Annotated in this window: 47 protein-coding genes, 1 tRNA gene and 1 other RNA gene (1 of these 49 running past the window's edge); 15 read left to right on the forward strand and 34 right to left on the reverse strand. The window is 72.9% G+C overall.

The window, feature by feature from the left end; genetic code table 11:
- The coding region (locus tag PV343_RS35215) for a tetratricopeptide repeat protein (RefSeq protein WP_319151105.1) at positions 1 to 1350 on the forward strand (1350 nt) is incomplete at its 5' end.
- 28 nt (positions 1351 to 1378) lie between these two features.
- On the opposite strand, the gene PV343_RS35220 is transcribed toward PV343_RS35215, so the two are convergent.
- The gene (locus tag PV343_RS35220; protein ID WP_319151106.1) at positions 1379 to 2236 is read right to left on the reverse strand and encodes a Teichoic acid biosynthesis protein C (Precursor); all 858 of its coding nucleotides are present in this window, start codon (positions 2234 to 2236) and stop codon (positions 1379 to 1381) included.
- Positions 2237 to 2270: 34 nt separating this feature from the next.
- A complete protein-coding gene (gene hppD / locus PV343_RS35225) occupies positions 2271 to 3419 on the reverse strand; it encodes a 4-hydroxyphenylpyruvate dioxygenase (protein WP_319151107.1) in 1149 nt (382 codons plus the stop codon).
- A gap of 133 nt (positions 3420 to 3552) precedes the next feature.
- Here hppD and PV343_RS35230 point away from each other — a divergent pair, with 133 nt between their 5' ends.
- The 3 genes from PV343_RS35230 to PV343_RS35240 all read left to right on the forward strand — a co-directional run bounded on the left by PV343_RS35230 (position 3553) and on the right by PV343_RS35240 (position 5010).
- The gene (locus PV343_RS35230; protein ID WP_319151108.1) at positions 3553 to 4035 is read left to right on the forward strand and encodes an Lrp/AsnC family transcriptional regulator; all 483 of its coding nucleotides are present in this window, start codon (positions 3553 to 3555) and stop codon (positions 4033 to 4035) included.
- Between the two features lie 124 nt (positions 4036 to 4159).
- Positions 4160 to 4744, forward strand: coding sequence for an ArsR/SmtB family transcription factor (locus PV343_RS35235; protein WP_319151109.1), 585 nt, complete (start codon positions 4160 to 4162; stop codon positions 4742 to 4744).
- A gap of 86 nt (positions 4745 to 4830) precedes the next feature.
- Complete coding sequence (locus tag PV343_RS35240; protein WP_319151110.1) at positions 4831 to 5010, forward strand: hypothetical protein; 180 nt, start codon at positions 4831 to 4833, stop codon at positions 5008 to 5010.
- Here PV343_RS35240 and PV343_RS35245 read toward each other — a convergent pair.
- The 4 genes from PV343_RS35245 to PV343_RS35260 form a co-directional block, all read right to left on the reverse strand.
- Positions 5007 to 5798, reverse strand: a complete 792-nt coding sequence (locus tag PV343_RS35245) for a PDZ domain-containing protein (protein WP_319151111.1) — start codon at positions 5796 to 5798, stop codon at positions 5007 to 5009. The two genes, PV343_RS35240 and PV343_RS35245, sit on opposite strands and share 4 nt — an antisense overlap.
- Positions 5799 to 5920: 122 nt before the next feature.
- Positions 5921 to 6562 (reverse strand): IclR family transcriptional regulator, encoded by a 642-nt coding sequence (locus PV343_RS35250; RefSeq protein WP_020940352.1) that lies wholly within the window; start codon positions 6560 to 6562, stop codon positions 5921 to 5923.
- A gap of 382 nt (positions 6563 to 6944) precedes the next feature.
- Positions 6945 to 8744 (reverse strand): DEAD/DEAH box helicase, encoded by a 1800-nt coding sequence (locus tag PV343_RS35255; protein WP_319151113.1) that lies wholly within the window; start codon positions 8742 to 8744, stop codon positions 6945 to 6947.
- A 269-nt stretch (positions 8745 to 9013) separates the two neighbouring features.
- On the reverse strand, positions 9014 to 10513 hold the full coding sequence (locus PV343_RS35260) for an MFS transporter (protein WP_319151114.1): 1500 nt from the start codon (positions 10511 to 10513) through the stop codon (positions 9014 to 9016).
- Positions 10514 to 10711: 198 nt separating this feature from the next.
- Here PV343_RS35260 and PV343_RS35265 point away from each other — a divergent pair.
- Positions 10712 to 10783, forward strand: a tRNA-Cys gene (locus PV343_RS35265).
- An 80-nt stretch (positions 10784 to 10863) separates the two neighbouring features.
- On the opposite strand, the gene PV343_RS35270 is transcribed toward PV343_RS35265, so the two are convergent.
- The 9 genes from PV343_RS35270 to PV343_RS35310 all read right to left on the reverse strand — a co-directional run bounded on the left by PV343_RS35270 (position 10864) and on the right by PV343_RS35310 (position 21175).
- Positions 10864 to 11541, reverse strand: a complete 678-nt coding sequence (locus tag PV343_RS35270) for an acetate uptake transporter (protein ID WP_319151115.1) — start codon at positions 11539 to 11541, stop codon at positions 10864 to 10866.
- A gap of 169 nt (positions 11542 to 11710) precedes the next feature.
- Positions 11711 to 12889 (reverse strand): SUKH-4 family immunity protein, encoded by a 1179-nt coding sequence (locus tag PV343_RS35275; protein WP_319151116.1) that lies wholly within the window; start codon positions 12887 to 12889, stop codon positions 11711 to 11713.
- A 199-nt stretch (positions 12890 to 13088) separates the two neighbouring features.
- Positions 13089 to 13238 carry a hypothetical protein gene (locus tag PV343_RS35280; RefSeq protein WP_319151117.1) on the reverse strand — a complete coding sequence of 50 codons (150 nt, stop codon included), beginning with the start codon at positions 13236 to 13238 and terminating at the stop codon, positions 13089 to 13091.
- Positions 13235 to 15544, reverse strand: a complete 2310-nt coding sequence (locus tag PV343_RS35285; protein ID WP_319151118.1) for a xanthine dehydrogenase family protein molybdopterin-binding subunit — start codon at positions 15542 to 15544, stop codon at positions 13235 to 13237. Before PV343_RS35285 ends, PV343_RS35280 begins: the two co-directional genes overlap by 4 nt.
- A complete protein-coding gene (locus tag PV343_RS35290; protein ID WP_319151119.1) occupies positions 15541 to 17181 on the reverse strand; it encodes a 2Fe-2S iron-sulfur cluster-binding protein in 1641 nt (546 codons plus the stop codon). Before PV343_RS35290 ends, PV343_RS35285 begins: the two co-directional genes overlap by 4 nt.
- Entirely contained in the window at positions 17178 to 18071 is an 894-nt protein-coding gene (locus PV343_RS35295) for an FAD binding domain-containing protein (RefSeq protein WP_319151120.1), read from the reverse strand. Before PV343_RS35295 ends, PV343_RS35290 begins: the two co-directional genes overlap by 4 nt.
- Positions 18072 to 18362: 291 nt before the next feature.
- On the reverse strand, positions 18363 to 19997 hold the full coding sequence (locus PV343_RS35300; protein ID WP_319151121.1) for a beta-N-acetylhexosaminidase: 1635 nt from the start codon (positions 19995 to 19997) through the stop codon (positions 18363 to 18365).
- A 297-nt stretch (positions 19998 to 20294) separates the two neighbouring features.
- The gene (locus tag PV343_RS35305; RefSeq protein ID WP_043478366.1) at positions 20295 to 20573 is read right to left on the reverse strand and encodes a DUF3039 domain-containing protein; all 279 of its coding nucleotides are present in this window, start codon (positions 20571 to 20573) and stop codon (positions 20295 to 20297) included.
- Between the two features lie 29 nt (positions 20574 to 20602).
- Positions 20603 to 21175, reverse strand: a complete 573-nt coding sequence (locus PV343_RS35310) for a YqgE/AlgH family protein (RefSeq protein ID WP_319151122.1) — start codon at positions 21173 to 21175, stop codon at positions 20603 to 20605.
- 278 nt (positions 21176 to 21453) lie between these two features.
- Here PV343_RS35310 and murA point away from each other — a divergent pair, with 278 nt between their 5' ends.
- Complete coding sequence (gene murA, locus PV343_RS35315; protein ID WP_319151123.1) at positions 21454 to 22794, forward strand: UDP-N-acetylglucosamine 1-carboxyvinyltransferase; 1341 nt, start codon at positions 21454 to 21456, stop codon at positions 22792 to 22794.
- 100 nt (positions 22795 to 22894) lie between these two features.
- Here the strand turns inward: murA and PV343_RS35320 are convergent, their stop codons facing one another.
- From PV343_RS35320 to PV343_RS35345, 6 genes are all read right to left on the reverse strand, one after another.
- Positions 22895 to 23176, reverse strand: a complete 282-nt coding sequence (locus PV343_RS35320; RefSeq protein ID WP_020940366.1) for an HU family DNA-binding protein — start codon at positions 23174 to 23176, stop codon at positions 22895 to 22897.
- Between the two features lie 272 nt (positions 23177 to 23448).
- Complete coding sequence (locus PV343_RS35325) at positions 23449 to 24864, reverse strand: NAD-dependent malic enzyme (RefSeq protein ID WP_319151124.1); 1416 nt, start codon at positions 24862 to 24864, stop codon at positions 23449 to 23451.
- Positions 24865 to 25251: 387 nt separating this feature from the next.
- On the reverse strand, positions 25252 to 27654 hold the full coding sequence (locus PV343_RS35330; RefSeq protein ID WP_319151125.1) for a HelD family protein: 2403 nt from the start codon (positions 27652 to 27654) through the stop codon (positions 25252 to 25254).
- 69 nt (positions 27655 to 27723) lie between these two features.
- Positions 27724 to 28548 carry an anti-sigma factor family protein gene (locus PV343_RS35335; RefSeq protein ID WP_387954198.1) on the reverse strand — a complete coding sequence of 275 codons (825 nt, stop codon included), beginning with the start codon at positions 28546 to 28548 and terminating at the stop codon, positions 27724 to 27726.
- The gene (locus PV343_RS35340) at positions 28548 to 29132 is read right to left on the reverse strand and encodes a sigma-70 family RNA polymerase sigma factor (protein ID WP_030167252.1); all 585 of its coding nucleotides are present in this window, start codon (positions 29130 to 29132) and stop codon (positions 28548 to 28550) included. The genes PV343_RS35335 and PV343_RS35340 overlap by 1 nt, the downstream gene beginning before the upstream one ends.
- A 294-nt stretch (positions 29133 to 29426) precedes the next feature.
- A complete protein-coding gene (locus PV343_RS35345) occupies positions 29427 to 30020 on the reverse strand; it encodes a CGNR zinc finger domain-containing protein (RefSeq protein ID WP_319151127.1) in 594 nt (197 codons plus the stop codon).
- A gap of 163 nt (positions 30021 to 30183) precedes the next feature.
- Between PV343_RS35345 and PV343_RS35350 the strand changes: the two genes are divergently transcribed.
- Complete coding sequence (locus PV343_RS35350) at positions 30184 to 30666, forward strand: DUF1772 domain-containing protein (protein ID WP_319151128.1); 483 nt, start codon at positions 30184 to 30186, stop codon at positions 30664 to 30666.
- 55 nt (positions 30667 to 30721) lie between these two features.
- Here PV343_RS35350 and PV343_RS35355 read toward each other — a convergent pair whose 3' ends face one another.
- The 4 genes from PV343_RS35355 to PV343_RS35370 all read right to left on the reverse strand — a co-directional run bounded on the left by PV343_RS35355 (position 30722) and on the right by PV343_RS35370 (position 35425).
- The gene (locus PV343_RS35355; RefSeq protein WP_319151129.1) at positions 30722 to 31885 is read right to left on the reverse strand and encodes a uroporphyrinogen-III synthase; all 1164 of its coding nucleotides are present in this window, start codon (positions 31883 to 31885) and stop codon (positions 30722 to 30724) included.
- Positions 31886 to 31970: 85 nt separating this feature from the next.
- A complete protein-coding gene (locus PV343_RS35360) occupies positions 31971 to 33365 on the reverse strand; it encodes a nitrate/nitrite transporter (RefSeq protein WP_319151130.1) in 1395 nt (464 codons plus the stop codon).
- Between the two features lie 166 nt (positions 33366 to 33531).
- Positions 33532 to 34428 carry a hypothetical protein gene (locus tag PV343_RS35365; RefSeq protein ID WP_319151131.1) on the reverse strand — a complete coding sequence of 299 codons (897 nt, stop codon included), beginning with the start codon at positions 34426 to 34428 and terminating at the stop codon, positions 33532 to 33534.
- Between the two features lie 25 nt (positions 34429 to 34453).
- On the reverse strand, positions 34454 to 35425 hold the full coding sequence (locus tag PV343_RS35370; RefSeq protein ID WP_319151132.1) for a LysR family transcriptional regulator: 972 nt from the start codon (positions 35423 to 35425) through the stop codon (positions 34454 to 34456).
- Positions 35426 to 35509: 84 nt separating this feature from the next.
- On the opposite strand from PV343_RS35370, the gene PV343_RS35375 reads away from it, so the two are divergent.
- Positions 35510 to 36799: an MFS transporter gene (locus PV343_RS35375; protein WP_319151133.1), complete on the forward strand. Its 1290-nt coding sequence runs from the start codon at positions 35510 to 35512 to the stop codon at positions 36797 to 36799.
- Between the two features lie 86 nt (positions 36800 to 36885).
- Here the strand turns inward: PV343_RS35375 and ssrA are convergent.
- The 5 genes from ssrA to ftsE form a co-directional block, all read right to left on the reverse strand.
- Positions 36886 to 37271, reverse strand: a transfer-messenger RNA (tmRNA) gene (ssrA, locus tag PV343_RS35380).
- Between the two features lie 101 nt (positions 37272 to 37372).
- Positions 37373 to 37852, reverse strand: coding sequence for an SsrA-binding protein SmpB (gene smpB / locus PV343_RS35385; protein WP_020940376.1), 480 nt, complete (start codon positions 37850 to 37852; stop codon positions 37373 to 37375).
- Between the two features lie 70 nt (positions 37853 to 37922).
- A complete protein-coding gene (locus PV343_RS35390; protein ID WP_319151134.1) occupies positions 37923 to 39095 on the reverse strand; it encodes a S41 family peptidase in 1173 nt (390 codons plus the stop codon).
- A 67-nt stretch (positions 39096 to 39162) separates the two neighbouring features.
- Complete coding sequence (gene ftsX / locus PV343_RS35395) at positions 39163 to 40080, reverse strand: permease-like cell division protein FtsX (protein ID WP_133923718.1); 918 nt, start codon at positions 40078 to 40080, stop codon at positions 39163 to 39165.
- A gap of 34 nt (positions 40081 to 40114) precedes the next feature.
- Complete coding sequence (gene ftsE, locus PV343_RS35400) at positions 40115 to 40804, reverse strand: cell division ATP-binding protein FtsE (RefSeq protein ID WP_020940379.1); 690 nt, start codon at positions 40802 to 40804, stop codon at positions 40115 to 40117.
- Between the two features lie 232 nt (positions 40805 to 41036).
- Here ftsE and PV343_RS35405 point away from each other — a divergent pair, with 232 nt between their 5' ends.
- Complete coding sequence (locus PV343_RS35405; RefSeq protein ID WP_319151135.1) at positions 41037 to 41228, forward strand: hypothetical protein; 192 nt, start codon at positions 41037 to 41039, stop codon at positions 41226 to 41228.
- 130 nt (positions 41229 to 41358) lie between these two features.
- Here PV343_RS35405 and PV343_RS35410 read toward each other — a convergent pair whose 3' ends face one another.
- The 4 genes from PV343_RS35410 to PV343_RS35425 form a co-directional block, all read right to left on the reverse strand.
- On the reverse strand, positions 41359 to 42174 hold the full coding sequence (locus PV343_RS35410) for a hypothetical protein (protein WP_319151136.1): 816 nt from the start codon (positions 42172 to 42174) through the stop codon (positions 41359 to 41361).
- A 304-nt stretch (positions 42175 to 42478) separates the two neighbouring features.
- The gene (gene prfB / locus PV343_RS35415) at positions 42479 to 43585 is read right to left on the reverse strand and encodes a peptide chain release factor 2 (RefSeq protein WP_319151137.1); all 1107 of its coding nucleotides are present in this window, start codon (positions 43583 to 43585) and stop codon (positions 42479 to 42481) included.
- 88 nt (positions 43586 to 43673) lie between these two features.
- Positions 43674 to 44897 (reverse strand): serine/threonine-protein kinase, encoded by a 1224-nt coding sequence (locus PV343_RS35420; RefSeq protein ID WP_319151138.1) that lies wholly within the window; start codon positions 44895 to 44897, stop codon positions 43674 to 43676.
- 111 nt (positions 44898 to 45008) lie between these two features.
- The gene (locus PV343_RS35425) at positions 45009 to 46691 is read right to left on the reverse strand and encodes a serine/threonine-protein kinase (RefSeq protein WP_319151146.1); all 1683 of its coding nucleotides are present in this window, start codon (positions 46689 to 46691) and stop codon (positions 45009 to 45011) included.
- Positions 46692 to 47055: 364 nt separating this feature from the next.
- On the opposite strand from PV343_RS35425, the gene PV343_RS35430 reads away from it, so the two are divergent.
- The 6 genes from PV343_RS35430 to PV343_RS35455 form a co-directional block, all read left to right on the forward strand.
- Complete coding sequence (locus PV343_RS35430) at positions 47056 to 50832, forward strand: FHA domain-containing protein (RefSeq protein ID WP_319151139.1); 3777 nt, start codon at positions 47056 to 47058, stop codon at positions 50830 to 50832.
- Positions 50833 to 50993: 161 nt separating this feature from the next.
- Positions 50994 to 52361 carry an ABC transporter substrate-binding protein gene (locus tag PV343_RS35435; protein WP_319151140.1) on the forward strand — a complete coding sequence of 456 codons (1368 nt, stop codon included), beginning with the start codon at positions 50994 to 50996 and terminating at the stop codon, positions 52359 to 52361.
- Positions 52362 to 52368: 7 nt separating this feature from the next.
- Positions 52369 to 53712 carry a carbohydrate ABC transporter permease gene (locus tag PV343_RS35440; protein WP_319151141.1) on the forward strand — a complete coding sequence of 448 codons (1344 nt, stop codon included), beginning with the start codon at positions 52369 to 52371 and terminating at the stop codon, positions 53710 to 53712.
- Positions 53709 to 54620, forward strand: a complete 912-nt coding sequence (locus tag PV343_RS35445) for a carbohydrate ABC transporter permease (protein WP_319151142.1) — start codon at positions 53709 to 53711, stop codon at positions 54618 to 54620. Before PV343_RS35440 ends, PV343_RS35445 begins: the two co-directional genes overlap by 4 nt.
- Before the next feature lie 156 nt (positions 54621 to 54776).
- Positions 54777 to 57035, forward strand: a complete 2259-nt coding sequence (locus PV343_RS35450; RefSeq protein WP_319151143.1) for a bifunctional glycosyltransferase family 2 protein/CDP-glycerol:glycerophosphate glycerophosphotransferase — start codon at positions 54777 to 54779, stop codon at positions 57033 to 57035.
- Positions 57036 to 57160: 125 nt separating this feature from the next.
- A protein-coding gene (locus PV343_RS35455; protein ID WP_319151144.1) for a CDP-glycerol glycerophosphotransferase family protein crosses the window boundary here: on the forward strand, positions 57161 to 57671 show its 5' portion. 1700 nt of this gene lie beyond the right edge of the window; 511 of the gene's 2211 nt are visible here — the first part of the coding sequence; the start codon lies at positions 57161 to 57163; its stop codon lies off the right edge, out of view.

Consider the following 57671-nt stretch of genomic DNA (forward strand, 5'->3'; position numbering starts at 1 on the left):
GTGCTGACGCTGGTCCCGGACGAGCCGGAGCGCCGGGCGGTGCCGCCGCCCCTCGCGGGCCCCCGGGCGCAGCCGCAGGCGCTGGCGCTGGCCGCGCTGACCTCGGGGGTGCCGGCCGCGCTGCCCGACCTGACGGCGCTGATCGGGCAGCAGGAGAGCCGGGTACGGGCGCGTCCTCAGGACGCCCGGGCGTGGGCGGTGCTGGGGACCGCGTACGTGGAGCGGGGTCGGGCGAGCGCCGACCCGGCGAACTACCCGAAGGCGGAACGGGCGCTGACCACGTCGATCCAGGTGCGCGCTGGCGGCAACGCCGAGGCGCTGGGCGGCCTGGCCGCGCTGGCGAACGCCCGCCGCGACTTCGCGTCGGCGAAGCGGTACGGCGAGCAGGCGCTGAAGCTGACGCCGAAGCGGTGGACGGCGTATCCGCCGCTGATCGACGCCTACACGGGGCTCGGCGACTACGCGGCGGCCCGGGGCGCCCTGGACAAGCTGATGGCGCTGCGGCCCGGGGCGGCCGCCCGGCCCGCCGTCATGGCCCGGGCCTCGGGGGTGTACCGGGACCGGGGCTGGCGCGAGGACGCCGTGGCGCAGCTGACGGACGCGGCGTCGACCGCCCGCACACCCCCCGAACAGGGCGCCTACCTGACCGGGGTGGGGCAGCTCGCCTGGGAGCGCGGCGACCGGGAGGACGCGCTGCGGCACTTCGAGGCGGCCGTACGGGTCGATCCCGGCCGGTGGTCGGCGCTGGCCGGGAAGGGCCGGGCGCTGGCCGCGCTGGGCCGCGCCGACGAGGCGCTGACCGCCTACCGGGCGGCGCTCGCCGGGCAGCCGGACCCGCGGGTCACCCTGGAACTGGGCGAGTTGTACGAGTCGCTGGGCCGGTTCTCCTCCGCGCGGGAGCAGTACGAGCTGATGCGGGAGCGGGTGGAGCGGGCGGTCGACGGCGGGGTGGACGAGGAGCTGCTGATCGGCCAGTACGAGGCGGACCACGGGGACGCGCAGGACGCGGTGGTGCGGCTGGAGGAGGAGTGGCGGCGCCAGCCCGGGATCGAGGTGGCCGACGCGCTCGGCTGGGCGCTGCACCGGGCCGGTGACGACCAGGAGGCGCTGAAGTACGCCTCGATCGCCACGGACAAGGCGAAGGGCGGCGGGGTGCGCAGCGCGCTGTACGCCTTCCACCTGGGCATGATCGAGCGCGAGACGGACCGGCCGGGTCCGGCCCGGCGCCATCTGCAGGAGGCGCTGCGGATCAACCCGTACTTCTCGCCGCTGCGGGCTCCCGAGGCCCGGGCGGCGCTGCGGGAGCTGGGGGACGTGCCGGACGAGCCGCTGCTCGGCGAGGACGGCTAGGGCTTCGGCCGTACCGTGAACCCGGGTCTCAGGGCCCGGGTTTGCAGTACAGGGAGAACCGGCGCGCTCCCGGCTCGCCGGAGGCGAAACCCAGGTACAGGCGGGGGCCGCCGGTGCGCCGGACCGCCAGGCCCTCGGGCTCGCGGTGGCTCAGGGTGTGGCCCGCTCCCGTGCGGTGGGCGGCCAGCAGGGCGCCGGTGCGGATGTCGAGGCAGGACAGGTACGTGTTGCCGTGGCGGGCGGGCGGGTTGGTCCGGGCGTCGTAGGCGCTGCCGGCGAGCTGGTAGAGGTGGTCGCCGTGCAGCGCGTAGCCCTGGAAGGGGACCGCCGGGTCGGGGTGGGCGCCGGTCTGGGGGAAGTCGGCGAGCGGGTTCGCGTAGTCGCGGGCGACGAAGGCGGCGAGGTCCCAGACGCGGTAGCGCGGGACGTTCTTCACGCGGTAGCGGATCGCCAGGCGGCGGGTGGCCGCGCAGAGGGTGGGCTGGTTGTTGCGGGAGCCCTCGACGGGGTGGCGGACCTTGACGTCCCGGGTGGTGCGGGTGGCGCCGGCGGCGAACCGGAACCGGGTGACGCCCCGGCCGAAACCGTGCAGCGCGTCGGCCTCGGTCCAGATCCAGACCGTGCCGTCGGGGTCGTTCTGCACGCCCATGCTGACGCCGTGCCCGAACCCCTTGAGGTACATGTGGCCGAGCCGCCGGCCCTCCGGGTCCAGGCGGTTCAGGCACAGGTCCCCGTCCTCCAGGCCGCCCCGGGCGACCTGGAGGACGTAGAGGTGGCGGTGGACCTCGTCGAAGGCGAAGGACTGGAGGACCGTGGGCTCCTGGAGCGTCGCCCGCTCCCGCAGCCGGCAGACGGCCGGCGCGGCGAGGTCGATGTGCTCCGCCACGGTCCCCCCTCGCGCCAGGCGGGGACCCTGGGTCCTACAGGTTGCCCCGCTTCTCCTGCTCGCGCTCGATGGCCTCGAAGAGCGCCTTGAAGTTGCCCTTGCCGAAGCCCATCGAGCCGTGCCGCTCGATCAGTTCGAAGAACACGGTCGGCCGGTCCTGGACCGGCTTGGTGAAGATCTGCAGAAGGTACCCGTCCTCGTCGCGGTCCGCCAGGATCTTCAGTTCCCGGAGAGTCTCGATCGGCACCCGGGTGTCGCCGACCCACTCGCCGAGGGTGTCGTAGTACGAGTCGGGGGTGCTGAGGAACTCGACGCCGGCCGCGCGCATGGTGCGCACCGTCTGCACGATGTCGTTGGTGGCCAGCGCGATGTGCTGGACGCCGGGGCCGCCGTAGAACTCCAGGTACTCGTCGATCTGGGACTTCTTCTTGGCGATCGCCGGCTCGTTGAGCGGGAACTTCACCTTGAGGGTGCCGTCCGCGACGACCTTCGACATCAGCGCGCTGTACTCGGTGGCGATGTCGTCGCCCACGAACTCCTTCATGTTCGTGAAGCCCATGACGTTGTTGTAGAACGCCACCCACTCGTCCATCTTGCCGAGTTCGACGTTGCCGACGCAGTGGTCGATCGCCTGGAAGGTACGGCGGGCGGGCGCCTCGACCATCGGCTGCGCCGCGACGTAACCGGGCAGGTAGGGGCCGTCGTAGCCGCTGCGCTCGACCAGGGTGTGGCGGGTCTCGCCGTAGGTGGCGATGGCGGCGAGGACGACGGTGCCGTGCTCGTCCTTCACCTCGTGGGGCTCGGCGACCGAGGAGGCGCCGTGCTCGATGGCGTAGGCGTAGGCGGCGCGGGCGTCCGGGACCTCGATGGCCAGGTCGACGACGCCGTCGCCGTGCTCGGCCACGTGCTGGGCGATGAAGTGGCCCCAGGGGGTGGACGGCTTGATGACCGAGGTGAGGACGAAGCGGGCGGAGCCGTTCTCGAGCACGTAGCTGGCGGTCTCGCGGCTGCCGTTCTCCGGTCCGGAGTAGGCGACCAGCTTCATGCCGAAGGCGCTGGAGTAGTAGTGCGCCGCCTGCTTGGCGTTGCCCACGGCGAAGACGACCGCGTCCATTCCCTTGACCGGGAAGGGGTCGGCCTGCCGGGCGGTCGCGTCGGGAGTGAGGTGTGTGGTCTGCGTCATGTCGGAAGGGTGGCCCCGGTCTGCAAGGTGCGCAATAGTTTGCGTGTTCGCTGGGCAATGTGTTCAGCGGTACGGCCGCATCGGCGGTCTTTCTGTACAGGATGACCACTCCGGAGAGGGTGCGGGAGGGACCGTGGCGATCGATCGTCTGGACGGGCGGATCATCGTGCTGCTGGCGCGGGAGCCGCGCATCGGCGTGCTGGAGATGTCACGGCGGCTGGGGGTCGCCCGGGGGACGGTCCAGGCGCGGCTCGACCGGCTCCAGTCGAACGGGGTGATCCGCGGTTTCGGCCCGCAGGTGGACCCGGCTGCCCTCGGCTACCCGGTCACGGCGTTCGCCACGCTCCAGATCCGGCAGGGCCAGGGTGCGGACGTCCGGGCCCACCTGGCGACGGTGCCTGAGGTGCTGGAACTGCTGACGACCACCGGCAGCGGGGACATGCTGTGCCGGCTGGTGGCCCGCTCGAACGCCGATCTGCAGCGGGTGATCGACCTGGTCGTCGGCTTCGAGGGCATCGTCCGGGCCTCCACGGCGATCGTGATGGAGAACCCGGTCCCGCTGCGGGTCATCCCGCTGGTGGAACAGGCCGCCGGGGACGCGGCGGAGGGGGTCTGAACAGGCATCGACCAGGCACTGACCAGGCCGGCAGGACAGGGAGCCCGCACCGGGAGAGACGTACAGAGAAGTCGATGCAAAGAAGGCGTTGCAAAGGATCCTTTGCATCGCTATCTTTGTACGCATGACGGAGCACGAGGAACGCACACAGCGCCGGCTGGACGCACGCGCCCTGCGCGGGATCGCCCACCCGCTGCGGATGCAGCTGCTGGACGCCCTGCGGCAGCGCGGACCCGCCACCGCCTCCCAACTGGCGGAGCGGCTCGGCGAGTCCAGCGGCGCGACCAGTTACCACCTGCGCCAGCTCGCCGCCCACGGCTTCGTCGAGGACGCCCCCGAGCACGGCAAGGGCAGGGAGCGCTGGTGGCGGGCCGTGGACCAGGGACTGGTCTTCGACAGCGACGACTTCGAGAGCGCGGGACCCGAAGTGCGCGGGATGGCCGAGGTCTTCCTGCACGAGGTCGCCGGCACCCACGCCCGCGAACTGTCCAACTGGCTCAGCACCCGGGGCCGTTGGGCCCGGGACTGGCACCAGGCGTCCGACATGAGCGACGCGACGCTACGGCTCACGCCCGCACAGGCCGCCGAGCTCGTCCGGCGGATGCACGGCCTGATCGACGAGTTCCGCGGCAGCGCGACCGACGCGGACCTGCCGGACTCCGAGCAGGTCCGGCTCCACACGCACCTCTTCCCGATCGACAGCCAGTGACCAGGCCAGGCACTGATCAGGCACCAGTGATCCAGCAGCTCGTGAACCAGCACCCAGTGAACCGACACGAAGTGAGAGGCCACGCCATGGACATCACCACCACGCTCGCCCGGCACCACGCCGCCGAACTGCGCACCGAGGCCACCGCGCACCGCCTCGCCGCCGGGACGGCGCACCGGACGGAGCTGCGCGCCCGCCTCGGCCAGGCCCTGATCGAGGTCGGCAGCCGTCTCGCCGCCCCGCGGCCGGCCGCCGCCGTCGCCTAGCAGCTCGGAACCGGGCCCTTCCCCTTCTGCAGCGCCACCAGGGCGTCGACCGCGCCGTTCAGCGTGGTCACCGGGACCAGCCGCAGCCCCTTCGGCAGCTCGGACCTGGCATCCGCGCACTCGGCCTTCGGCACCAGGAAGACGGTGGCACCGTCCCGCCGCGCGGCCTGGGTCTTCAGGGCCACCCCGCCCACCGCGCCCACCTTGCCGGCGGCGTCGATCGTCCCCGTACCGGCGATGTCGCGGCCCCCGGTGAGGTCACCGCCGCTGCCGTCGCCGTCCAGCTTGTCGATGATCCCCAGGGTGAACAGCAGCCCCGCGCTCGGGCCGCCCACGTCGGCGAGCTTCAGCTTGACCTTCACCTTGTCGGCGCTCAGGTGCAGGTACTTCAGCGCCGCCTGGGTCGCCGCGTCCTGCGACTGCTGCATCTGCTCGGCGTTGTGCTTCTCGATCTCCTTGACGCTGTTGCCGCTCGGGTAGACGGCGTCGCGCGGCATCACGGCACGGTCCGAGCGGAACCAGTTGTCGAACACGTCCCCGAGCGAGACCCGGGTGTCCGGGCCGGTCGCCACGATGGTCACCATCCGCAGCTGACCGCTGGTCCTCCGGGTCGGCGCCCCGGAGACGGTGATCACCGGCGTGCCCTGGTGCTTGCCCAGCACGTCCGCCGTCAGGCCCGGCTGCGCCAGCGAGAACGGCAGCGGCGCGAACACGGCCGTGGCGAGCAGCGCCACGACGGGCAGGGCACAGACGGCGACGGCCTGGGAACGCGTGAGACGTGAGAGCACGGAATCAATCTACGTGACGGCCGGCCGCCTCCCGAGCGGCGTGGGCGGCCCACCGCCGGGCGGGCGCGCGCCGCACCCGGGAGCGGGCCGGGTGGCATGCGGGAGCGGGCCGGGCGGCCCGTTCAGCGGAGCGCTTCCGCCACCTCGCGGGCCGCGTCGACCACCCGCTGCCCCACCCTCTCCGGGACGGCGTCCGCGAGCATCACCACTCCTACGCTGCCCTCGACCCCGGTCACTCCCACGAGGGGCGCGGCGGCCCCGCTCGCCCCGGCCTCCAGCTCACCGTGCGTCAGCGTGTACCCGGGGTCGCCGGACGGTGACTGCCGGGCGGAGAGGATCGCCTTGCCGGCGGCCCCGCGGTCCAGCGGATGCCGGAAACCGGCCCGGTAGGCCACGTGGTAGTCCGTCCACGTCGGCTCGACCACGGCGACGGCCAGCGCCTCCGTCCCGTCCACCAGTGTCAGGTGCGCCGTCGCCCCTATGTCCTCGGCGAGCGCGCGCAGCGCGGGCAGCGCGGCCTCCCGCACCAGCGGATGCACCTGCCGGCCGAGGCGCAGCACTCCCAGCCCCACCCGGGCCCGCCCGCCCAGGTCGCGGCGCACGAGCGCGTGCTGTTCCAGCGTGGCGAGCAGGCGGTAGACCACGGTCCGGTTCACGCCCAGCTTGTTGGAAAGCTCGGTGACGGTCAGTCCGTGGTCGGTGTCGGCCAGCAGCTTGAGGACACGTAGTCCCCGGTCGAGCGTCTGGGAGGTCTCCGCGGTCACGACGCCCACTCCTTCGGCGGTGAGGTCGGCGACCCCTGTGCGACGTATGCGTCGCCGAGTCACGACGGCGACGCGCTTCAGAGGCCGCCGATCGGCAGGTCGCCCGGCGGCTCCGGGCCATGTCGCTTCACGGCTGCGCTCCGCGGCGGCGCTGCCACGGGGCGTGTGCGTAGCGGGACACTAGCGAAGCCGGTTCGCTGAGCGGAAGCCTCCGTCCAGAATCCGGGCAAGGGCGGTTCCGGCCTGCCTGCATTCGTCCGGATACGCACACCGGGCAGGTCGTTCCGCACACCCGAACATGCTGGCGACGCCCGCGCGGACGGGCGAACGATCGTGCGGGTACGGGGCTGGTGGGAGGGGGTTCGGCCATCCCGGCGGCGCGTCAGCGCATGCGCGTGGCCCACTCCTGCACCTTGGCGATGCGCTGCCGCAGCTGTCCGGGGGTCGCCTCCGCGCTCGGCGGGCCACCGCACACCCGGCGCAGCTCGGTGTGGATCACCCCGTGCGGCTTGCCGCTCTGGTGGACGTAGGCGCTGACCATGGTGTTGAGCTGCTTGCGCAGCTCCATCATCTCCTTGTGCGAGACCACCGGGCGCCGCTCGGCCGGCAGCTCCAGCAGGTCCGCCTCGCTGTCCGGCTTCTTGCGGCTGTGCGCGATCTGCCGGGCCTGCCGCTTCTGCAGCAGCAGCTGCACCTGTTCGGGTTCGAGCAGGCCGGGGATGCCGAGGTAGTCCTGCTCCTCCTCGCTGCCCGGGTGGGCCTGCATGCCGAACTCGGCGCCGTCGTACAGGACCCGGTCGAAGACGGCGTCGGACTCCAGCGCCTCGAAGGGCAGCATGTCCTGCTCGCCGGTGTCCTCGTCCTGCTCCTTGTTCGCCTCCTCCATCTCCTTCTCGGATTCGGCGTACGGGTCCTCCTCGCCCTCCTTCTTGGGCTTGTCGAGGGCGTGGTCCCGTTCCTTCTCCATCTCGTTGGCGAAGGTCAGCAGGTCGGGCACGGTCGGCAGGAACACGGACGCGGTCTCGCCGCGCCGCCGGGACCGCACGAAGCGCCCGACGGCCTGCGCGAAGAACAGGGGTGTCGAGATGGTGGTGGCGTACACGCCCACCGCCAGCCGGGGCACGTCGACGCCCTCGGACACCATGCGCACCGCGACCATCCACCGGTCGTCGCTGCCGCTGAAGTCGTCGATCCGCTTCGAGGCGCCGGCGTCGTCCGACAGCACGAGCGTCGCCTTCGTCCCCGTGATCTCGCGGATGAGCTTGGCGTAGGCGCGCGCGGACTCCTGATCGGAGGCGATGACGAGGGCGCCCGCGTCCGGGATGGCCTTCCTGACCTCGGTCAGCCGCTGGTCGGCGGCGCGCAGCACGCTGGGCATCCACTCGCCGCGCGCGTCGAGCGCGGTGCGCCAGGCCTGGCTGATCGCGTCCTTGGTCATCGGCTCGCCGAGCCGGGCGGCGATCTCGTCGCCCGCCTTGGTGCGCCAGCGCATGTTGCCGCTGTAGGAGAGGAAGATGACCGGGCGCACGACGTGGTCGGCGAGGGCGTTGCCGTAGCCGTAGGTGTAGTCGGCGGCGGAGCGCCGGATGCCGTCCTGCCCCTCCTCGTACGTCACGAAGGGGATGGGGTTGGTGTCGGACCGGAACGGCGTACCGGTCAGCGCGAGCCTGCGGGTGGCGGGCTCGAACGCCTCGAGGCAGGCCTCGCCCCAGGACTTGGAGTCACCGGCGTGGTGGATCTCGTCGAGGATGACGAGGGTCTTGCGCTGCTCGACGCGATTGCGGTGCAGCATGGGGCGCACGCCGACGCCCGCGTAGGTGACCGCCACCCCGTCGTAGTCCTTGGCGAGCGGGCCGGCGCTGTACTCGGGGTCGAGCTTGATCCCTATCCGGGCCGCCGCCTCCGCCCACTGCTTCTTCAGGTGTTCGGTCGGCGCCACCACGGTCACCTGCTGCACGACGTGGTGGTGCAGCAGCCAGGACGCCAGTGTCAGCGCGAAGGTCGTCTTGCCGGCGCCGGGCGTGGCCACGGCGAGGAAGTCACGCGGCTGCTCCTGGACGTACTTCTCCATCGCCCCTTGCTGCCAGGCACGCAGCTTGCTTGCGGTACCCCAGGGGGCCCGGCCCGGGAAGGCGGGCGAGAGGTGGTGGGAGTGAGCGGAGGAAGCGGCGGTGGTAGTCACGGTCTCCGGGGAGGGGTCGGGCTCGGCTACGTATGACAACCGGGCCACCCTACCGGCGGCCCGGTGGTGCCGATGCCCGGACGAGGCCGGGTCGCCCGCGGGTGGGACTGACGTCACAACCCGGCGGACCACGGCGGGCCGGTCCGGGGCGGGACGGCCCCTTCCTGGAACGGCTGGTCGGGCCCGGACCGGCTGGCCGCGGGACGATCAGCCCCGGACAGGCTAGGCGCGGGCCGATCAGACCCGGACAGGCGAGGCGCGGGACACGATCAGACCTCGACCGGCTGGTCACGGACCGCCGGCTGGTCGGCGCCGCGCAGCCGGGTCGCCACCCACACGCCCAGCAGTGCCACCACCGCCATCGGCAGGAAGACGGCGGCGAAGGCGGCGGGGTGGGAGCCGCCGGCCGTCGAGGTGTCCGTGCCGCCGCCGCCGAGGGCCGCGAAGGCGGCGCCGGCCGCGGCGAGCAGGATCACGTTGGAGAGGCCGTCGGAGATCTGGAGCGCCGCGGAGTTGGCGCCGGCCTCCTCGGGGGCGGACAGCTTCAGCAGGAGCACGCTGGCGGAGGAGATCACCAGGCCCATGCCGAAGCAGCCGAAGCCCCAGGCGACGGCGACGATCCAGACGGGCACGCCGGGCAGGAGCACGCTCGGCGCGGTGGCGATCGCGGCGGCGGTCAGCACCATCCCCAGGGCCATCAGCCGCTCCCGGTGCGGTTCGAGACGCGGCCGGGACTGCGCCCAGGAGCCCAGCGCCCAGGTGACGCCGCCCGCGGCGAGGGAGAAGCCGGCCATCGTGGGCGACAGCCCGCGCTGGGTGACCAGCATCAGCGGGACGAAGGACTCGGCCGCGATGAAGGACCCGGCGGCGACGCCGCGCAGCAGCACGACGGAGGGCAGGCCGCGCACGGCACGCCAGGTGCCGGGGGGCAGCAGGCCGAGGACGGCGGGCACGAGGAAGGCGGCACCGGCGAGGCCGGGCAGCAGGGAGAGCCAGGTCAGGTCCTGGGCGGCGTACTGCAGCAGCCCGGCGCCGAGCGAGATCGCGAGGGCGAGCCGGATCCGGCGCCGGTCCAGGGAGGCGGAGCCGTCGGCACCGGGCACGGGCCCCGCCGCCCTGCGCCGTATCTGGGGCAGCGCGAGGGCGAGCGGGAACACCACCAGGACCGGGATGCCGAGGAAGACCCACCGCCAGCCGAGATGCTCGGTGACGGCGCCCGAGGCGAGCGGTCCGACGATGGACGGTACGACCCAGCCGGCGGCGAAGGCCGCCATGATCGCGGGCCGCAGCCGCTCGGGGTAGGCGCGGCCGACGACGACGTACAACGCGACGATGACCAGGCCGCCGCCGAGTCCCTGTACGGCCCGTCCCAGGATGAACACCCACATGACCTGGGCGGTCCCGGCGATCACCAGCCCCGCCGCGAAGGCGCCGATGCCGGTGGTCAGCGCTCCGAGCGGGCCGCGCCGGTCGGACCACTGCCCCGCGAGCACCATGCCGAACAGGCTGGTCGTGAAGTACCCGGAGAAGGCGAACGCGTACAGCGCCACCCCGTCCAGCTCCCGGGCCGCGACGGGCATCGCGGTCCCGACGGCGGTCGCCTCGAAGGCGATCAGGAGCACCACGGACACGATCCCGATGCTCAGCGCCCGATGCGCCCGCCCCAGCACGCCGCCCTCGTTCCCGGCTTTCTCGGCAGGTGCAGCGGTCCCGCCGTTCTGGTCGACGACGTCCACACCTGGGGCATCGGGGGATTCAAGGGTGCTCATGCGGGCCAGAGTAAGGTCCGCAAGCGGATTTGACCCCTGTCTGGGGCCCGGTCCGCTCTCCGACCTTGGTCGTACGACCCCGGTTCATGAACGGGGCGTGGCAGTCCCGTTGCGGCACCGGACGTTCCCTTGAGCGGCCCTCCGGCCCCGCCGTACGGTCGACGCACCGAGTTCGGCCCGCCCCCGGGCGACCGACCCGGCCGTGTGCCCGAGTGGTTCAGGGACTCGCCTGCAAAGCGAGTTACGCGGGTTCGATTCCCGCCACGGCCTCAAGTGTTTGACCAGGCACCGAGAGGGCGGCACCCCGCAAGGGGTGCCGCCCTCTCGGTCGTGCACTGGTCGGGCGGGTCTCACTCCACCGTCGGGGCGGGGTCGTGCGGGCGGGCGCGGTCGGTGTGGCCGGGCGGGCGGGGGCCCACGGGGAGTACCGGGCGGCCGTGGGTGTCGTTGATGACCGTGGCCGCGGCGGCGTACCAGGCGACCAGGCCCGTGGCGATGCCGAACCAGCCGCCCACCTCCGTCACGGTGTGCGGCGGAAACCCGGTCTGGAAGGCGCCGATGGCCAGGAGGACGAAGGTGATCGTCAGCAGCACGAGCACGGCCAGGACGGCGAGGTTGACGCGCAGCGCGGCTACGGCCATGAAGGCGGTGAAGATGCCCCACCCGAGCAGGAACAGCCCCAGCGCGTTGTGCGCGCCGCCGGCGACCTCCAGGCGCGGCGCGAGCCACCAGTAGGACAGCCAGAAGGCGCCGTACGAGACGAACGCCGTGGCGCCGAACGTGTTGCCGCGGCGGAATTCGAAGAGACCGGCGATGAACTGGGCCAGGCCGCCGTAGAACAGGGCGAGCGCCAGCACCGGGATGATCGCGGCGGTCTCCTGGAGCAGGTTCGTGTTGATGATGGAGAGCAGCAGGGTGGTCAGGGCGAAACCCGCCAGGCCCAGCGGAGCGGGATCACCCGAGACCGTCGGGTGCAGCGCCCGCGGGTGTGGCTGCTCCGAGGGCAAACTCGTCGTCTCCTCGTTCATGACCCGCATCCCTTCGACGAGAGGAGGGCGGGACCAGCCGGCCGACGCACGCCGTACACGGCCCGGCTGGCCGAAGTCCCGGGCAGCCGCGCTGCGCGGGACTTCTCCTGCGCTTATGTAGATTTGTACCCATTTGCCCCAGTGGTAGGCCTCTTGCCGGGCGAGGGCGTCAGAGCACCCCGCCCGCCTCGTCCCGGAACAGTTCCGTCCAGTAGTGCCAGTCGGTGGCCGGGGCCGCCGCGGTGGGGTCGACCGAGGCCAGGGTCCGGATCATGGCGGCGGCGAGCTGGTCGTAGGCGTCCGTCGTGAGTTCGCGGGACAGGTGCTCGTCGATGGTGCGCTCGTGGTGCAGGAGCCAGAGCGTGAAGGCCAGCGTGGAGACGTCGGTGTTCAGGGCGTGGAGCGTCGCCTCGGGCGCGCTGTAGGTGAGGACCGCGCCCGTCCTGCCGTCGACCACGAGGCTGTTGTCCTCGACCAGGTGGCCGAGGCGGATCAGGTGGTCGGAGTGGGCGGGCAGGACGTCCATGGAGGGGGTGGAGCGGTCGGAGCGGTCGTCGGCCGGCTCGCCGGTGGTGAACTCGGTGAGGGTCCGCAGCGGGCCGTCGGTGTCGGCGTGGAAGAGGACCGCCTCCTCCGGCAGCCCCGTCTCGCGCAGGAAGCGGCGGGTCGGCTCGTGGGTGAGGGTGGCGGGGAGGTCCACCTCCTCGTAGCGCGTCACCCGGCCGTGGCCGAACTCCTGGTCGAGGAGGCGGGCCGGGACGTCCAGCGTGAGGCCGCAGGCCGTGCCGGGACCGGCGACGAGGGCGAGCGGGCGGATCAGGGCCGCCGCCTTCCAGTAGGCCGGGACGCGGCCGTCCGTGCCCTCCGCGAAGAGGGCGAGGAGGCGGCGCGAGGCCTCGGTGGCGGTCCGGGGGCCGTACTGGCCGGCCAGGGAGGCGAAGCGGCCGCGCAGGCCCGCCAGTTCCTCCGTGACCGCGGCGAAGCGCAGCAGCGTGTCGAGCGAGGGGGCGAACGGCCGGGTCTCGGCCGGTTCGAAGAGGTAGGCCGTGGTGAGCTCGCCCGTGCGGCCGTCGAGCAGGATCGACTCGCGCTCCATGCCCGCGGGGTTGAGGAGTTCGCCGATCACCAGGCGGCCGCGCAGCTCCTCCGCGAGACGGAACGGACCGTCCGTGGCGTCGCCGAGGGTCCGCAGGCCGTGCGTGCGCAGCGGGGAGAAGGTCAGCAGGTCGGTCCGGGCCGGCAGGCCGGGCCCGGTGAGCAGACCGCGCGTCGGCGCGTGCGTGACGTACCGGTCCAGCTCCGCCTCGGTCAGCGTGATCGCCGGGACCCCGGCCTCGGTCGTGCTCATCGCTCCCCCGCGATCTTCCCCGTGCGTGCGTGACTGTGTGCGGGCGCCGTCGAACGGCGGCCGCGGGCGGGTGCCCGTCACTGCTCCGCACAGTACGCCGCACCACTGACAACGCCCCTCGGGGGAAAGGACGCAGCACGGCCCGGGCCCGTTGCGTGCCGGCGCACACCGGAACCGCCGCCGGATGGTGCGGGCCCCGTCAGGTGAAGTACACGCCGCCCAGAACGACGGCCAGCGCGGCCACCGCGAACAGCAGGATCCACAGGGCGAGCTTGCCCACGCCGGGCGCCGCCTCGTAGCGGGGTTCCTCCCGCGGCACCTCGCGCGCTTCCCCGGACGGCTGCGTCACTGGCCCGTCACCACCGCGGCCTGGGGGCGGATCGGCAGCCGGTTGACCGGGCGGCCCGTCGCCGCGCGGACCGCCGAGGCGATGGCCGCGGGGGACGTCACCACCGGGACCGCGCTGACCGACTTCGCGCCGAAGGGCGCGACCACGTCCCGCTCCTCGACCAGCTTCACGATCCGGATGTCCGGCGCGTCCAGCGCGGTCGGCAGGGCGTACCCCGTGAGGTCGGGGTGGCGGATCAGGCCGCGGGGGGTGCGCAGGTTCTCGGTGAGGGCGATGCCCACGCCCTGGGTGACGCCGGCCTCGATGCGCGAGGCCAGTTGCGCCGGGTTCAGCACCCGGCCCACGTCCTGGGCGACGGCCAGCTCCACCACCCGGACCGAGCCGAGTTCGATGTCGACGTCCACCACCGCGCGGATCGCGCAGAAGGCGAGGCCGACGAACGCGTCGCCCTGCCCCTCGGCGTCCAGCGGCTCGGTGGGGTGCGGGCGGCACTGGGCCGTGGCCCACAGCTCCTTGCCGTCCAGCGCCTCGGTGACGGTGGTCGACAGGACACCGTCGTACGAGGTGATCTTGCCGTCCGTGATCTGCAGCAGCTCCGTCGACATGCCGAACTTGTGCGCGAGCGGCTGGAGGAGTTGCGTGCGGACCATCTTGGCCGCGCGTTCCACCGCGCCGCCGGAGACCCAGGTGTGGCGGCCGCGGCAGCCCGCGCCGGCCGGGGGCTGGTCGGTGTCGACGGGGGCGACGTGGACCTCGTCGATGCCGAGCGTGTCCTGGACGATCTGGCGGGCGAGGGTGGTGAAGCCCTGGCCCGTCTCCACGGCCGCGCACAGCACGGTCGCCACGCCGTCGTGGACCTTGACGGTCGCCGTGGAGACCTCGTCGGCGCCCTCCGCGCCGAGCATGTGCACCATGCCGACGCCGTAGCCGACGCCCCGGCGCACCGCGCCCGGCTCGCCCGCGCCCTCGGGGCCGCCGGGCAGCAGCCACTCGTCCTCGGAGGTGTCCTTGGGCAGCGCCGGGAGCGGGAAGTCGCGTACCGCCTGGAGCAGTTCGGCCACCGGGGCCGGGCAGGTCACCGTCTGGCCGATGGGCAGGACGTCCCCGGTCGCGAGGGCGTTGCGCAGGCGCAGCTCGGCCGGGTCCTCGCCCAGTTTCTTCGCGAGCTTGTCCATCTGCGCCTCGTAGGCGGCACAGACCTGCATGGCGCCCTCGCCGCGCACGTGGCCCGACGGCGGGTTGTTGGTGCGTACGGCCCAGCCCTCGATGAAGGCGTTGGGGACGACGTAGGGGCCGCAGGCGAAGGAGACGGCGGCGGCGAGGGCCTCGGCGGAGGTGTCGGCGTAGGCGCCCGCGTCGAGCAGGATCTGCGCCTCGACCTTGACCAGTCTGCCCTCGGCGTCGGCGTGGTGGCGGTAGCGCAGCAGGGTCGGGTGGCGGTGGGCGTGGCCGAGGAAGGACTCCTCGCGGGTGGCCGTGAGCTTGACCGGGCAGCCGGTCCGCAGGGCGAGCAGTCCGAGCGGGAGCTGGAAGCCCTGGTCCTCGCGGTCGGCGGTGGCGCCCGGCACCCCGGTGACGACGATCTTCACCTGTTCCGGCGACAGGCCGTAGCAGGCGGCGGCCGTGTTCCGGTCGGCGTGCGGGTCGGTGGAGGCGAGGTACAGCTCGACACCGCCGTCGGGGCGCGGCACCGCGAGGCCGGCCTCGGCGCCGATGGGGGCCGGGTCCTGGCGGCCGATGCGGTACAGGCCCTCGACGACGACCTCGCCGAGCGCGTCCGGGTCGCCGTGGCGCAGCGGGATGTGCCGGATCAGGTTGCCGTCGGGGTGCAGGGGTTCGGCCTCGAAGGCCTGTTCGGGGTCGGTGACCGGGTCGAGCACCTCGTACTCGACGATGACGGCGGCCGCGGCCATCCGCGCGGTGTCGGGGTGGTCGGCGGCGACGGCGGCGATGGGTTCGCCGTGGTGGCGCACGACCTCGGAGGCGAACACGGGGCGGTCCGGGGTGCCCCGGCCGTGGACGGGGGTGCCGGGCACGTCCTCGTGGGTGACGACGGCCCGTACGCCGGGCATCTCGCGCGCGTGGGTGGTGTCGATGGACACGATGCGCGCGTGCGCGTGCGGGGAGCGCAGAACGGCCGCCCACAGCAGGCCCTCGGCCCACAGGTCGGCCGCGTACGGGAAGGTGCCCTCGGTCTTGGCCCGGGCGTCGGCGTGCGGCAGCGAGGCGCCGAGGCCGTGCGGCAGCGGTTCGGCGGCGGGGACCGACTCCGCCGCGGTGGTCGCGGTGGCCGCTTCGTTGCTCACCCCTGGCCTCCGTCCTGGCCGTAGTGCTGGTCGTGCACTCCCGGTGTACCGAATGTGCCGGGACTGTCGAAGACCCCCGGCACGTCGAACGCCGACGGGTTGACGCCGCCGGAGCCCGGGCCCGCCTGGTGCGGGATGCGCGCCTCGTCGGCGTCCGTCCCGTCGGCGGCGCCGTGCGCCTCGCGTCCGGCGACGACCTCCTGGACGGCGTCCAGGACGCCCCGGTAGCCGGAGCAGCGGCAGAGGTTGCCGCACAGGGCCTGCCGGGTCTCCAGCTCCGTCGGGGCGGGGTTGCCCTCCAGCAGGTCGTGCAGGGTCATCGCCATGCCCGGTACGCAGAAGCCGCACTGCACGGCGCCGCACCGGGCGAGCGCCCGCTGCACGTCGGAGGGCTGCCCGTCGGTGGCCAGGCCCTCGACGGTGCGGACCTCGCTGCCGGCCGCGGTGACGGCGGGGACCAGGCAGGAGGCCACCAGGCGTCCGTCCACCTGCACGTTGCAGGCGCCGCACTCGCCCTGCGAGCAGCCGTCCTTGGCGCCGGCGAGGCCGAGCCGCTCCCGCAGGACGTACAGCAGGGACTCGCCGATCCAGGCGTCGGTGACGGGGCGGTCGGCTCCGTTGACGCGCAGGACGAAGGAGGCGAGGGGGTGGTCGTCGTGGGGCGCGGACGCGGACTCGTCGGGGTCCTCGGCGGTCTCCTGCCCGGCGTCCGCGGGGGCGGCCTCGTCGGCCGCGTCCTCGGCGGCGGGCGCCTGCTGGTCCGGCTCGGCGCCGGGCTCGGTGCGGCCGGTTCCGTCGGCCGTGGCGGGGTCCGCGGCGCCGGTGTCGGCCACCCGGTCCGCCAGGTCCGCCTGGTCCGCCTCGGCCGCGTGGTCCGGGCCGCCGTCGGCCGCCGTTGGGGCCGTGTCCGGCGCCTCGGCGGCCCGGGGGGCGGCCGAGGGGGTGCCGGGCCCGGGATGCCCCGCCGGGCCGTCCGCGGGGCCTCCAGGGGCCTGCGCGAGCGGGTTCGCGGCGTACCCACCGGTGCGGTCGTCGTACTCCCCGGCGGTGGGCGCGCCGGCCGGGTGGGGGCCGGGGCCGGGCTCCGGCTGCCCCCAGGGGCCGTCCGCGGGTTCGGTCGCCCACGGCGCGGACGCTCCGCCGGGGAGCGTGGCCGGCGGCGTGCCGCCCCACTGCTCGACCAGGGCGGAGGTGGTGAACTCCCCCGACTCGTCGGGGAGGTCGCCGCCGGCCACCGGGATGCTCCACTGGCCGGTGACGTCGTGCCCGGCGCCGGGCTCGGCCGACGGCTCCTCGAACGTCCACTGCTGCGTGGCCGCCGGGTGGTACGTGAACCGGTCGTCCGCCGCCTGGTCCTGGGGCACCGCGTTGGGGTCGGGCCACTGGTCGCCGCCGGCGGGCATCGACCAGGTGCCGGTGGCGGCGGGGTCGTCCGTGCCCGGGGCCGCCGTTATCCGCGGCGGCACGTAGCCGTGGCCGGGGGCGGCCAGCGGGCTGTCGCCGGACAGCAGGGCCTCGATGCCGCCCTCGGGGAGCTTGACGAAGGCGGTGGCGCCGTCGTCGTAGTCGCCCTGGGGCAGCGGGTTCCAGCGGCCGCCGCTCGGGGGCGCGCCCTCTCCGTGCTGGTCGTCGGTCACGACAGCGCCCTCCCCAGTGCTCGTCGGGCCAGCGCGGCGACGGTGCGCCGCAGGTGCAGTACGGCGGGCGGTAGCGGTGCCACGGAGCCGTCCGGCTCCGGGGCGGGGTCCGGGATGCAGGCCGCGGCGACGTACTCGCCGAAGGCGCTCAGGGCCTCCGGGACCAGCGTGCGGTCGTTGTCCCAGTCGATCAGCTGGGCGACCCACTGCTCGGCGTCCAGGGGCCTGAGCGGCATCGGCGCTATGGCGCCGACGGCGCACCGCACCCCGCGCCGGGCCGGGTCGAGGACGACGGCGACGGAGGCCGCCGCGCGGCCGGGGCCGGTGCGTCCGGTGGCCTTCAGGAAGACCTGCGGGGCGTGCAGCAGGGGCACGCGCACGTAGCCGATGAGTTCGCCGCCGCGCAGCATCTCCACACCGGCCAGCAGGTGCGACACCGGGATCTCCCGGCGGGCCCCGCCCGGGCCCGCGATGATCAGCGTCGCCTCCAGGGCGGCCAGCACCGGCAGCGCGTCCCCGGTGGGGGCGGCCGTGGCGATGTTGCCGCCCAGGGTGCCGGCGTTGCGGATGTGCGGCGGGCCCGCGGCGCGCGCGGCGGCGGCGAGCGCCGGGATCAGGGCCGCGAAGTCGGGGCGGCCCATGCGCGCGTGGGTGAGGCCGGCGCCGAGCAGCGCGTGGCCGTCCTGGTACTGCCAGCCGCGGATCTCGCTGATCCGTCCGAGGCCCACCAGGGCGGCGGGCCTGAGCTGACCGGAGTTGACGGCGGCCATGAGATCGGTGCCGCCGGCCACGGGTACGGCCGTGGGCATGGCGGTGAGGGCCGCCACGGCCTCGTCCAGTGTCGTGGGCAGCGTGACGGCCTGCGCCGCCTGCGGTGCGTGCGTGGTCAAACCGGCTGCCCCTCTCCCGCTGCCCCACCTGGTCCCACCTGTGTGGCCGTACGGTACGTGCTCACAGGGCGGACGTGGCAACTCTGGCACATCTTCGCAAGGCCCGGACGCGGGGGTCCGCTAGGAGGCATTCGCCCACCTCATCGGGTACATGGTCCGATTTCGAACGGCATCGCCCATGCGTCTCGATTGCCACTCTTCGGTGGACCCTGGCGCGGTTTTCCGTAATCTGTTCTATCCGGCTCCGTCCGGCTCCCCCACGATGACCGATTCCGTCCGGCGCGCCGGTTTTCACCGGTGCGGCGGCGGGCCCTCGATCGGGCGGCCGGGCACACCGGGGCGCCGCTGCCAGGGCCGGGGGCCCGTGGCCGGCCGGTAGGCGACGCCGAGGGCGTCAAGTCGCCCGTAGTGGACGGCCATCCGGCGCCCGAAGTCCGCGAAGTCCCGTTCCGGCGGCGCGGGAAGCCGGCTCCAGGCGACCTCGGCGAACGCCACGAGCCTGGGGAACGCCTGGTAGTCCACGCGGCCCGCGTCCTCCATCACCTCGGTCCACACGTTGGCCTGAGTACCCAGCACATGGCGGGCCTCCTCGGCGGTGAGCCCCGCCGGCACCGGCTCGAACCGGTAGACGTCCTCCAGGGTGCGCACGAAGCCGATCGGCACGGGTTCGTCGGGGCCGGGGGCCTGCCGGTGGTCCAGATAGACGTACTGCTCCGGGCACATGACGACGTCGTGGCCGGCGCGCGCGGCCGCGACACCGCCGCCGTAGCCGCGCCAGGAGGACACCGCGGCGCCCGGCGCGAGTCCGCCCTCCAGGATCTCGTCCCAGCCGATGAGCCGGCGCCCGCGCGCGGCGAGCCAGCGGTCGAAGTGCCCGATGAACCAGGACTGCAACGCGTCCTCGTCGGCGAGCCCGAGGTCCGCGATGCGGGACTTGACGACCGGCGACCGCGTCCACTGGTCCTTGCGGCACTCGTCGCCGCCGATGTGCACGAACGGTGAGAACTCGGCGGCGTCCGCGGGGAAGAGTTCCAGGATCTCCTCGAACACCCCCTCGTAGAAGCGCAGTGTGGTGTCGGTGGGGGCGAGGACGTTCGGGGAGATCCCCCAGTCGTCCCAGACGGAGAGGGCGGTGGTGTCGACGACGTCGGTGTTGCCGAGTTCCGGGTAGGCGGCGACGGCGGCCTGCGAGTGGCCCGGTACGTCTATCTCGGGGACGACGGAGATGTGCCGCTCGGCGGCGTAGGCGACGATCTCCCGGATGTCGTCCTGGGTGTAGTAGCCGCCGTGCGGTTTCTCCTCCCACAGCGGCGACGCCCGGTGCCCGAATTTGGTCCTCGCGCGCCAGGAGGCGATTTCGGTCAGCCTGGGGTACCGCCGGATCTCGACCCGCCAGCCCTGGTCGTCCGTCAGGTGGAAGTGGAAGACGTTGAGTTTGTGCGCGGCCATCAGGTCCAGGTAGCGCAGCACGCCCTCCTTGGGCATGAAGTGCCGGGCCACGTCGAGCATGAGGCCGCGCCAGCGGAAGCGCGGGGCGTCCTCGACGGTGCCGCCGGGCAGGCTCCACTCCCGGCCGGGCCGCACGGGAGCGCGCCGGAAGGCGTCGGGGCCGAGCAGTTGCCGGAAGGTCTGGGCGCCCCAGAAGACCCCCGCCGCGCCGCCGCCCAGGATGCGGTAGGGCCCCCCGGGCCCCTCGTCGCCGAGCAGGCGGTAGCCCTCCGGCGGCAGGTCCGGGTCGATGCCGAGCACGACGCGGCCGGGGCCGTCGCCGGTCTCGGGGAAGGGCAGGCCGGTCGCCGCTCCGACGGTGGCCCGCAGCCAGCGCGCGACACCGTCGGTGCCGGGGCCCGCCTCCAGGACGGTGCCGCTGTCGAGGCGCGTGCGTCCGGCCGTACCGGGCGTCCAGCGCACGGGCGCCGGGATCATCGCCGGCTCCTCCGCCGTCCCGTCCGGCCTGCCGGACCCGTCAGCCCTGTCAGCCCTGTCAGTCCCCTCAGTCCCGTCGGTCATGCCGGTCCCCTCCCCTGGCGTCCGCCCCGAACGTTGCAAGATATGCAACGACTGTTTCGCAGCACACAACGGCCACGAGCCTAGGGACATCGCGAACCGGCCGACAAGAGGTCTGGACCACTCGACGGCCGGGAAACGCAAAGGCCCCCGGGACGCGTCCGGACGCGTCCCGGGGGCCTGACGGCTTCAGCCGGGCGGGGTGCGAGGTGACCGCTACTTGTCGTCGCCGCCCTCGTCGCCACCGCTGCCCATGGAGTCGTAGATCTCCTTGCACATGGGGCAGACGGGGTACTTCTTCGGGTCGCGGCCGGGCACCCAGACCTTGCCGCAGAGCGCCACGACGGGGGTGCCGTCGAGGGCGCTCGCCATGATCTTGTCCTTCTGGACGTAGTGGGCGAAGCGCTCGTGGTCGCCGTCGCCGTGGGACACCTGCGGTGTCGGCTCTACGAGGGTCCCCGTACCAGTCCCGCGCTCGGGCTCAAGAGTGCTCATACCAGCAAGGGTACTGAAGCCCGCAGGCATCAGTTGAGCGACGGGTCGTCCGGGTACGTGGCCACCATCGCCAACTCGTTGCGCTGGCGCCGGAGCACCTCGCGCCAGAGTCTCTCCGGGGCCGGTGAGGACACGTCACCGGGCTCGGACTCGACGACGTACCAGGCGCCCTCCACCAGCTCGTCCTCCAGCTGGCCGGGGCCCCAGCCGGCGTAACCGGCGAAGATCCGCAGGGAGCCGAGCGCCGAGGCGAGCAGCTCGGGCGGGGCCTCCAGGTCGACCAGGCCGATGGCGCCGTGCACCCGCCGCCAGCCGAGCGGGGTGCGGTCGCCGTCGGCGCCGCCGGGGATGACCGCGACGCCGAGCGCCGAGTCCAGCGAGACGGGTCCGCCCTGGAAGACCACGCCGGGCTCGCCGGTCAGCTCGGCCCAGCCCTCCAGGATGTCGCTCACGTCCACCGGGGTGGGGCGGTTGAGCACGACACCGAGAGAGCCCTCCTCGTCGTGGTCGAGAAGGAGCACCACCGCGCGGTCGAAGTTCGGGTCCGCCAGGGCGGGCGTGGCCACGAGCAGCCGCCCTGTGAGCGAGGACACCTCGGTCATGCCAGACATGATCCCGCATCTTCCCCTGGTGTGGGGAGCCAATCGGGTTGTGGGAGTGAACGCAGCTCAGGGCGCGCAGGTGCGTCCCTGGCGCACACCGGTACGGTCGGTGACCCCGTGTGGCCGGTGCTGAACCGTTCGTGTTGTGACACAGCCATGACGCGACTGGGGGGTCCTCGGGCTTATGGGAGGGGGGTGGTCGGCGATTACCCTGTCTCTCCCGGCCCCCGCGCAAGTGATCGGCCGACCCCTGCCCGACTCATCGGAACGCGAGATACATGACCGTCAACGACGATGTCCTGCTTGTCCACGGCGGCACCCCGCTGGAGGGCGAGATCCGTGTCCGCGGTGCGAAGAACCTCGTACCGAAGGCCATGGTCGCCGCCCTGCTGGGCAGTGCGCCGAGCCGACTGCGCAATGTTCCCGACATCCGTGACGTGCGCGTCGTACGCGGCCTGCTCCAGCTGCACGGGGTGACGGTCCGTCCGGGTGAGGAGCCCGGCGAGCTGGTGATGGACCCGACGCACGTGGAGAGCGCGAACGTCGCTGACATCGATGCCCACGCGGGTTCGAGCCGTATCCCGATCCTGCTCTGCGGCCCGCTGCTGCACCGTCTGGGCCACGCGTTCATCCCGGGCCTCGGCGGCTGCGACATCGGCGGCCGGCCCATCGACTTCCACTTCGACGTGCTGCGGCAGTTCGGCGCGACCATCGAGAAGCGCGCGGACGGGCAGTACCTGGAGGCGCCGCAGCGGCTGCGCGGCACCAAGATCCGGCTGCCGTACCCGTCCGTCGGTGCCACCGAGCAGGTGCTGCTGACGGCCGTACTCGCCGAGGGCGTCACGGAGTTGTCCAACGCCGCCGTCGAGCCGGAGATCGAGGACCTGATCTGCGTCCTGCAGAAAATGGGCGCGATCATCGCGATGGACACCGACCGCACGATCCGCATCACCGGTGTGGACAAGCTCGACGGTTACACCCACCGCGCCCTGCCGGACCGCCTGGAGGCCGCGTCCTGGGCGTCCGCCGCCCTGGCGACCAACGGCAACATCTACGTCCGCGGCGCCCTGCAGCGCTCGATGATGACGTTCCTGAACACCTACCGGAAGGTGGGCGGCGCCTTCGACATCGACGACGAGGGCATCCGCTTCTGGCACCCCGGCGGCCAGCTGAAGTCGATCGCGCTGGAGACGGACGTGCACCCCGGCTTCCAGACCGACTGGCAGCAGCCGCTGGTGGTGGCGCTGACGCAGGCCACGGGCCTGTCCATCATCCACGAGACGGTGTATGAGTCCCGGCTCGGCTTCACCTCCGCGCTGAACCAGATGGGCGCGCACATCCAGCTCTACCGCGAGTGCCTCGGCGGCTCCGACTGCCGCTTCGGCCAGCGCAACTTCCTGCACTCCGCGGTCGTCTCCGGCCCGACGAAGCTGCAGGGCGCCGACCTGATCATCCCCGACCTGCGCGGCGGCTTCTCGTACCTCATCGCCGCCCTGGCGGCCGAGGGCACCTCGCGGGTGCACGGCATCGAGCTGATCAACCGCGGCTACGAGAACTTCATGGAGAAGCTCGTGGAGCTGGGGGCGAAGGTGGAGCTCCCCGGCAAGGCGCTGGGCTAGCCGAACACCGAAAGGGCGGCCCCCCTCGGCTTGAGGGGGGCCGCCCTTTCGGCGTCTTCAGCCGGGGCACCCTGGTGGATCGGCGCCCCGAGCGGAGCGCTTACTTACCCTTGGCCGATTCCTTGAGCTTCGAGCCCGCGGAGACCTTCACGCTGAAGCCGGCCGGGATGTTGATGGGCTCACCGGTCTGCGGGTTGCGCGCGGTACGAGCGGCACGGTGGGTGCGCTCGAAGGTCAGGAAGCCGGGGATGGTGACCTTCTCGTCGCCCTTGGAGACGATGTCGCCGACGACCTCGGCGAACGCGGCCAGAACGGCGTCGGCGTCCTTCCGGGTCACCTCGGCGCGGTCGGCCAGCGCGGCCACCAGCTCACTGCGGTTCATGTTGTTACTCCCGTGTTCTTCTTGCCGTTGAGGCGTGAGGTGAGATCGATGCCGATGCGCTCGCGCCCAAAGACGCATCCTGCCCCTACCTGCGGCGGTAATGCCAATCCGGCACCCGTAGGAGTCGTGAGAACACCCTAGGGAGTCACACGAAAAGCGCCTGCTCGGCCGTCACCCTAGAGGGCGCCCGCCGGTGGGGGGTTCCACGACACTCCGGTGCGGGGGCCGCCGTGTCGATCCTCACAGCCCCCGCACCCTACGGTACGGCGTCGCTACGACGTCGCGCCGACGGCCTTCGCCGCTTCCCGGACCGCACCGGCCACCGCGCCCGCGACCTTGTCGTTGAAGACGCTCGGGACGATGTAGTTCGGGTTCAGCTCGTCCTCGGTCACCACGTCGGCGAGGGCCTTCGCGGCGGCGAGCATCATCTCGGTGTTGACCGTGCGGGACTGGGCGTCCAGGAGGCCGCGGAAGACGCCCGGGAAGACCAGCACGTTGTTGATCTGGTTCGGGAAGTCGGAGCGGCCGGTGGCCACGACGGCGGCCGTCTGACGGGCGATCGCCGGGTCGACCTCGGGGTCCGGGTTCGCGAGCGCGAACACGATGGCACCCTCGGCCATGGCGGCCACGTCGTCGCCGTCGAGGACGTTCGGGGCGGAGACGCCGATGAACACGTCGGCGCCGCGCACGGCTTCCTTCAGGGTGCCGGTGAGGCCCTCGGGGTTGGTGTTGTCGGCGATCCAGCGCAGCGGGGAGTCGGACGGGGCGTCCACGAGGTCCTCGCGGCCCGCGTGCACCACGCCGTGGATGTCGGCCACGACGGCGTTCTTCACGCCGGCCGCGATCAGCAGCTTGAGGATGGCCGTACCGGCCGCGCCGGCGCCGGACATGACCACGCGGATGTTCTCGATCGCCTTGCCGGTGACACGCAGCGCGTTGGTCAGGGCGGCGAGGACGACGATCGCGGTGCCGTGCTGGTCGTCGTGGAAGACGGGGATGTCGAGGGCCTCGCGCAGCCGCGCCTCGATCTCGAAGCAGCGGGGGGCGGAGATGTCCTCCAGGTTGATGCCGGCGAAGCCGGGGGCGATCGCCTTGACGATCTCGACGATCGCGTCGCTGTCCTGGGTGTCCAGGCAGATCGGCCAGGCGTCGATGCCGGCGAAGCGCTTGAAGAGGGCCGCCTTGCCCTCCATGACCGGCAGCGCGGCCTTGGGGCCGATGTTGCCGAGGCCGAGCACGGCGGAGCCGTCCGTCACGACCGCAACGGAGTTGCGCTTGATGGTCAGACGGCGGGCGTCCTCGGGGTTCTGCGCGATGGCCATGCACACGCGCGCCACACCCGGCGTGTAGACCATGGACAGGTCGTCACGGTTGCGGATGGGGTGCTTGGACTGCATCTCGATCTTGCCGCCGAGGTGCATGAGGAACGTACGGTCGGAGACCTTGCCCAGGGTGACGCCCTCGATGCCCCGCAGCTTCTCGACGATCTCGTCGGCGTGCGCGGTCGAGGAGGCCGCGATGGTGACGTCGATGCGGAGCTTCTCGTGGCCGGACGCGGTGACGTCGAGGCCGGTGACCGAGCCTCCGGAGGACTCCACGGCGGTGGTGAGCTGCGAGACGGCGGTTCCGCTCGCGGGCACCTCCAGCCGGATGGTCATCGAGTAGGAGACGCTGGGCGCCGTTGCCATGGCCGACTTCCTCTGCTTTCACCGTGTCGCGAGTTGTGCCGTCCGATCGTCGCACCTACCCCTCAGTACGTGGTAGTCGCCCTGAGTTGCGGACGTTTTGTTCACACGCCATGAGCGGTCGGCGGACTCTTTCGGAAAACCTCTTCCACCATACGAGAAGCGATCACACGGGGAAAGGGGCCCGCGGCACAAAGAGAGAGGCCCACGTCACACAGGACGTGGGCCTCTCTCACGTTCATGACACCGACCCGCCATGCTCGCCTCGCGGCAAGTGGTCCCTCGCAGGGACGAAGGTTGGGCCCGGGGGCTTGGATCGGGCCGGTGCCACACCAAGGCTAACAAACGGATCCCGCGGAGCCATTCCCGCGCGGGGAGTTCCTGAGGTTTCTAGTCCCGCAGCAGGTCAGGCACCCCCGCCGCGTCCGGCGCGTCCCGCTCCCCCGAGACCACCGTGAGCTGCTGGGTGGCCCGGGTCAGCGCCACGTAGAGCACGCGCAGGCCGGCCGGCGACTCGTCGGCGATCTCCGCGGGCGAGACGACCACCGTCGCGTCGTACTCCAGACCCTTGGCCTCCAGGCTGCCGAGCGCCACCACCCGGTCGCCGAGCCCGGCCAGCCAGCGCCGGGCCTCCTCGCGCCGGTTCATCGCGACGACGACGCCGACCGTGCCGTCCACCAGGCCGAGCAGCCGCTCGGCCTCCGCGCGCACGGTCCGCTCGAGGGAGTCCCGCACGACGGTGAAGCGCGGCTCGACGCCCGTGGACCGGACGGCGGAGGGCGACGGGGAGCCGGGCATGGCCAGGGCGAGGACCCTGGCGGCCAGCTCGGCGATCTCGGCCGGGTTGCGGTAGTTCACGGTGAGCTGGAAGCGGCGTCTGGGGCGGGTACCCAGCGCCTCGTCGCGGGCCTCGGCCGCCTCGTCCGGGTCGGACCAGGAGGACTGGGCCGGGTCGCCGACGACCGTCCAGGTGGCGTGCCGACCGCGACGGCCGACCATGCGCCACTGCATCGGCGTGACGTCCTGCGCCTCGTCCACGATCACGTGCGCGTACTCGGTGCGCTCCTGCGCCAGCCGCTCGGCCCGCTCCCGCTGGGACTCCTCGCGCACCGGCAGCAGCTCCTCGAGGCCGGTGAGCTGGTCCAGCGGGTCCAGCTCGCGCTTCTTGCGCGGCCGGGCCGGGACACCGAGGAGCGCCTGGAGCTCGTCCAGCATGGCGACGTCGTGCACGGAGTACCCGTCGCGCTTCAGCGCCCGGGCGACCTTGCGGACCTCGCCGGGGTTGAGGATCCGGCGGGCCCAGCGGCCGAGCCGCCGCTCGTCGGCCATGGCGGCGAGGACGCCCTTCGGAGTCAGCTCGGGCCACCAGGCGTCGAGGAAGGCGACGAAGGAGTCCTCGCCCATGACGTCCTCGTCGAAGGACGAGCGCAGCTCGGCGGCCAGCTCGGGGTCGGTGTGCCGGGAGCCCGCGCCGGACTTCGCCCACAGGGCGTCCAGCAGCAGCCTGCGGGCACGGGGGCGGAGCAGGTTGACCGGCGCGGTGCCGCCCAGGGCGGTGCGGCGGACGCGTTCCAGCTCCGGGGCCTCCAGTTCGAGGCGGCGCCCGAAGGCCACCACCCGGAGCCGGCCGGGCGGGCCCGCCGGGGTGCGCGGCCCGCCGTCGGCTCCGGTGTCGCCGTCGGTGAAGCCGTCGGTGTCGTCCAGGGAGAGCTGTCCGGCGGGGTCACCGCCCCCGGCACCCAGCTCCAGGGCGCCCCGGGCCGCCTTCCGCAGCACCTTCAGCATCCGGTGGGAGCCCTTGGCGCGGGCCACGGCCGGGGAGTCGTAGAGCGTGGCCTCCACACCGTCGACGAGCGAGCCGATCGCGCGGATGGCGACCTGGCCCTCCTCGCCGAGCGAGGGCAGCACGCCCTCGGTGTAGGCCACCAGCAGCGGGGTCGGAGAGACGATCAGGATGCCGCCCGCGTAGCGTCTGCGGTCCTGGTAGAGCAGATAGGCCGCGCGGTGCAGGGCGACCGCGGTCTTGCCGGTGCCCGGGCCGCCCTCGACCTGGGTGACGGAGGCGGCGGGGGCGCGGATCACCAGGTCCTGCTCGGCCTGGATCGAGGAGACGATGTCCCGCATGGTGTGGCTGCGGGCCTGGCCGAGGGCCGCCATCAGCGCGCCGTCGCCGATGACCGGCAGCTCGCGGCCGTCGAGGGACGCCGTCAGCTCCGGGCGCATCAGGTCGTCCTCGACGCCGAGGACCCGGCGGCCCTTGGAGCGGATGACCCGGCGCCGCACGACCCGGCCGGGGTCCTTCGGGGTGGACCGGTAGAAGGGGGCGGCGGCGGGCGCGCGCCAGTCGATGACGAGCGGGGCGTAGTCCTCGTCGAGCACGCCGATCCGCCCGATGTGCAGGGTCTCGGCGATGTCGGCGGTCCGGTCGGGCCGGACCGCGCCCTCGGCGGGCTCCACCGCCGTGTACGCGCCGTCCGGGCCCTTCTTGCCGTCCTTGCCGAGCAGCAGGTCGATCCGGCCGAAGAGGAAGTCCTCGAACTCGTTGTTCAGCCGGTTGAGATGGACGCCGGCCCGGAAGACCTGCGCGTCCCGCTCGGCGAGCGCGCCCGGGGTGCCGACCTGACCGCGCTTGGCCGCGTCGTTCATCAGGAACTCGGCCTCGTGGATCTTCTCCTCGAGCCGCCGGTACACCCGGTCCAGGTGTTCCTGTTCGACGCTGATCTCTCGGTCACGCACGGAGTCCTGTGCGCCGTGTACCGAGCCGACCGCGGACTGCTGAACCTGAGCGGCCACCGGGCCCCCTTCTGACGTGCTGGGCAGCCGTCAACCGTACGCGAAGGGGACCCGGCAAAGCTACGTCGGCTACGCGTCCACCTGGACGAGCTTCTTGCCGTCGAAGGTCATCACCTCGAAGTGGTCGATCTCGTTCGGCTTGAGGGCCGTGCCACCGCCGATGTACAGCGGCTTCTTGGCCTCCGGGCTCGTCGCGTCCGGGATGCCGTAGCCCCACTTCGGGACGGACCAGGAGCCCAGCGTCTGGCGCTCGCCGTTCTTGCCGACGGCGATCAGGGAGCACTTGAGCGGTCCCTTGACGCCTTTGAGCTGGAGGACCGCCGAGGTGCCCCAGGCCTTCTCGCCCATGGCGACGGTCGCGCTGGCGCCGGTGGCGCCGTCCGACCCCGAGACCTTGTCCGGCAGCTGGTCGAAGGTGGTCTGCGCGCTCGCCGCCAGCGGTGTGGCGGTCTGCCCCGAGTCGCCTCCGCCGTTCACCGCCATGACGGCCATCGGGCCGCCGATGATCAGCGCGGCGGCGGCCGCGACCAGGTAGAAGCCCTTGCGACGCTTCTGCGCCCGGCGCTCGGAGACCTCGTCGACCAGCTTCTCCACCAGGCGCGGACTCGGCTTGGCGGACAGCGACTCGCCGAGCGCGGGTGTACTTCCGGAGTCGGGCAGGTCCGCGAGGGCGGCCAGCATCGGCTCCATCCCGGCCAGCTCGTCCAGTTGCTGGGCGCACCACTCGCAGCCGGCCAGATGGGCCTCGAAGGCGGTCGCCTCGGCGTCGTCCAGAATGCCCAGGGCGTAGGCGCCGACGGTCTCGTGCTCGTTCGGCACCGGAGATCCCTGCATGGGTCCTGACATACCCGTACCACCCGTGCCGAATCCTTGCATTCCCCCGTATCCGCTCATCACGCCGTCACCCCCCGCTCCTCCAGTGCCAGCTTCATCGACCGCAGGGCGTAGAACACCCGGGAACGGACCGTGCCGCTGGGGATACCCAGCGTTTCGGCCGCCTCGTTGACGGTACGCCCCTTGAAGTACGTCTCGACGAGCACCTCCCGGTGGGCCGGGGTCAGGTCGTCGAGCGCGTCGGACAGCGTCATCAGCCACAGCGCCTTGTCGATCTCGTCCTCCGCGGGGATGACCTCCAGCGGCGACGGATCGACCTCCTGCGGCCGGGCCTGCCGGCTGCGGTGGCCGTCGATGACGATGCGGCGCGCGACCGTCACCAGCCAGGGGCGTACCGAACCGGTCGCCCGATTGAGCTGACCGGCGTTCTTCCAGGCACGGATGAGCGTTTCCTGTACGACGTCCTCGGCACGCTGCCGGTCACCGGCGACCAGCCGCAGGACATACGCGAGCAAAGGTCCGGCGTGCTCCCGGTACAGGGCACGCATCAACTCCTCGTCAGGTTCCGAGGGCTGTGAGGACATGCGATGTCGGGCCCTCGATCCACGTTCATTGGCCACGGCCGCATCCTTGCGCACGCCCACCTCCGGTGTCCGGGGGTTCCCCCAGTCGGTCGCTCGCCCACCCGTACGGACGGGGGCCGCGTGCCGTTCAAACCTCAGTGGCAGATTTCTTGTGAGGGGTGTGACGAGCGGGACATGCGCACACATTCCCACCACGTGATCTTTACATTTCAGACACGGCGCCGAGCGCGGCCGGGCCGGCGGTGCGGGAAGGGCGCCGAACGGGATGTTACGGAAATCACTCCGGTCGTCGCGGGGGCGCTATCCGACTCTATCCGGCACAAGACCCGTACCGGACACTCGGGTTCCGGATGCTCAGGCGCGGGCGAGGGCGACCCGCCTGCGGTGCCGTGCCACCCGCTCCCGGTTGCCGCAGACCTCGCTGGAGCACCAGCGCCTCCGTCGCCCCCGGGAGGTGTCCAGGTACACCAGGGGGCAGTTGTCCCCCTCGCACTCGCGGACGGCCGCCCGCGCCTCGGGATCGGTGAGCAGTTCCACGGCGTCGCGCGCGAGGAGGGCGAGCAGCCCCGCGCACCCGGGCGGCGGCGCCAACCGCCGCACCAGCGTGCCGTCCTCGCCGCGCACCGCGCACGGCACCGGGGGCGCGGCACGGGCGATCTCGTTGAGCCGGCCGAGCGCGCGGTCGTGCGGTCCCGGCTCCCCCGCGTCGCCGCCGCGCAGCAACCGGCCTACGTGTCCCCGCAGTTCCCGGAACCCCGGCAGCCAGGAGGCGTCGGCGTGGTCCAGCGGGGTGCCCGGTGGCACGAGCCCGGACCCGCTGATCCAGGCCCGCAACGGCTCGACGGTGTCCAGCCGTTCGGCCGGATGCGCGGTCGCGAGGAGGTCCAGACAGATCCTCCCGGCGTCGAACCGCGGCTCGTGCGGGACCGTGACCGTACCCAGTGCCATGTGCCTGCCACCGCCTAGGACAGGGGGACCGTTGCGTCGCTCCTCCTCACAGTGCCCGCCCCGGCGGGCCGCCGGAACCCCCCGTACCGGGCTGGACGCACGCGTATGCGGCCGCGCTCCTCGGCCATGTCCCCGGCGGCGGTTCCCCGGTTGGCTTGTGGGCATGTCGGAGAAGAGAAGCAGCAGGGCCGTCCTGGGCGCGGCCACGGTCGCGATGGGCCTGATCGCCGGGGTGTTCTACGTCTTCGCCTGCGCGGTGATGCCGGCCCTGGACCGCAGCGACGACCGTACGTACGTCGAGGTCATGCGGGACATCAACGTGGTGATCCAGAACCCGGTGTTCTTCCTCGGCTTCCTGGGGGCCCTGGCGCTGACGGGGGTGTCGGCGTGGCAACTGCGGGGCACGGCGGGCGGCCGGTGGGTGGTGGCGGCGCTCGTCGCGTACGGGCTCGCCTTCCTCGTCACGGTCGTGTTCAACATCCCGCTGAACGACGCCCTGGCGGCGAAGGGCGATCCCGCCGCCCTGCGGAAGCACTTCGAGGACCCCTGGGTGGCGTGGAACGTCGTCCGGGCGGTGCTGTCGACGCTGGCGCTGACCTGCCTGGCGCGGGCGCTGACGGCCGTGCGGCCCGCCGCCGAACGCTGACGGCCGGGCGGCGCGCAGCCTGGAGTCCCACGGCCCGCTCGCCGGGCCATGGCGCCTACGCGTCCGCGTACTTGGCGTCCGCGGCCGGGTCGAGGGCCAGCCGGTAGCCGCGCTTGACCACCGTCTGGATCACCTTCGGCGTCCCCAGCGCCGTGCGCAGCCGGGCCATGGCGGTCTCCACCGCGTGCTCGTCCCGCCCGGAGCCCGGCAGCGCGCGCAGCAGTTCGGCCCGGGGCACCACCCAGCCCGGCCGCCGGGCCAGCGCCCGCAGCAGGGACATCCCGGCCGGCGGCACCGGCTTCAGCTCGTCGTCCACCAGGACCGCGTGCCCCCGGATCTCCACCCGGTGCCCGGCGACCGGCAACGCCCGTGCGCGGTTCGGCAGTTGCTGGCAGAGCAGCTGCACGAGCGGCCCGAGCCGGAAGCGTTCGGGCTGCACGGTGTCCACGCCCCGGGCCTGGAGCGGCAGCGCGGTGACGGGGCCGACGCACGCGGCCAGCACGTCGTGGCCGAGCGCGGCCAGCACCTCGCCGATGAGCCCCCGGTCCTCGGCCCGTGACAGCAGGGAGGCGGCGGCGGGCGCGCTGGTGAAGGTGAGGGCGTCCACCGCGCGGGCGACGACGGCGTCCAGCAGGCGGTCGACGGGGCCGATGTCCTCCGGCGGCATCCAGCGGTACACCGGCACCGGCACGACCTCCGCGCCCGCGGCCCTCAGCGCCTCCACGAACCCCGGCAGCGGCTCCCCGTGCAGCTGTACGGCGACCCGGCGCCCGTCGACGCCCTCCGCGAGCAGCCGGTCGAGCACCTCGGCCATGGACTCGCCGGCCGGCGACCACTCCTCGGTGAGCCCGGTGGCCCGGACCGCCCCCTTGACCTTGGGGCCGCGGGCCAGCAGCTCCACCCCGCGCAGCCGGTCGAGGAGCTGCTCCCCGAGCCCCCAGCCGTCGGCGGCCTCGACCCACCCGCGGAACCCGATGGCGGTGGTGGCCACCACCACGTCCGGCACGTGGTCGATCAGCTCCTTGGTGGCGGCGAGCAGTTCGCCGTCGTCGGCGAGCGGCACGATGCGCAGGGCGGGCGCGTGCAGCACGGCTGCGCCGCGCCGGCGCAGCAGCGCGGCCAGCTCGTCGGCGCGGCGCGCGGCGGTGACGCCCACGGTGAAACCCGCGAGGGGCCCGTGCTCGGGTTGCTGGTCGGGGTGCTGCTGTTCGTCGTCCATGGTTCTCCTACCTTGCCCGCATGCCGAACGAGCCTGTCAACGGCGCGTGACGGGCTCGGTTCGGTGTGATGTCCGCGGTGTTACGTCACACATCGGCGTAGCTGAGCTGCGGCTTCTCCTCGGCGGCGGCGGTGGGTGCGACCCGGCCGGCCGAACGGCGGAGGTATACGGCCCAGGTCACCGCGAAGCAGACGCCGTAGAAGGCGAGGAACGCGACGAAGGCGCCGGTGCCGGAGCCGTAGGAGAGGAAGGACTGCCGGAAGGCCAGGTTGATGCCCACGCCGCCGAGCGCGCCGACGGCCCCGATGAGCCCCATGGCGGCACCGGACAGCCGCCGCCCGTGGGCCGCCGCCGCCTCGCCCGTGAGTCCCCCGGCGAGGGCCTTGGCCTGGAAGATCCCCGGGATCATCTTGTACGTCGACCCGTTGCCGAGCCCGCTGAGCGCGAACAGCACCACGAAGACCGGCACGAACAGCGCGAGCGACCTCTCCGTGCTCGCCACGATGAGGACGGCGGTGGCGGCGGCCATGCCGACGTAGTTCCACAGGGTGATGCGGGCCCCGCCGTAGCGGTCGGCGAGCCGGCCGCCGATGGGCCGGATCAGGGAGCCGAGCAGCGGGCCGATGAAGGTGAGGTACGCGGCCTGCAGCGGGGTGCGCCCGAACTCGTTGGTCAGGACCTGCCCGAAGGCGAAGCTGTAGCCGATGAACGAGCCGAAGGTGCCGATGTAGAGGAAGGCCATGATCCAGGTGTGGCCGTCCCTCGCCGCGTCCCGGGCGGCGCCGGTGTCGTTCTTCACCGTGGCGAGGTTGTCCATGAACAGCGCGGCGAGGGTGGCGGCGACGACGATCAGCGGGATGTAGATGCCGAGCAGCACCCGCGGGCCGCCGCCCGCCCCGATGATCGCGAGGGCGACGAGCTGGATGACGGGCACGCCGATGTTGCCGCCGCCCGCGTTGAGCCCGAGGGCCCACCCTTTCTTCCGCAGCGGGAAGAAGGCGTTGATGTTGGTCATGGAGGAGGCGAAGTTACCGCCCCCGACGCCCGCCAGCAGCCCCACCAGCAGGAAGGTGGAGAAGGACGTCCCCGGCTCCATCACCACGAAGGCGGCGACGGTCGGCACCAGCAGCAGGCAGGCCGAGACGATCGTCCAGTTCCGTCCGCCGAACAGGGCGACGGCGAAGGTGTAGGGCACCCGGACGACCGCGCCGACCAGCGTGACCACGGAGGTCAGCAGGAACTTGTCGGCGGGGGTGAGCCCGTACTCGGGCCCCATGAAGAGCACGAGCACGGACCACAGCGTCCAGACCGAGAACCCGATGTGCTCGGAGAACACGGAGAACCAGAGGTTGCGGCGGGCGACCTTCTCTCCGGTCGCCTTCCAGAAGACCTCGTCCTCCGGATCCCAGCGATCGATCCAGCGGCCGGCACGGCCGGTCGGGGCGGGGGGCGGGACGGGGGTTGGGGCTGGGGCAGTCATGGCGCCTCCACGGGGCTCCGGGTGCTCGGTCGTCCGGTGCGGAACTGGGACCCGAAGGTAGGGAGGGCGCGTTTCCTGTCTGTGGCCGCCCGAGTGACCGCGAGGGAACGTTGCTCTCACTCGGCCGGCAGGCGGCCGGTGAGGGCGGCCGCCCTCGCGGACGTCCTCACGCCGGCCCGCGCCGCCCCCGCCCCGCTCGACGCCGTTCGGCCACAGCCTCGGGCTGCGCTTGGCCGCGATGTCCTCGATCCAGCCGGCGGCCAGGACGGTCAGCCCGATCAGCGGCCAGGGTCGCGGTCGGCGGCGGGTCGGCCGAGCCACCGCGGTCGCCGGTGCCGACGGCCGTGCCGTTGCCGGGAACCTCGGCGGTGGAGCCGGGCGCGGGGGCGGTGCCGCCGCTCGTGGACGGCGTGGCGGGTGCCGCGTCGCCGGTGCCCGAGGGCTGGACGGAGGAGTCGGCGGGCGCCGGGGAGGTGTCCACCTGACCGGCCGGCTTGTCCTCGTGCTGCGGCACCGGGATCCAGGGCGCGTCCGAGCTGCCGGACAACAGGGTGGCGACGATGACGACGGCGAACACCGCGCACGCCAGCCCCACCACCATGCCGAGTCGGCGGAAGGGACGGCTGCGCCGGCCGGACGCGTCGACGAAAACCGGACCGTCGTCGCGGCCGGAGCCGCCGGGGGCGCCGGCGGCCGGGCTGAGCTGGATGTCGCCGAGCCGGACGGCGTCGAGCTGGACCGTCACCTCGTGCGGGTCGTGCGTGGGGTCCGCGGTCCGGGACCGGGGGGGCCGGTGCGGAGGCGGCGGGGGCTCCCGCGCCCGGGGGTCGCGCAGGACGCCGGTGGACCCGGGGAAGGAGCCGGCGGCGGGGTCGCGGGCCGGGGTGGAGGGCAGCACGGCGGTCCGTTCGGCGTCCGGTACTGCGGCCTTGCGGAACTCCGCGGTCCGGCGTAAGTCGGCCGGTCTGCCTCCGGGCCGGGACCGCGGGAGCACCGCCGTCTCGTCGGCCTCGGTCCGGGCGGTACGGCCGCTCCGGTTGTTCAGGCCACGAATGTGGCGCACGCCGAGGTTTCATGGTTGCCACGTGTCACTTCTGAGCGCTCATCACATGATCGTCAATGGCCGGAAACCATCGGTCTGTTGGCCGTTGGAGCCACTTTTCGGCACGGGTGATCTCCGCGGCGGCAGCTCTGAGCGCGTCCAGCCCGGGGTGGACCAGCCCCTTTCGCCACACGAGCGACACGGGCGACAGCGGGACGGGATCGACGAGCGGCCGCAGCACCGTGCGGGGCATGGCCGGAAAGTCCACCACGGCCAGAATCGGATTGCGGGTCTTGGCCATGATCCGCTCGAACTCCTCGTCCCCGACCGCCAGCGGAAGGGGTGAAGCCAGTCGGATGCCGTGCCCCTCGAACAGGTGAAGTGCCAGGTCGGTCCACTCCCGGGTGCGCGGGTTCCCGGCCCCGGCGTACACCGTCTCCCCGGCCAGCGCGGCCACCGGGACCTCGGGAAGGGGGGCCAGGGGGTGGTCGTCGGGCAGCACCACGGCCATCGGCTCCCAGCGCACCGGCTGCTGTTCGAGGCCGGACCGCAGGGCGGCCTCCAGGCCGGCGAAGCGGCCGAAGGAGGCGTCCAGCCGGCCCGCCAGCAGTTCACCGGCCGCTCCGGTGAGGCCGCTCTCGTAGCGGGCCATCAGCTCGCAGTCGGGGGCGAGTTCACGGGCCCGGTGCAGCACCCGGCGGCCGGTGACCAGGCCGGCGGAGTTGAGGTCGACCAGCAGCGGCCGCGCCTGCCCGAAGGCGGCCAGCAGATCGTCCTGGGCGGCCAGCACCCGCCGGGCGTGCGGCAGCAGGCGCTCGCCGTCCGCGGTCAGCGCGACCTGCCGGGTGGTCCGCAGGAACAGCTCGGCGCCCAACTCCCGTTCCAGCCGCCGCACGTCCCGGCTGAGCGCCTGCTGGGCGACGTACAGCCGGGCCGCGGCCCGGGTGAAGTGCAGTTCCTCGGCGACGGCGAGGAAGGCGCGCAGCAGACGGGGGTCGAGGGAGGCGGGAGCGGGCATGCGGGGGAATTTACAACGGGAGCGCGTGAATCGGCACGGAGAAGGTGTTGGACCCGGTGATCCACTCCGGGCGACCGTGGGGGCATGCCGCAACAGACCACCGAAGACGCCCGAATAGGGGGCGCACCGTCACCGTCACCGGCGCCGTCACCGTCGCCGTCGCCGTCGCCGTCCGCCGGATCCGGGTACCGCCGCCTGTTCCGCCTCCCCGGGACCCGCGCCTTCACGGCGGGCAACCTGATCGCCCGGCTGCCCATGGGGATGTTCGGGGTGAGCGCGGTGGTGATGATCGCCGGGTCCCGGGGCTCGTACGCCCTCGCCGGTGCGGTCACCGCGACCGGGCTCGCGGCGACCGGGCTCGCCGGCCCCTGGATCGCGCGGCTCGTGGACCGGTACGGGCAGACCCGGATCGCCGTGCCGGCCACCGTGACGGCGGTGCTCGGCAGCCTCGCGCTGCTGTTCTGCGTGCGCTACGACGCCCCCGACTGGACCCTGTTCGCCGCCTACGCCGCCACCGCGGCCACCCCCAACATCGGCGGGCTGTCCCGCGCCCGCTGGACCCACCTGCTGCGCGACGACCCGGGGGCGCTGCACACCGCCAACTCCTTCGAGCAGGCGGCCGACGAACTGTGCTTCATGCTCGGCCCGGTGCTGGCGTCCTTCCTGGCCGGCACCCTCTTCCCGGAGGCGGGCACGCTCGCCGGTGCCGTCCTGCTGCTCGGCGGGATGCTGCTGTTCACCGCCCAGCGGGCGACCGAGCCCCCGCCGGCGGCCCGGTCGAAGGGGCCCTCGCCGCTGCGCAGCCGAGGGATCCCACCGCTGCTGGCCTGCTTCGTGGCGACCGGCGCGGTGTTCGGCTCCATGGAGGTCGTCACGATCGCCTACGCGGACGCGCAGGGACACCGCGCGGCCGCCGGCGCGGTCCTCGCGCTGCAGGCGGCGGGTTCGTGCGCGGCGGGTCTGGTCTACGGCGCCCTGAAGCCGGCCGGGCTGCGGCTCGGCCACTGCCTCACCGGGATGGCCGTGCTGATGACGCTGCCGTGGCTGGCCGCGTGGGCCACGGGATCGCTGTGGGTGCTGGCGGGCGCGCTGCTGCCGGCGGGGATGGCGACGGCGCCGACGATGGTGACGGCGATGACCCTGGTCCAGCGGCGCACCCCGGCCGACCGTCTCAACGAGGGGATGAGCCTGGTGGTGACCGGCCTGCTGACCGGGATCGCCTGCGGTTCGGCGACGGGCGGCTGGGTCGTGGAGCACCTGGCCCCCACCACCGCGTACGCCGTGCCGGTGGCCGCCGCCGCGCTCGCCCTCGTGCTGGCCACGCTGACCCGTGCCGGTTCCGGGACGGCGACCGCCGCTCCGGCCACCGCGTGACGGCAGGACCACTGGGACATGACGACGGCCCCGCCGCTCGGAAGCGACGGGGCCGTTGCCCACATGGGGTACTCCCCGCGGGGAGCTGGTGGAGATGGCGGGAATCGAACCCGCGTCCAACGGTGCGGAAGGAGGGCTTCTCCGTGTGCAGTCCGCTTCGCTTTTCTCGGCCCCGGAGATCACGCGGACAAGTCTCCGACGGGCTCAGTCACTGTTTGGTTTCCCTCTTCACCCCGTGACCGGGATCAAGGTTTAGTCCCCTAGTCGATGCCAGGATCCGGGTCGGGAACAGCCCCGGGCTGACACTCCTATGAGAGTTCGCTAGCTGCTAATTAGGCAGCGAGGGCGAACGAGGAGGAATCGCGCTTGGTGTTGGCGATTATTGTTTTCGGCCTGTGGTTTACGAGATCATGGCCGCTTCCTCGACACGCTTCCCCTGCTTCGACATCCGCTGTCGAAACCGATCATCCCCATGTTGATTTTTCAATCCCTCCGGAGAGGGTCACACGCACCCTCGGGGGGTGCAGGTGCCATCGTACGTGACCAACGCGGGTCGATGCCAGCGTATTCCCGCTAGGCCCGCTGCTTGCGGCGCACCGCCGACATGGCGCGGTCCGCCTCGCGGCGGTCCTGCTTCTCCCGCAGGGTCTGGCGCTTGTCGTACTCCTTCTTGCCCTTCGCCAGCGCGATCTCGACCTTGGCCCGGCCGTCCTTGAAGTACAGGGCCAGGGGCACGATCGTGTGACCCGTCTCCTGGGACTTCGACTCCAGCTTGTCGATCTCGTCGCGGTGCAGCAGCAGCTTCCGCTTGCGGCGGGCGCTGTGGTTGGTCCACGTGCCCTGGCTGTACTCGGGCACGTGCACGTTGTGCAGCCACGCCTCGTGGCCGTCGAGCTGCACGAAGCCGTCGGCCAGCGAGGCCCGCCCCTGGCGCAGCGACTTCACCTCGGTCCCCATCAGCACGAGACCCGCCTCGTACGTGTCGAGGATGTGGTAGTCGTGCCGCGCCTTCTTGTTCTGCGCGATCAGCTTGCGCCCTTTTTCCTTAGCCATAGTGCCGACCATTTTCGCACCATGGAGGGGGTGGGAGGGAAGCGCATTAAGGAGGCGCCGCAAGGGGTCGCTACGAGGGGTCGCCCAGGCCGGTGAGGACCGTCTCCGCCCGCCGCAGGGCTCCGGGCCCCGCGTCCAGGTCGGGCGTGATGCCCCGGCCGTCCACCGCGTGCCCGGACGGGGTGCGGTAGTGGCCCACGGTCAGCTCGGCCACGGAGCCGTCGGGCAGCCGGGTCGGCATCTGGATGGAGCCCTTGCCGAAGGTGCGGGAGCCGATCACCATCGCGCGGCCCCGGTCCTGCAGGGCTCCGGTGAGCATCTCGGCCGCGCTCATCGTGCCCCCGTCGACGAGGGCGACCAGCGGCCGGGCGGTGTCGCCGCCGGTGCGGGCGTGCAGGGCGCGCTGGGCGCCCTCGACGTCGTAGGTGGCGACCAGGCCGCCGTCGAGGAAGGCGGAGGCGGTGTCCACGGCCTCGGTGACCAGACCGCCGGAGTTGCCCCGCAGGTCGAGCACGATGCCGGCCGGGGCCTGCCGCAGCGCGGCGCGCACGGCGTGGCCTGAGCCCTTGGTGAAGGCGGCGATCCTGATGACGGTGACCCCGCCGGGCAGCTTGCGCGTGGTCACCGAGTCGGTGGACAGGCGGGCCCGGCGCAGGGTCTCGGTCCACGCGCGCGTGCCGCGTTGCAGACCGAGCGTGACCGTCGTGCCGGCGCGCGCGTCGTCGGCGTCGCCGCGGAGTAAGGAGACCACCTCCGTGACCGGCCGTCCGTCGACCGCGCCGCCGTCGACGCTGCGCAGCCGGTCGCCCGCGCGGATCCCGGCGTCGGCCGCCGGCGAGCCCGACTGCACCCGGGTCACCTCGATACGGCCGTCCGCCTCGCGCCGCGCCCACAGCCCGACGCCGGTGTACTGGCCGTCGAGGGCCTCCTGGAACTCCTGGTACTCGTCCTCGGAGTAGACGGCGCCCCAGCGGTCCCCGCTGCGGCTGACGGCCCGCTCGGCGGCCTCCATCGGCGACTTGCCGTCGGCCATGGCCCGGGCCGCGGCCTCCCGCACGTCCTCGTGCCGGGACGCCGAACGCGCGGACCCCAGGGCGGTCTTGCGGCCGGAATGGCTCCCCTGGGCGGTGTCCGGGAAGGAACCGGTGGCGGCGCCGGCGACGAGGACACCGGCGAAGACCAACGTCAGGGCGGCCCCGCGGCCGAAGCGGCGGGGCTGACAGAACAGGTCGCGGCCGGACATGGCGGTGAGTCTAGGACAACGCGAAGGGCCGTACGGTCGCTTGCCCGTACGGCCCTGTTGGCATGCGTCACACCTTCAGGTACTTGCGCAGCGCGAAGAACGCCGCCAAGGCGGGCATCAGCACACTGGTCGCGAGGATCAGCGGGAGCTTGGTCAACACCGCGTCCCAGCCGACGAAGTTGATCAGGGTGAGCTTGGTGGACAGCGCCATGCCGTGGTCGATCGTGAAGTACCGCCCGACGACGAGGAAGAGGCAGGCGAGGCCACCGCCGATGAGTCCGGCGACCGCGGCCTCCATGATGAACGGCGCCTGGATGTAGAAGCCCGAGGCACCGACCAGGCGCATGATCCCGGTCTCGCGCCTGCGGCTGAACGCCGAGACACGCACGGTGTTGACGATCAGCAGCAGCGCGACGAGCAGCATCAGCGCCATCACACCGAGGGCCGCCCGGTTCATCAGGTTGAGGAGCTGGAAGAGGTTGTCCAGGATGCCCTTCTGGTCCTGGACCGACTGCACCCCGTCACGGCCGTTGAACGCGGTCGCGATCACCTGGTACTTCTGCGGGTCCTTGAGCTTGATGCGGTACGACTCCTGCATCTGGTCCGGCGTGAGCGAGCTGGCCAGCGGGGAGTTGCCGAACTGCTCCTTGTAGTGCTTGTACGCCTGGTCCTGCGACTCGTACGCGACCTTCTCGACGATCGGCATCTTGTGCAGGTCGCTCAGGATCTGCTTCTTCTGGTCCTCGGTGACCGCGCCCTTGGCGCAGTTGACGTCCGACTGCGCGTCGCTCTTGTTGCACAGGAAGATCGAGACGTTGACCTTGTCGTACCAGTAGCCCTTCATGGTGCTCACCTGGTCGCTCATCAGCAGGGAGCCGCCGAAGAGGGCGAGGGACAGGGCGACGGAGACGATGACGGCGAACGTCATCGTCAGATTGCGGCGGAGACCGACACCGATCTCCGACAGGACGAACTGGGCGCGCATGGCGTCTGGTCAAGCCTTTCCGTCGTGAACTTGCTTAGTGCTGGTAGCCGTAGACGCCGCGGGCCTGGTCACGCACGAGGCGGCCCTTCTCCAGCTCGATGACGCGCTTGCGCATCTGGTCCACGATGTTCTGGTCGTGCGTCGCCATGATGACGGTGGTGCCCGTCCGGTTGATGCGGTCGAGCAGCTTCATGATGCCGACGGAGGTCTGCGGGTCGAGGTTGCCGGTGGGCTCGTCGGCGATCAGCAGCTTGGGCCGGTTGACGAAGGCGCGCGCGATGGCCACGCGCTGCTGCTCACCACCGGACAGCTCGCCGGGCCTGCGGTCCTCCTTGCCGCCGAGCCCGACGAGGTCGAGCACCTGCGGCACGGACTTGCGGATCTCGCCGCGCGACTTGCCGATCACCTCCTGCGCGAAGGCCACGTTCTCCGCGACCGTCTTGTTGGGCAGGAGGCGGAAGTCCTGGAAGACCGTCCCGAGCTGGCGGCGCATCTGCGGCACCTTCCAGTTCGAGAGGCGGGCGAGGTCCTTGCCCAGCACGTGCACCTGGCCGTGGCTGCACCGCTCCTCGCGGAGGACGAGCCGCAGGAAGGTGGACTTCCCGGAGCCGGAGGATCCCACGAGGAAGACGAACTCGCCCTTCTCCACTTCCAGGGACACATCCCGCAGGGCTGGGCGGGTCTGCTTGGGGTAGACCTTGGAGACGTTGTCGAATCGGATCACGGATGCACCACGGGTCGCCGGGGGTAGATGAGCGTGACCATACGCGAACCGGGCGCGCAAGCGCAGGGCCCGGGCGTGGTTGGGTAAGGCTTGTGCGTTTTTGTACGGCCCTGGATGTGGGGTTCTCCGGGCGCCCGCGCTCTTTCGAGGGGAACCTGGCAGAGTGGAGGGGGAACGTTCTGGTTCCCGTGTGCGTTGTATGTGTGATGGCCGGTGCAAGGAGGGCGAGCGCATGACGTACGACCGGTTGGTGTGCGCGAACTGCGCGTCGCCGGTGAGCGAGGGCCGGTGCCCGGTGTGCCGCGCCAACCGCGAGCGACTGCAGCAGGACAACTTCTTCGCGGGGCTGAACCCGATGGCGCTGATCGCACTGCTCGCGGTGCTGATCGCCACGGTCGCGCTGCTGGCGCACCAGACCGCCTAGGAGACCCGCGCGGGACGGCGCACGCACGGCGTGCGCGACGGCCCGTGGAGACGCCGGAAGGGCCCGGAGCGCCGAGCTCCGGGCCCTTCGGCGAGTGCCCCGTGTGCGGTACGTGACCGCGGGGCTACGCTCAGGCCGCGGCGCCGCCGCGGCCGTTGACCAGACGCGGCAGGACGCGGAAGCCGATGCCGCCGGCGATCATCGTCGCGGCGCCGACGATCAGGAACGCGGTCTGGCTGGCACCGGTCTCGGCGAGCTGCTTGTCGCCGCCCTGGGCCGTGGTGTCGGAGCCGGTGTCGGTGAGGGTCGAGGAACCCTCCTCCTGCGGCACGTTGTCGTTGCCGCCACCGTCGGGGGTGGTGTGGCCGTTGCCGCCGCCGGTCGAGCCGCCGTGGCCGCCGCCGTTGCCACCGGAGTTGCCATTGCCACCGGTGTTGCCGTTGCCACCGGTGTTGCCGTTGCCACCGGTCGTGGTGGTGCCACCGTCGGTGGTGGTGCCGCCGGTCGTGGTGCTGCCACCGTCAGTGGTGGTGCCGCCGGTCGTGGTGGTGCCGCCGTCGGTGGTCCCACCGTCAGTCGTGCCACCGTCAGTGGTGGTGCCGCCGTCGGTGGTCCCACCGTCAGTCGTGCCACCGTCAGTGGTGGTGCCGCCATCGGTGGTCCCGCCGTCGACAGTCCCGCCGTCGACAGTGCCGCCGTCGACAGTGCCGCCGTCGACGGTGCCGCCGTCGGTGCCGCCGTCGGTGCAGATGCCGATCGGGCAAGGGTCACCGCCGTCGGTGCCGCCGTCGTCTTCCCCGTCCGCGCTCACGCCGAGGGTGACCGGCCCCGCCTGGACACCGAGGTCCAGAGCGGAGGCGGCACCGGCCGCGGTCAGCGAGGCACCGGCCGCGATCACGGCACCGGCGGCTATCCGCGCGACCCGGATCCGCGTCTTCTTCGTCATGTGGTTGCTACCCCCAGTAGCTGTTCGTCAATGAGGCGGCGCTCGGGGCAGGCCGTGATCGACGGAGGCAGCCGACGAAGCCCGATATGTGATCGAGCGTTTCCGTTCCCCCGGTTCACATGCGCCCCAGAGATACGCATGCCACGCTTCACCCTTCCCACTTTTCAAAGCAGCGTCAAGGCCGTTGCGCGCGCAATGTCCAGCAGGGGGGCGTTTGCCGGGAGTTGAAGGCTGTGAGTGTGATGTAAAACCCAGCCAAATGACAACTGCCGCCTCAGGGGCGGCAGTTGTCATGTCGATAAAGTTACTTCTCCTGCTGCTTGCGCCAGCGAATTCCGGCCTCCAGGAAGCCGTCGATCTCGCCGTTGAACACGGCCTCGGGGTTGCCGACCTCGAACTCGGTGCGCAGGTCCTTGACCATCTGGTACGGGTGCAGGACGTACGAGCGCATCTGGTTGCCCCAGGAGTTGCCGCCGTCGCCCTTCAGGGCGTCCATCTTGGCCTGTTCCTCCTGCCGGCGCCGCTCCAGCAGCTTGGCCTGGAGGACGTTCATCGCGGTGGCCTTGTTCTGGATCTGCGACCGCTCGTTCTGGCAGGAGACCACGATGCCGGTGGGGAGGTGGGTGATGCGCACCGCCGAGTCGGTGGTGTTGACGCCCTGGCCGCCGGGTCCGGAGGACCGGTAGACGTCGATGCGCAGGTCGGTCTCGTCGATCTCGACGTGGTCGGACTGCTCGACGACCGGCAGCACCTCGACGCCCGCGAAGGAGGTCTGGCGGCGGCCCTGGTTGTCGAAGGGCGAGATGCGCACGAGGCGGTGCGTGCCCTGCTCGACGGAGAGGGTGCCGTAGGCGTACGGCGCCTGCACGGAGAAGGTGGTCGACTTGATGCCGGCCTCTTCGGCGTACGACGTCTCGATGAGCTCCGTCTTGTAGCCGCGCTGCTCGGCCCAGCGCAGGTACATGCGCTGGAGCTTCTCGGCGAAGTCGGCGGCGTCCACGCCTCCGGCCTCGGCGCGGATGTTGACCAGCGCCTCACGCGAGTCGTACTCGCCGGACAGGAGGGTACGGACCTCCATCTCGTCCAGCGACTTGCGCACCGAGGTCAGCTCGGACTCGGCCTCGGCGCGGGTGTCCGGGTCGTCCTCCTCCTCCGCCATCTCGAAGAGGACGGCGAGATCGTCGATCCGACCGCGCAGCGCCTCCGCCTTCCTGACCTCGGCCTGGAGGTGGGAGAGCTTGCTGGTGATCTTCTGCGCCTCGTCCGGGTTGTCCCACAGGGACGGCGCGGCCGCCTGCTCCTCGAGCACGGCGATGTCTGCCCTCATCCGGTCGAGGTCCAGGACGGCCTCGATCGACTCCATGGTCGAGGAGAGGGACTTCAGCTCTTCGGATACATCGACGACTGCCACGCCTCCAGCGTAACGGCTCCGCCGAGCGCCCAAGGCAGGGTGCGCCCAGCCGGGCACCACCAGCGCCCCGCCGCCCGCCCCCGCACGGTCACGGGGCCGAGGTGCTGTGGGTGTCCTGCGGCGGCTGGTCCTCTCCCGAAGCGGCCCACCAGGCGCCGACGCCCACGAGGGCCGCGACGGCCACCCCGGCCACCCCGAGGGTGATCCTGCGCCGCCGCACGGTGGCCCGGTGCCGTGCCGAGCCCGGCCTGGGCGCACCGTGGGCCCGGGGCACCCGCGCCGTCCCGTGCGCGCCGCCGGCCAGCTCGTCCGGGGCCGGCACCCGCATCGAGGTGTGCGTGTCCCGGTTGGAGTCGGGGCGGGAGCCGGGCACCAGGGACACCGCGCCGCGCCGCCGTACCGGCTCTGCCCCGGACGGCGCGGGCGGCGCCGTCTCCTCGTCCGCCTCCTCGGCGAGGTCGGGCTCGTCCACGTCCAGCGGCGGCATGCCCGCCAGCATCGGGAGCTGCTCGCGCAGCCGTGCGGCCAGCTCCGAGGCGCGCAGCCGGGAGGCGGGGGCCTTCGCCAGGCACTGGACGATGAGCTGCCACAGCTCGTCGGGGATGCCGGGCAGCGGTGCGACGGTCTCGGTGACGTGCCGGCGCAGCACCGCGCCCGGGTGGCCGCCCCCGAAGGGCGTGAAGCCGGCGAGCAGCTCGTACAGGACGGTCGCCAGGGCGTAGATGTCGACTGCGGCGCGCGGCGGCAGGCCCTCGACGATCTCGGGGGCCAGGTAGTCGGGGGTGCCGATGATCTTCGTGGCGCGGGTGCGCTTCGGTGAGTCGATCAGTTTGGCGACGCCGAAGTCGGTGAGCAGCGCCGGGTGCGCGCCGCCCGGGCCGAGCGGGCCCTGCATGTCCAGCAGCACGTTCTCGGGCTTCACGTCCCGGTGCACGACCCCGGCCGCGTGGGCGGCCGCGAGGGCGTCGGCCACGTCGGCGACGATCGCCACGGCCGCCTCGGGCGCGAGCCGGCGCTCACGTTCCAGACGGGTGCGCAGGTCGGTGCCGCGCACCAGGTCCATGACGAGGGCCAGGTCGTTGCCGTCGACCACCAGGTCGCGGACCGTGACGATGTGCGGGTGTTCCAGGCCGAGCAGCGCGGTGCGCTCCTGGACGAAGCGGCCGACGAGTTCCTGGTCGGACGCGAGGTCCTCGCGCAGCAGCTTGACGGCGACGGGACCGTCGGGCCCCTCGCCCAGCCACACCGTGCCGGCACTGCCCCGCCCCAGGATCTGGTTGGCGGTGTACCGGCTGCCGATCTTCCGTGCCAAGACTGCTCCTACCGACGCGTGTTGTCGCTAAAACTACGCGTCGCAGGAGCCAACCTTCACCGTGGAGACGGAAATCACCCGCCAGATGTCGACAAATTCCCAAACTGGCGATCAGTTGCCGCTGCCGGAGGAGTCCCCGATCTGCTTGACCCAGTGGCTCACCTTGCCGGCCCAGTCGCTGAGCTGGGACCAGTAGCCCCGGCCCTGGCCGATCCAGTTGTGCAGCGGGGTCAGCTCCCAGACCAGCCAGCTCGCCACGACCAGGATGACGATCGTGAACAGGCAGCCCTTCAGGCAACCGAGGCCGGGGATCTTCATCGGGTTGGCGCTGCGCTGCCGCGCCGGCCGGGGCTCGCGCGCGGGCCGCTGCGGCTCCGGGGCGGGGGGCGCGTACCGCTGCGGCTGCTGCTGCGGGGCGTAGCGCTGGGGCTGCTGCTGCTCCGGGTAGCCGTAGCCGGCGGGCGGGCGCTGCCGGCCGCGCGGCTGGGGCTGCTGCGGACGCGCCTGCGGGGCCTGGCGGGGCTGCTGCTGCGGCCGGGCGACCTGCCGTTGCGGGCGGCGGCGCAGCGGGTCCTCGTCGGGGTCGATGTACTGGATCTGCGTCTGCTCGTTGCGGTCCCGGGCGGCGCGCAGCTGGGTCTGCCAGGGGTGCGGCTGCTCGGGCCGGCCGCCGGGCTGCCCCTGGGGCACCGGCGGCAGGACCGCGGTCGGGTCGGCGGCGCCCGTGTTCGGCAGGACGGCCGTGGGGTCGGCGGCGCCGACGGGGCCACCGGTGTGCGGCAGGACGCTGGTCGCGGCGTTCGGGTCGTACCCGCCCGGCGCGTTGGTCGGCAGCACCTGGGTGGGGTCGGCGGCGCCGGGCACGCCCGGGACCGCGGCCGGGGCCGGGTCGGGTGCCAGCAGGGCGCCGACGCCCTCGGCGGCGGCGATCTGCGCGGCGTTCGCGTGCACGCCGACGCCCTCGGCGACGACCCGCAGCCCGCGCGCGAGGTTCTCGGCGCTGGGCCGCTCCTCGGGGTTCTTGCGCAGGCAGCGCTCTATGACCGTCCACAGCGGGTCCGGGACGGTGGAGGGCCGGCGCGGCTCGGCGCTCAGGTGCTGGTGCAGGACCTCGAGCGCGCTGCCGCCGGAGAACGGCGGACGGCCGGTGACCAGCTCGTAGAGCAGGATGCCCGCGCCGTAGACGTCGACGGCGGAGGTCTGCGGACGGCCCTCGGCGGACTCCGGTGCGACGTAGGCGGGGGTGCCGACGAACTCGTGGGTGCGGGTCAGGCCCGGGGAGTCGGCGAGGCGGGCGATGCCGAAGTCGGTCAGCATCGGGTGCATCTGGCCGTCGTACTGCTGGAGCAGCACGTTGGCGGGCTTCAGGTCGCGGTGGACGACGCCGTCGGCGTGGCTCGCGGCGAGGGCGTCGGCGATCTGCGCCGTCATCAGGGCCGCGGCGACCGGGGTGAAGGGGCCGTTCTCGCGCAGGTAGCGGTGCAGGTCGGGGCCGTCGACGAGGTCCATGACCAGGGCCAGCAGGTCACCCTCGACGACCAGGTCGCGGACCCGGACGATGTTGGGGTGGGTGAGCCGGAGCAGGACGGAGCGTTCCCGCAGGAACCGCATCACGATGTCCGGGTCGCCGGCCAGCTCTTCCTTCAGGACCTTGATCGCGACCGTCTCGCCGGGCTGGCCGGGCACGGCCGCCTCGGCACCCGCGGTCTCGCGCTGGCGAGCACGCCAGACAGTGCCCGTGGCGCCGCGTCCGAGCGGCTCCTCGAGCAGGTACTTGCTGCCGACTGGCCGCACGTCACGCGCTCCCTGCTGCTTGCTGGCTGCTTGCATGGCTGCTTGCTCGCCGGTGTTCCGGTGTTCCGATCCACTGTAGTGCCGCCCCCGAGGGCACTACGTAAACGTTCCCGTCGATGTTCGAAGGAAAGACGCTCGCTCCGGTCTCCTGGTTGCCAAGGGAGGCACGTGACCGATCTCAACTGATCATCGATGCGCCAGTGGTCAGGCACTTTTGGGGGCAGAGCTGACCAATCAAGATCACTTGGCCCCGGGGCGCGGGCGTGTTGTCAGCGACAGGTGCGAGGATGCCTGCAGTACTGGCCGAGTGCTCGTGCGGGGGTGGGGTACGTCCGCGCCCGGGCAGAAGGGACCGCTGACGGCGATGCAGATCCGGCTGACCGTCGTAGACCCGCTGGGCCCGACCCCGCACCGGGGCCGAGCCGCGAGCCGCGACGTGCTGGTGACGGCGCCCGCGGGCACGGACCTGGCCGCCGTCGCGTCGGCGCTGGCCTCGGCGGTCACCGGGGACGGCGGCTCGGGCCGGGACACCGGCGGCTCCCCGGTCGTGCTGTACGCGGGCACGGACCGGCTGGACCCCCGCCGCCACACCCTCGGCGAGCCCCCCCTGGTCGACGGCGCCGTGCTGTCCCTGGGCGCCCCGGCGGCCCCCGAGCCGCATCCCGAGCTGGACGACGCCCCGACCCAGCTGCACGTGGTCGCGGGCCCGGACGCGGGCGGGGTCCATCTGCTGCACGGCGGCCGGATCACCGTCGGCCGCTCCGCCGACGCCGACGTCCCGCTGGACGACCCGGACGTCTCCCGCCTGCACTGCGCGGTCACCGTGGCCGCCGACGGCCGTGTCTCGGTGGCCGACCTCGGCTCCACGAACGGCACGGCGCTGGACGGCACGCGCGTGGACGAGCGCCCGGTGCGGTTCTCAGCGGGGGCGCTGCTGAGGATCGGCGAGTCCGCCCTGCGGGTCACGCCGTCCGGCGGCCCCGGCGCCCGGGTGCGCACGGTGCCGGACGGGGAGGGCTGCGTACGGGTCGCCCTGGAGGCCGGGGAGGCCGGTCAGGGCCGGACGGCGGGCGTGGACCCGGGCGCCGGGGCGGCGGCGGACACCGCCGGGCACCCGCGCGTGACACCCGCCGCGGCGGGCGGCCCCACCGGGGCGACCCACCACGCGTACGGCGCGACGGGCTGGGGCGCGGGCGCCCAGGAGTACCGGCGCCGGGACCAGCCGGCGGTCCCCGGCCAGGCCGGGGCGCCGAGCATCGAGCGGCGGGACGGCGGCTCGGGAGCACCGGAGGGCGGCCCCGGCGGCACGCTCCCGGCGCAGGGCGCGCCGACCCGGGGCGGCGACACCCACGCGGGGCACTACGGCATCGGCGGCCCGGCCGGTAGCGCGTACCCCGGTACGGCGGCCCACGGCCCGGCGCCGGACGGCGCGGCACCCGGAACGGAAGCGGCGCGCGGGGTGTACGGCGCGGCACCCGGAACGGAAGCGGCACGCGAGCCAGAAGCAGCACACGGATCCGGAGCGGCAGGCGGGGCGTACGGCGCGGCACCCGGGACGGAAACGGCCCCCGGGACGGAAGCAACACGCGGGGCGTACGGCGCCGCACGAGGGACGGAAGCGGCCCCCGGGCCGGAAGCGGCGCGCCGGACCGAAGCGGGGCGCGGCGGACGCAAGGACACACCCCTGCACGGCACCGACCTGCCGGAGGGCGGCCGCCGCCGGGGCGGCATCGGCGCGTGGGCACGTCGGCTGGCCGGCGGGCGCGGCGAACAGCAGCCGGCCGCGCGTGAGGCGTACGGCGCCCCGGTGGCAGCCGTGGCCGCCGCCCCGGCGGGCGACGTCACGCGCGCGCCGGAGACCTGGCCGGACCCGGCCGCGCTGCTGCTGACGGCGCTGGGCCCCGGGCCCCGGCTGTGGGAGCGGGGGCCCGGTCACCCGGAGGCGCTGACCGTGCGGCTCGGCACGGCCGACCGGAGCGCCCCGGACGGCTCGGGGGTGCTGCCCGCCGTGCCGGTGACCGCCGCGCTGCGCGAGGCGGGCGCGCTGGGTCTGGCCGGTCCTCGCCCCCGGCTCGCCGGGCTGGCCCGCGCGGTGCTCGCTCAGCTCGCCGCGCTGCACTCCCCCGACCTGCTGGAGATCGTGCTGATCAGCGCCGACCGGGCGCGCCCGGTGGAGGAGCGGGCCGCCGAGTGGTCCTGGCTCGGCTGGCTCCCGCACGTGCGGCCGGGCCACGGCCAGGACTGCCGGCTGCTGCTGGCACACGACCGGGAACAGGCGGCGGCCCGCACGGAGGAACTGCTGCGCCGGGTCGAGGAGTACGCGGCGACCGGCAAGGGCGCGGCCCAGCCCGCTCCCGCACGGCAGGCCCCGGCGGGCGACGGCACCGCGGCGGCACCTGATCCCACCGCCTCCGAAACGCCCGCCTTCGGCACCTCCGCCTTCGGCGCCCCGGCCGCGCCGCAGGCATCGGACGCCCCGGTCGCTCCCGGCTCCGCGCACCGGACCGCGCCCGGCCGCCGTCCCTCCTGGGCACAGGAGGGCGCGGGCCTGGGCGGAAGCGGCGGCTTCCCGGGTCCGTTCACGGTCGTCGTCGTGGACGGGGACCCCGGCGGGTCCTCCCTCCAGGAGAGCCTGGCGCGGCTGGCCGTGGCCGGGCCCCGGGCCGGGATCCACGTCCTGTGCCTCGCCGAGACCGCGGCCGCCACCCCCGCCTCGCCGGTGACGCGGACGTACGAGGAGGCCTGCGCGCTCACGCCCACCTTCCGGCACTGCGGGGCCGTGGCCCTGCTCAGCGGGGACGTCGCGGGCGCGCTGCACCTGATGCGGGTCGCGCCCACGGGCCCCGTCGAACCGGGGACGTCGGCGACCGTCGACGCCGTCTCCGCCGCCTGGGCCGAGCGGTTCGCGCGGGCCCTGGCGCCGCTGCGGCCGGACGGCCCGGTCGGCGAGCGGCACGCGCGCGTGGCCGTGCCGCTGCCGCAGTCGGCGCGGCTGCTGGACGAGCTGGGCCTGGCCCGGGCCACCCCGGCCTCGCTGATGGCGCGCTGGGCGGACGCGGCCGACGACACGGAGTCGCTCGGCGGCCGGGCCCGGGCGGTGCTCGGGGCCGGACCGCGCGGCCCGCTCACCGCCGACCTGGTAGCCGAGGGGCCGCATCTGCTGGTCGAGGGCCCGGCCGGCAGCGGCCGCACCGAGCTGTTGCGGTCCGTGGTCGCCTCGCTGGCCGCCGCCGAGCGGCCGGACCGGCTGGGCATGGTGCTGATCGACGGCCGCGACGGCGTGGGCACGGGCGCGGGGCGCGGCGAGGGGCTGCGCGTCTGCACGGACATACCGCATGTGACGACCCATCTCATCGCCAACGACCCGGTGCGGATGCGGGAGTTCGCACAGTCGCTGAGCGCCGAGCTGAAGCGGCGCGCGGAGCTGCTCGGCCGGACGGACTTCACCCAGTGGCACTCGGGGCGTGAGGTGTCGGGCCGTATCGTCGCGCAGCGCACGCCGGGCGGGCGGGCGGCCGCCGCCCCGGCCCCGACGAGCGCGGGCGCGGGGGACATAGAGTCCCCGCCGAGTTCCACGCTGCGGCTGCGGCCCGGCGCCGCCGCACGGCAGCGCACCGAGGCGGCACCGCCGCTGCCCCGCCTCGTGGTGGTCGTGGACGACCTGGACGCGCTGGTCTCCCCGGCGCTGGGTTCCCCGGGCCGCCCCGCCGCGGGGTCGGTGCTGCGCGCTCTTGAGGCGGTGGCCAGGGAGGGCGAGCGGCTCGGCGTGCACCTGGTGGCCGCGGCCGGCACGGGCGGCCGTACGGCGGAGACGGAACCGGCCCGCCGGGCCGACCTGCGCATATCCCTGGACGCGCCGTCGGCGGGACCGGACGAACCGGCGCCCGGGCGGGGCCGGTTGACCTACGCGGACGGCCGGGCCGTCGGCTTCCAGGGCGGCCGGGTGACGGGCCGTATCCCGCGGACCGCGACCCAGCGGCCCACGGTCGTGCCGCTGGAGTGGCAGCGCATGGGCGATCCGCCCACCCGTCGCCCGGTGCGCGAGCTCGGCAACGGCCCGACCGATCTGGCGCTGCTGGCGAGCGCGGTGGAGCGCGCGGCCCGGGAGGTCGCGGCGGCGGAGGTGCCCTCCCTGCTCTGACCGCCCCTCACCGTGGTTCGCGCACTCCTTTGATCACGAGCCGGTCACGATGAGCCGCTGGACGGCGCAGGCGCTCTTGCCGCTCCCGCACGCCCCGGCGTAGACCGGAGCGGACGGGACAGAGTTCTGACGTTCAACGGAGAACGACGAACGGGGAAGTGATGCGGAGCAACACCATCCGGACACACAGGGCCGTCACCACACTCGCCGCGCTCCTCGCGGGAGCCCTCGCCCTCAGCGCCTGCTCCGGCGGCGACGACAAGAAGGACAGCGGCGGCGGATCCACCGGGAGCGGGTCCGGCGTCAGCCTGCCGAAGCTGAACGGCGTGAACCTGGAGGTCGCCGCCGTCTGGACCGGCACCGAACAGGCGAACTTCAAGAAGGTCCTCGCGGAGTTCGAGAAGCGCACGGGCGCGAAGGTCACGTTCGTACCCGCCCAGGACCCGATCATCAACTTCCTCGGGTCGAAGATCGCCGGTGGCCAGCCACCGGACGTCGCCATGCTGCCGCAGCCGGGCGCCATCAAGCAGGCCGTGGACAAGAAGTGGGCCAAGCCCCTCGGCCCGGCCGCCGTGAAGGAGTTGTCGAAGAACTACTCGCAGGGCTGGCAGGACATCGGCAAGGTCGACGGCAAGCAGTACGGCGTCTACTACAAGGCCGCCAACAAGTCGCTGATCTGGTACAACGCCAAGGCGTTCGAGAACGCGGGCGCCAAGGAGCCGAAGACCTGGAAGGAACTGCTGACCACCGCGCGGGCGGTGTACGACTCGGGTGTCACCCCGTTCTCGGTCGGCGGCGCCGACGGCTGGACGCTCACCGACTGGTTCGAGAACGTCTACCTGTCCCAGGCGGGCCCGGAGAAGTACGACCAGCTCGCCCAGCACAAGATCAAGTGGACCGATCCCTCGGTGAAGCAGGCGCTCACCACGCTCGCCCAGGTCTGGGGCAAGAAGGACTACGTGGCGGGTGGCGCGGACGGCGCCCTGCAGACGGAGTTCCCGGCGTCCGTCACCCAGACCTTCACCGGCGGCGACCAGCCGAAGGCGGCCATGGTCTACGAGGGCGACTTCGCGCAGGTCAACATCGGTGACACCAAGGCGAAGGTGGGCACGGACGCGAAGGTGTTCCCGTTCCCGGCGGTGGGTTCCGCGGCGCCCGTGGTCTCCGGCGGTGACGCGGCCGTCGTCCTGAAGGACTCCAAGGGGGCCCAGGCGCTCGCCACCTGGCTGGCCTCGCCGGACGCGGCGACGATCCAGGCCAAGCTGGGCGGCTACCTCTCGCCGAACAAGAGCGTGCCGGTCTCGGCGTACCCGAACCCGGTGCAGCAGAAGATCGCCAAGGCGCTGATCGCGTCCGGTGACGACTTCCGCTTCGACATGTCCGACCAGGCCCCGCAGGCCTTCGGCGGCACACCCGGCAAGGGTGAGTGGAAGGACCTGCAGGACTTCCTGAAGAACCCGAAGGACGTCGCGGGCGCCCAGACGAAGCTGGAGAAGGACGCGGCGGCCGCGTACGGGAACGGGGGCTGATCCGGCCATGGCGTCGGCAGCGGCGGCCGGGGCCCCACCGGGCCCCGCCGTGTCCAAGAGCCGCAAGAGCGTGACCGGCACCCGCCGGACGGTGGCAGCCCTCTTCCTGCTGCCGGCCCTGGTGCTGCTGGGCGCGCTCGTGGTCTACCCGATCGGGTACTCGATCGTCCGCAGCTTCTACAACGCCTCGGGCGACGGCTTCGCCGGGGTCGACAACTACAAGGCGCTGTTCACCGACGACGGCATCCGCACGGCGCTGAAGAACAACGTGATCTGGGTGGTGTTCGCCCCGACGGTCTCCACCGCGCTCGGCCTGATGTTCGCGGTGCTGACCGAACGGGTGCGCTGGGGAACGGCGTTCAAGCTGGTCGTCTTCATGCCGATGGCGATCTCGATGCTGGCGGCCGGGATCATCTTCCGGCTGGTCTACGACCAGGACCCGGACAAGGGCGTCGCCAACGCGGTGTGGGTGGGCGTCCACGACACGTTCGCCCCGTCGTCGGCGTTCCCGAAGGCGCACCCGGGCCGCGAGTCGCCGCTCCGGCCCGACCAGGGCGGCTTCGTCACCAGGACGACGGTGCGCGCGGGACGGCCGGTCGCCCTGCCGCTGGTCGGTGTCGCCCCCGACCAGCTCCCCGGTGACACGAAGAAGGCGGTGGCCGCCCGGCCGGAGCCCGGGAAGGTCACCGGCACCACCTGGCAGGACTTCACCCGCGGCAAGGGCGTGGGCAGGCTGGGCGCGCCCGACCCGTCCGAGCCGGGTTACGCCGGGATGCGGATCGAGGCGGTGAAGGACGGCACGGTGGTGGCCTCCACGACGGCCGCGGCGGACGGCACCTTCACGCTGCCGGCCGAGGCCGACGGGGCCGTGCTGCGGCTGCCGGCGGCCAACTTCAAGGAACCGTACAACGGCGTCGACTGGCTCGGCCCCTCGCTGGTCACCCCGGCCATCATCGGCTCGTACGTGTGGATGTGGGCGGGCTTCGCGATGGTGCTGATCGCGGCCGGGCTCGCGGGCGTGCCCCGGGAGCTGCTGGAGGCCGCGCGTGTGGACGGCGCCAACGAGTGGCAGGTCTTCCGCCGGATCACCGTGCCGCTGCTGGCTCCGGTGCTCGCGGTGGTCATGGTCACGCTGATGATCAACGTGCTCAAGGTGTTCGACCTCGTCTACATCATCGCGCCGGGCTCCTCGCAGGACGACGCGAACGTGCTGGCCCTTGAGCTGTACCGGAAGGGCTTCGCGGAGAGCCAGCCGGGTATCGCGAGCGCCATCGCGGTGTTCCTGCTGTTGCTGGTGATCCCGGTGATGCTGTTCAACATTCGTCGGCTGAGGCGGGAGGTGCGGCGATGACCACGGCCACCGGAAGCGTCGCGAAGGCGGCGGCCGCGGGCCCGCCGGCCCCGGCGCGGCAGTCGCTGGGGTCCCGGATCACCGAGAAGCTGAGCGGCGGTCTGGTCCGGGTCTTCCTCCTCCTCGTCGGTCTGTTCTGGCTGGTGCCGACCATCGGCCTGCTCATCTCCTCCCTGCGCGCGCCGGAGGAGATGAGCGCGAGCGGCTGGTGGAAGGTGTTCGCGAAGCCGTCCCAGCTGACCTTCGAGAGCTACCGGAAGCTGCTGGAGAACGGCGACATCACCCACTCCCTGGTGAACACCGTGCTGATCACCGTCCCGGCCACGCTGCTGGTCGTGGTGATCGGTTCGCTGGCCGGTTACGCGTTCGCGTGGATGGAGTTCCCCGGCCGGGACTGGTGGTTCCTCGGCGTGGTCAGCCTGCTGGTGGTCCCGGTCCAGGTCGCGCTGATCCCGATCGCCGAACTTTTCGGGAACATCGGTCTGTTCGGGACGATCCTCGGGGTGATCCTGTTCCACGTCGGCTTCGGTCTGCCGTTCGCGGTGTTCCTGCTGCGGAACTTCTTCGCGGAGATCCCGAGGGAGCTGCTGGAGGCGGCCCGGCTCGACGGGGCGGGCGAACTGCGTTTGTTCGCCCGGGTGGTGATGCCGCTCGGCGGCCCCGCGATCGCGAGCCTCGGCATCTTCCAGTTCCTGTGGGTGTGGAACGACATGCTGGTGGCGCTGGTGTTCACGAAGTCGGGCTCGCAGCCGATCACGGTGGCCCTGCAGACGCAGGTCCGCCAGTTCGGCAACAACATCGACGTCCTGGCGCCGGGCGCCTTCATCTCGATGGTGATCCCGCTGGCCGTGTTCTTCGCGTTCCAGCGGCAGTTCGTGTCCGGTGTGATGGCGGGCGCGGTCAAGTAGACACGCTACAGCGGCGTTTCGCGGGGGCGGGTCGTCAACGGCCCGCCCCTCGGCGTTCACCCGGAAGTCCCCCACATGCCGCATGGACCGTAACCAAGTCACTCCATCGGCCGTTGCCGGGCAGAACGCCCGCGCCGACCGACCCATGGATGTCCCTTGCCCAGGTTCAGTGTCATTGTCCCCGCGTACAAGGTCCAGGCGTATCTCCCCCAGTGCCTGGACTCGGTGCTCTCCCAGTCGTGCACGGACCTCGAACTGATCGCCGTGGACGACCGGTCACCGGACGCCTGCGGCGCGATCATCGACGAGTACGCCGCCCGGGACGTCCGGGTGAAGGCCGTGCACCTGCCGGAGAACCAGGGGCTCGGCCGGGCCCGCAACGCGGGCATCGCCGAGGCGACGGGCGAGTACCTGGTCTTCCTGGACAGCGACGACACGCTCACCCCGGACGCGCTGCGCGCCGTCGCCGACCGGATCAAGGAGACCGGCGAGCCGGACGTGCTGGTCTTCGACTACGCGCGCACCTACTGGACCGGCGAGACGGTCCGCAACCAGCTCGCCGCTCACCTGACCGAGGACGGTCCCGCCCCGTTCCGCCTCGAGGACCGGCCGGGGCTGCTGCGGGTGCTGATGGTCGCCTGGAACAAGGCATACCGGCGGGAGTTCGTCGCCGAGCACGGCTTCACGTTCCCGCCGGGCTACTACGAGGACACCCCCTGGACCTTCCCGGCCCTGATGGCCGCCGAGTCGATCGCCACCCTGGACCGGGTGTGCGTGCACTACCGGCAGCGCCGGCAGGGCAACATCCTGCGCACCACGAGCCGCAGGCACTTCGACGTCTTCGACCAGTACGACCGGGTGTTCGCCTACGTGGCGCAGCGTCCCGAACTCGCGCGCTGGCGGCCGGAGCTGTTCCGCCGGATGATCGACCACTATCTGGTGATCCTCGGCCGCCGGGACCGGCTGCCGCGCGGCAGCCGCGCCGAGTTCGTCCGCCGGGCCCGCGCCCAGTACCGCGTCCACCGCGTCCCCGGCACCCGGGTGCCGCCGCGCTCCCGGCCGCGGCACGCCCTGATCCGGTTCGGTCTGCACCGCACCTTCCAGGCCCTGCGCCTGGCCTCGGCGGTGCGCCGCCGGGCCCTGAAGTCCGCACTGAAGGTGACCCGTTCGCTCAGGTCCGCCGCGCTGCGGCTGCACTACCGGGTCCAGCGGTGCCTGCCGCTCCGGTCCGACCGTGCGGTGTTCGCCGCCCGCGGCGGACGCGGTCACGGCGGCGACCCGGGCGCGCTGGAGCAGGCGTTCCGCACGCACGCCCCGCACGTCCGCACCGCGTGGATCGCCCACCCCGAGCACCGGCACGACGTCCCGCCGGGCCCGCGCGGGCTGTGCCCCGGCTCGGCCGCCTACTGGACGGCGCTGGCCCGCTCCAAGTACCTGGTGAACGACGGCGATTTCGACCGCGGGCTGCACAAGCGCCGCGGCCAGGTCCTCGTCCAGACCCGGCGGGGCACCCCGCTCAAGCACATGGGCCTCGACCTCCAGGAGCGCCCGGCGGCGGACCGGGGCACCGACTTCGGGGAGCTGCTGCGCGAGGTCGACCGGTGGGACTACGTGCTCTCGGGCAACCGGCACTCGAGCCTGACCTGGGAGCGGGTCCTCCCGGGCCGGTACACGGTGCTGGAGTACGGCCACCCGCGCAACGACGTCTTCCAGCAGGCCACCGCGGCCGATGTCACCCGGCTGCGCGAGTCGCTGGGCATCCCGGAGGGCTCGGTCGCGATCCTCTACGCGCCCACCTACCGCGACCATCACCGCACCCAGCGCCCGCCGCTCGACCTGGAGCGCGTCCTGAGCCGTCTGGGACCGCGCTTCGTGATCCTCGCCCGGCCCCACCCCGAGCGCGGCGGCTGCCTCGGCCGGGGCCCCCGGGTCATCGACGTCTCGGAGCACCCGAGCGTGGAGTCCCTGTGCCTGGCCTCGGACGCGCTGCTCACCGACTACTCCTCGCTGATGTTCGACTACGCGGGCCTGGACCGGCCGATCGTCGTCCACACCGGGGACCTGGACGTCTACGACGCGACCCGGGGCACCTACTTCGACCTGCGCGCCTTCCCGCCGGGCGCGGTGGCGGGCACCGAGGACGAGGTGATCGACATCTTCGCCACCGGCCACTGGCGCGGCTCGCGCTCCGCCCAGCTGCGGGCGTCCTTCCGGGAGCGGTTCTGCCCGTACGACGACGGACGCGCCGCCGAACGCGTCGTCCGGCACGTGGTGCTGGGCGAGACGGAGGGGCGGCCGGAGCCGGTTCCGCCGGCCGCGCGCGAGCCGGTCCCGTCGGCGGCGGCATCCGCGCGCCCGCCGCTGGCCACCGTGCCGCAACCTTCCGGCCCCCTCCCCGTCACCGAGAGCCGCTGAACACCGTTGGTCCTACCAGGAGTCCGCATGCCCCTCAGTACGACGCGGCCCGCCCCGGCCCGGCCGTCCACCTGGCGCCCCGCCGGACGGCCCAGCCGCGTCAGCAAGACAACAGAAAGAGCAGAATGCCCCGCTTCAGCATCATCGTCCCGTCCCACGGGGTCGCTGGCCGGCTGTCCCAGGCACTGGACTCGGTGCTCGGCCAGTCCTTCGGCGACCTGGAGCTGATCCCGGTCTGCGACGGTCCCGACGCCCCGGCCGCCGCGGTGGCGGCCGGATACGCCGACCGGGACTCCCGGGTGACACCGGTCGACTCGCCGCCGTCCGCCGGTCTGAGCGGGGCGCGCAACGCCGGGCTGCGGGTGGCGACCGGCGCGTACGTGCTGTTCCTGGACGGCGACGACCTGCTGCTGCCCGGTGCGCTGGCGGCGCTGGACGAACGGCTGACCCGGACGGCCGGGGTCGACATCCTGTACGTCGAGCACGAGCGGACGCCCTGGTGGGAGGGCGAGCCGGGGAACCCGGCCGCCGCGCTGCTGGCCGGGGCGCCGAAGGGGGCCTTCGCTCCGGACGCGTGCCCGGAGCTGACCGGCGTGCGGCTGCCGGCCTGGAGCGCCGTCTACCGCCGCACCTTCC

It is taken from the genome of Streptomyces sp. WI03-4A (genome assembly GCF_033792105.1).
Classification (GTDB): Bacteria; Actinomycetota; Actinomycetes; order Streptomycetales; family Streptomycetaceae; genus Streptomyces; species Streptomyces collinus_A.

Excerpts from the sequence above, each read along its gene's own strand:
- hppD (WP_319151107.1), bottom strand. The coding sequence starts at position 3,419 with ATGACGCAGACCACACACCTCACTCCCGACGCGACCGCCCGGCAGGCC.
- PV343_RS35235 (WP_319151109.1), top strand. The coding sequence starts at position 4,160 with ATGACGGAGCACGAGGAACGCACACAGCGCCGGCTGGACGCACGCGCC.
- PV343_RS35240 (WP_319151110.1), top strand. The coding sequence starts at position 4,831 with ATGGACATCACCACCACGCTCGCCCGGCACCACGCCGCCGAACTGCGC.
- PV343_RS35260 (WP_319151114.1), bottom strand. The coding sequence starts at position 10,513 with ATGAGCACCCTTGAATCCCCCGATGCCCCAGGTGTGGACGTCGTCGAC.
- PV343_RS35270 (WP_319151115.1), bottom strand. The coding sequence starts at position 11,541 with ATGAACGAGGAGACGACGAGTTTGCCCTCGGAGCAGCCACACCCGCGG.
- PV343_RS35275 (WP_319151116.1), bottom strand. The coding sequence starts at position 12,889 with ATGAGCACGACCGAGGCCGGGGTCCCGGCGATCACGCTGACCGAGGCG.
- PV343_RS35300 (WP_319151121.1), bottom strand. The coding sequence starts at position 19,997 with ATGATCCCGGCGCCCGTGCGCTGGACGCCCGGTACGGCCGGACGCACG.
- PV343_RS35305 (WP_043478366.1), bottom strand. The coding sequence starts at position 20,573 with ATGAGCACTCTTGAGCCCGAGCGCGGGACTGGTACGGGGACCCTCGTA.
- PV343_RS35310 (WP_319151122.1), bottom strand. The coding sequence starts at position 21,175 with ATGACCGAGGTGTCCTCGCTCACAGGGCGGCTGCTCGTGGCCACGCCC.
- murA (WP_319151123.1), top strand. The coding sequence starts at position 21,454 with ATGACCGTCAACGACGATGTCCTGCTTGTCCACGGCGGCACCCCGCTG.
- PV343_RS35320 (WP_020940366.1), bottom strand. The coding sequence starts at position 23,176 with ATGAACCGCAGTGAGCTGGTGGCCGCGCTGGCCGACCGCGCCGAGGTG.
- PV343_RS35325 (WP_319151124.1), bottom strand. The coding sequence starts at position 24,864 with ATGGCAACGGCGCCCAGCGTCTCCTACTCGATGACCATCCGGCTGGAG.
- PV343_RS35335 (WP_387954198.1), bottom strand. The coding sequence starts at position 28,548 with ATGAGCGGATACGGGGGAATGCAAGGATTCGGCACGGGTGGTACGGGT.
- PV343_RS35345 (WP_319151127.1), bottom strand. The coding sequence starts at position 30,020 with ATGGCACTGGGTACGGTCACGGTCCCGCACGAGCCGCGGTTCGACGCC.
- PV343_RS35350 (WP_319151128.1), top strand. The coding sequence starts at position 30,184 with ATGTCGGAGAAGAGAAGCAGCAGGGCCGTCCTGGGCGCGGCCACGGTC.
- PV343_RS35355 (WP_319151129.1), bottom strand. The coding sequence starts at position 31,885 with ATGGACGACGAACAGCAGCACCCCGACCAGCAACCCGAGCACGGGCCC.
- PV343_RS35360 (WP_319151130.1), bottom strand. The coding sequence starts at position 33,365 with ATGACTGCCCCAGCCCCAACCCCCGTCCCGCCCCCCGCCCCGACCGGC.
- PV343_RS35370 (WP_319151132.1), bottom strand. The coding sequence starts at position 35,425 with ATGCCCGCTCCCGCCTCCCTCGACCCCCGTCTGCTGCGCGCCTTCCTC.
- PV343_RS35375 (WP_319151133.1), top strand. The coding sequence starts at position 35,510 with ATGCCGCAACAGACCACCGAAGACGCCCGAATAGGGGGCGCACCGTCA.
- smpB (WP_020940376.1), bottom strand. The coding sequence starts at position 37,852 with ATGGCTAAGGAAAAAGGGCGCAAGCTGATCGCGCAGAACAAGAAGGCG.
- PV343_RS35390 (WP_319151134.1), bottom strand. The coding sequence starts at position 39,095 with ATGTCCGGCCGCGACCTGTTCTGTCAGCCCCGCCGCTTCGGCCGCGGG.
- ftsX (WP_133923718.1), bottom strand. The coding sequence starts at position 40,080 with ATGCGCGCCCAGTTCGTCCTGTCGGAGATCGGTGTCGGTCTCCGCCGC.
- PV343_RS35405 (WP_319151135.1), top strand. The coding sequence starts at position 41,037 with ATGACGTACGACCGGTTGGTGTGCGCGAACTGCGCGTCGCCGGTGAGC.
- PV343_RS35410 (WP_319151136.1), bottom strand. The coding sequence starts at position 42,174 with ATGACGAAGAAGACGCGGATCCGGGTCGCGCGGATAGCCGCCGGTGCC.
- PV343_RS35430 (WP_319151139.1), top strand. The coding sequence starts at position 47,056 with ATGCAGATCCGGCTGACCGTCGTAGACCCGCTGGGCCCGACCCCGCAC.
- PV343_RS35435 (WP_319151140.1), top strand. The coding sequence starts at position 50,994 with ATGCGGAGCAACACCATCCGGACACACAGGGCCGTCACCACACTCGCC.
- PV343_RS35440 (WP_319151141.1), top strand. The coding sequence starts at position 52,369 with ATGGCGTCGGCAGCGGCGGCCGGGGCCCCACCGGGCCCCGCCGTGTCC.
- PV343_RS35445 (WP_319151142.1), top strand. The coding sequence starts at position 53,709 with ATGACCACGGCCACCGGAAGCGTCGCGAAGGCGGCGGCCGCGGGCCCG.